At 59.0% G+C, this 53,269-nt stretch carries 63 protein-coding genes (1 of these 63 only partly in view); 37 read left to right on the top strand and 26 right to left on the bottom strand.

All coding sequences use genetic code 11. The features are described 5' to 3' along the window. Positions 1-272 precede the first annotated feature (272 nt). Positions 273-1,643: a YjiH family protein gene (locus tag I6L32_RS02665; RefSeq protein WP_216944655.1), complete on the top strand. Its 1,371-nt coding sequence runs from the start codon at positions 273-275 to the stop codon at positions 1,641-1,643. 70 nt (positions 1,644-1,713) lie between these two features. Here I6L32_RS02665 and I6L32_RS02660 read toward each other — a convergent pair whose 3' ends face one another. Then, on the bottom strand, positions 1,714-4,599 hold the full coding sequence (locus I6L32_RS02660) for an HD domain-containing phosphohydrolase (RefSeq protein ID WP_216944654.1): 2,886 nt from the start codon (positions 4,597-4,599) through the stop codon (positions 1,714-1,716). Between the two features lie 216 nt (positions 4,600-4,815). Between I6L32_RS02660 and I6L32_RS02655 the strand changes: the two genes are divergently transcribed. Further along, complete coding sequence (locus I6L32_RS02655; protein WP_216944653.1) at positions 4,816-5,805, top strand: luciferase-like monooxygenase; 990 nt, start codon at positions 4,816-4,818, stop codon at positions 5,803-5,805. A 184-nt stretch (positions 5,806-5,989) separates the two neighbouring features. Next, a complete protein-coding gene (locus tag I6L32_RS02650) occupies positions 5,990-6,475 on the top strand; it encodes a 2TM domain-containing protein (RefSeq protein ID WP_113724989.1) in 486 nt (161 codons plus the stop codon). A 126-nt stretch (positions 6,476-6,601) separates the two neighbouring features. On the opposite strand, the gene I6L32_RS02645 is transcribed toward I6L32_RS02650, so the two are convergent. From I6L32_RS02645 to lptD, 6 genes are read right to left on the bottom strand one after another with little or no spacing between them, the layout of a single operon-like run. Continuing rightward, a complete protein-coding gene (locus tag I6L32_RS02645; protein WP_039040022.1) occupies positions 6,602-7,423 on the bottom strand; it encodes a symmetrical bis(5'-nucleosyl)-tetraphosphatase in 822 nt (273 codons plus the stop codon). Positions 7,424-7,429: 6 nt separating this feature from the next. Then, the gene (gene apaG, locus I6L32_RS02640) at positions 7,430-7,792 is read right to left on the bottom strand and encodes a Co2+/Mg2+ efflux protein ApaG (RefSeq protein ID WP_113724985.1); all 363 of its coding nucleotides are present in this window, start codon (positions 7,790-7,792) and stop codon (positions 7,430-7,432) included. Positions 7,793-7,796: 4 nt separating this feature from the next. Beyond that, positions 7,797-8,609: a 16S rRNA (adenine(1518)-N(6)/adenine(1519)-N(6))-dimethyltransferase RsmA gene (gene rsmA / locus I6L32_RS02635; protein ID WP_010673207.1), complete on the bottom strand. Its 813-nt coding sequence runs from the start codon at positions 8,607-8,609 to the stop codon at positions 7,797-7,799. Then, entirely contained in the window at positions 8,599-9,594 is a 996-nt protein-coding gene (pdxA, locus tag I6L32_RS02630) for a 4-hydroxythreonine-4-phosphate dehydrogenase PdxA (protein ID WP_080944220.1), read from the bottom strand. Before pdxA ends, rsmA begins: the two co-directional genes overlap by 11 nt. A gap of 50 nt (positions 9,595-9,644) precedes the next feature. Next, positions 9,645-10,937 carry a peptidylprolyl isomerase SurA gene (gene surA, locus I6L32_RS02625; protein WP_010673209.1) on the bottom strand — a complete coding sequence of 431 codons (1,293 nt, stop codon included), beginning with the start codon at positions 10,935-10,937 and terminating at the stop codon, positions 9,645-9,647. 30 nt (positions 10,938-10,967) lie between these two features. Then, complete coding sequence (gene lptD, locus I6L32_RS02620) at positions 10,968-13,400, bottom strand: LPS assembly protein LptD (protein ID WP_039040025.1); 2,433 nt, start codon at positions 13,398-13,400, stop codon at positions 10,968-10,970. Between the two features lie 174 nt (positions 13,401-13,574). On the opposite strand from lptD, the gene I6L32_RS02615 reads away from it, so the two are divergent. The 3 genes from I6L32_RS02615 to djlA are packed head-to-tail and all read left to right on the top strand — an operon-like array spanning position 13,575 to position 16,100. Further along, complete coding sequence (locus tag I6L32_RS02615; protein ID WP_216944652.1) at positions 13,575-14,591, top strand: aminoglycoside phosphotransferase family protein; 1,017 nt, start codon at positions 13,575-13,577, stop codon at positions 14,589-14,591. Beyond that, on the top strand, positions 14,588-15,256 hold the full coding sequence (gene murU / locus I6L32_RS02610) for an N-acetylmuramate alpha-1-phosphate uridylyltransferase MurU (protein ID WP_216944651.1): 669 nt from the start codon (positions 14,588-14,590) through the stop codon (positions 15,254-15,256). The genes I6L32_RS02615 and murU overlap by 4 nt, the downstream gene beginning before the upstream one ends. 19 nt (positions 15,257-15,275) lie before the next feature. Beyond that, on the top strand, positions 15,276-16,100 hold the full coding sequence (gene djlA / locus I6L32_RS02605) for a co-chaperone DjlA (RefSeq protein WP_039040028.1): 825 nt from the start codon (positions 15,276-15,278) through the stop codon (positions 16,098-16,100). A gap of 85 nt (positions 16,101-16,185) precedes the next feature. Here the strand turns inward: djlA and I6L32_RS02600 are convergent, their stop codons facing one another. From I6L32_RS02600 to I6L32_RS02540, 13 genes are all read right to left on the bottom strand, one after another. Continuing rightward, positions 16,186-17,541 (bottom strand): NCS2 family permease, encoded by a 1,356-nt coding sequence (locus tag I6L32_RS02600; RefSeq protein ID WP_045523766.1) that lies wholly within the window; start codon positions 17,539-17,541, stop codon positions 16,186-16,188. A 255-nt stretch (positions 17,542-17,796) separates the two neighbouring features. Continuing rightward, the gene (locus tag I6L32_RS02595) at positions 17,797-18,126 is read right to left on the bottom strand and encodes a hypothetical protein (RefSeq protein WP_216944650.1); all 330 of its coding nucleotides are present in this window, start codon (positions 18,124-18,126) and stop codon (positions 17,797-17,799) included. A gap of 111 nt (positions 18,127-18,237) precedes the next feature. Beyond that, entirely contained in the window at positions 18,238-19,905 is a 1,668-nt protein-coding gene (gene ettA, locus I6L32_RS02590; protein ID WP_010673216.1) for an energy-dependent translational throttle protein EttA, read from the bottom strand. A 28-nt stretch (positions 19,906-19,933) separates the two neighbouring features. Then, positions 19,934-21,241 (bottom strand): site-specific integrase, encoded by a 1,308-nt coding sequence (locus tag I6L32_RS02585; RefSeq protein WP_216944649.1) that lies wholly within the window; start codon positions 21,239-21,241, stop codon positions 19,934-19,936. Continuing rightward, positions 21,217-21,426 carry an excisionase family protein gene (gene xisR / locus I6L32_RS02580; protein WP_033130544.1) on the bottom strand — a complete coding sequence of 70 codons (210 nt, stop codon included), beginning with the start codon at positions 21,424-21,426 and terminating at the stop codon, positions 21,217-21,219. Before xisR ends, I6L32_RS02585 begins: the two co-directional genes overlap by 25 nt. A gap of 66 nt (positions 21,427-21,492) precedes the next feature. Beyond that, positions 21,493-21,966, bottom strand: a complete 474-nt coding sequence (ssb, locus tag I6L32_RS02575; protein WP_103244313.1) for a single-stranded DNA-binding protein — start codon at positions 21,964-21,966, stop codon at positions 21,493-21,495. After that, positions 21,966-22,223: a hypothetical protein gene (locus tag I6L32_RS02570; RefSeq protein ID WP_216944648.1), complete on the bottom strand. Its 258-nt coding sequence runs from the start codon at positions 22,221-22,223 to the stop codon at positions 21,966-21,968. The genes ssb and I6L32_RS02570 overlap by 1 nt, the downstream gene beginning before the upstream one ends. 54 nt (positions 22,224-22,277) lie before the next feature. Further along, on the bottom strand, positions 22,278-22,472 hold the full coding sequence (locus I6L32_RS02565) for a hypothetical protein (protein WP_102948876.1): 195 nt from the start codon (positions 22,470-22,472) through the stop codon (positions 22,278-22,280). Next, entirely contained in the window at positions 22,448-22,885 is a 438-nt protein-coding gene (locus I6L32_RS02560; protein ID WP_216944647.1) for a hypothetical protein, read from the bottom strand. The genes I6L32_RS02565 and I6L32_RS02560 overlap by 25 nt, the downstream gene beginning before the upstream one ends. Further along, a complete protein-coding gene (locus tag I6L32_RS02555; RefSeq protein ID WP_216944646.1) occupies positions 22,882-24,693 on the bottom strand; it encodes a DNA cytosine methyltransferase in 1,812 nt (603 codons plus the stop codon). The genes I6L32_RS02560 and I6L32_RS02555 overlap by 4 nt, the downstream gene beginning before the upstream one ends. Then, positions 24,690-26,435, bottom strand: a complete 1,746-nt coding sequence (locus I6L32_RS23020; RefSeq protein WP_254203875.1) for a phage N-6-adenine-methyltransferase — start codon at positions 26,433-26,435, stop codon at positions 24,690-24,692. Before I6L32_RS23020 ends, I6L32_RS02555 begins: the two co-directional genes overlap by 4 nt. 37 nt (positions 26,436-26,472) lie before the next feature. Then, positions 26,473-26,676, bottom strand: coding sequence for a hypothetical protein (locus I6L32_RS02545; RefSeq protein WP_042016732.1), 204 nt, complete (start codon positions 26,674-26,676; stop codon positions 26,473-26,475). A 690-nt stretch (positions 26,677-27,366) separates the two neighbouring features. Next, positions 27,367-28,029, bottom strand: a complete 663-nt coding sequence (locus tag I6L32_RS02540) for a LexA family transcriptional regulator (protein ID WP_139390322.1) — start codon at positions 28,027-28,029, stop codon at positions 27,367-27,369. A gap of 69 nt (positions 28,030-28,098) precedes the next feature. Between I6L32_RS02540 and I6L32_RS23630 the strand changes: the two genes are divergently transcribed. After that, on the top strand, positions 28,099-28,338 hold the full coding sequence (locus tag I6L32_RS23630) for a helix-turn-helix transcriptional regulator (RefSeq protein WP_367950691.1): 240 nt from the start codon (positions 28,099-28,101) through the stop codon (positions 28,336-28,338). 18 nt (positions 28,339-28,356) lie between these two features. Continuing rightward, positions 28,357-28,863, top strand: a complete 507-nt coding sequence (locus tag I6L32_RS02530) for a phage regulatory CII family protein (RefSeq protein WP_216944645.1) — start codon at positions 28,357-28,359, stop codon at positions 28,861-28,863. A gap of 112 nt (positions 28,864-28,975) precedes the next feature. On the opposite strand, the gene I6L32_RS02525 is transcribed toward I6L32_RS02530, so the two are convergent. After that, positions 28,976-29,434, bottom strand: a complete 459-nt coding sequence (locus I6L32_RS02525) for a hypothetical protein (RefSeq protein WP_216944644.1) — start codon at positions 29,432-29,434, stop codon at positions 28,976-28,978. Between the two features lie 159 nt (positions 29,435-29,593). On the opposite strand from I6L32_RS02525, the gene I6L32_RS02520 reads away from it, so the two are divergent. From I6L32_RS02520 to I6L32_RS02450, 15 genes are all read left to right on the top strand, one after another. After that, complete coding sequence (locus I6L32_RS02520; RefSeq protein ID WP_216944643.1) at positions 29,594-30,202, top strand: hypothetical protein; 609 nt, start codon at positions 29,594-29,596, stop codon at positions 30,200-30,202. After that, the gene (locus I6L32_RS02515) at positions 30,195-30,338 is read left to right on the top strand and encodes a hypothetical protein (RefSeq protein WP_216944642.1); all 144 of its coding nucleotides are present in this window, start codon (positions 30,195-30,197) and stop codon (positions 30,336-30,338) included. The genes I6L32_RS02520 and I6L32_RS02515 overlap by 8 nt, the downstream gene beginning before the upstream one ends. Further along, positions 30,331-31,413, top strand: a complete 1,083-nt coding sequence (locus tag I6L32_RS02510; RefSeq protein ID WP_216944641.1) for a hypothetical protein — start codon at positions 30,331-30,333, stop codon at positions 31,411-31,413. The genes I6L32_RS02515 and I6L32_RS02510 overlap by 8 nt, the downstream gene beginning before the upstream one ends. Next, a complete protein-coding gene (locus tag I6L32_RS02505; protein ID WP_216944640.1) occupies positions 31,413-32,075 on the top strand; it encodes a replication protein P in 663 nt (220 codons plus the stop codon). Before I6L32_RS02510 ends, I6L32_RS02505 begins: the two co-directional genes overlap by 1 nt. Further along, positions 32,075-32,335: a hypothetical protein gene (locus I6L32_RS02500; RefSeq protein WP_216944639.1), complete on the top strand. Its 261-nt coding sequence runs from the start codon at positions 32,075-32,077 to the stop codon at positions 32,333-32,335. The genes I6L32_RS02505 and I6L32_RS02500 overlap by 1 nt, the downstream gene beginning before the upstream one ends. Then, positions 32,332-32,562 carry a hypothetical protein gene (locus I6L32_RS02495; RefSeq protein WP_254203874.1) on the top strand — a complete coding sequence of 77 codons (231 nt, stop codon included), beginning with the start codon at positions 32,332-32,334 and terminating at the stop codon, positions 32,560-32,562. The genes I6L32_RS02500 and I6L32_RS02495 overlap by 4 nt, the downstream gene beginning before the upstream one ends. After that, complete coding sequence (locus I6L32_RS02490) at positions 32,559-32,759, top strand: hypothetical protein (protein ID WP_216944638.1); 201 nt, start codon at positions 32,559-32,561, stop codon at positions 32,757-32,759. The genes I6L32_RS02495 and I6L32_RS02490 overlap by 4 nt, the downstream gene beginning before the upstream one ends. Then, on the top strand, positions 32,752-33,057 hold the full coding sequence (locus tag I6L32_RS02485) for a hypothetical protein (RefSeq protein WP_216944637.1): 306 nt from the start codon (positions 32,752-32,754) through the stop codon (positions 33,055-33,057). The genes I6L32_RS02490 and I6L32_RS02485 overlap by 8 nt, the downstream gene beginning before the upstream one ends. Next, positions 33,047-33,436, top strand: a complete 390-nt coding sequence (locus I6L32_RS02480) for a DUF4406 domain-containing protein (protein ID WP_216944636.1) — start codon at positions 33,047-33,049, stop codon at positions 33,434-33,436. The genes I6L32_RS02485 and I6L32_RS02480 overlap by 11 nt, the downstream gene beginning before the upstream one ends. Further along, positions 33,378-33,653: a DUF3283 family protein gene (locus tag I6L32_RS23625; RefSeq protein ID WP_367950690.1), complete on the top strand. Its 276-nt coding sequence runs from the start codon at positions 33,378-33,380 to the stop codon at positions 33,651-33,653. The genes I6L32_RS02480 and I6L32_RS23625 overlap by 59 nt, the downstream gene beginning before the upstream one ends. Continuing rightward, positions 33,643-33,909, top strand: coding sequence for a hypothetical protein (locus I6L32_RS02470; RefSeq protein ID WP_216944634.1), 267 nt, complete (start codon positions 33,643-33,645; stop codon positions 33,907-33,909). Before I6L32_RS23625 ends, I6L32_RS02470 begins: the two co-directional genes overlap by 11 nt. Next, positions 33,906-34,895: a DUF968 domain-containing protein gene (locus tag I6L32_RS02465; RefSeq protein ID WP_216944633.1), complete on the top strand. Its 990-nt coding sequence runs from the start codon at positions 33,906-33,908 to the stop codon at positions 34,893-34,895. Before I6L32_RS02470 ends, I6L32_RS02465 begins: the two co-directional genes overlap by 4 nt. Next, positions 34,892-35,245, top strand: a complete 354-nt coding sequence (locus tag I6L32_RS02460; RefSeq protein ID WP_254203873.1) for a DUF1064 domain-containing protein — start codon at positions 34,892-34,894, stop codon at positions 35,243-35,245. The genes I6L32_RS02465 and I6L32_RS02460 overlap by 4 nt, the downstream gene beginning before the upstream one ends. A 44-nt stretch (positions 35,246-35,289) precedes the next feature. After that, on the top strand, positions 35,290-35,865 hold the full coding sequence (locus I6L32_RS02455) for an antitermination protein (RefSeq protein WP_254203872.1): 576 nt from the start codon (positions 35,290-35,292) through the stop codon (positions 35,863-35,865). 169 nt (positions 35,866-36,034) lie between these two features. Further along, entirely contained in the window at positions 36,035-36,316 is a 282-nt protein-coding gene (locus tag I6L32_RS02450) for a hypothetical protein (protein WP_216944631.1), read from the top strand. A 231-nt stretch (positions 36,317-36,547) separates the two neighbouring features. Here I6L32_RS02450 and I6L32_RS02445 read toward each other — a convergent pair whose 3' ends face one another. From I6L32_RS02445 to I6L32_RS02435, 3 genes are all read right to left on the bottom strand, one after another. Continuing rightward, positions 36,548-37,597 carry an amidohydrolase family protein gene (locus I6L32_RS02445; protein WP_216944630.1) on the bottom strand — a complete coding sequence of 350 codons (1,050 nt, stop codon included), beginning with the start codon at positions 37,595-37,597 and terminating at the stop codon, positions 36,548-36,550. Between the two features lie 177 nt (positions 37,598-37,774). Continuing rightward, positions 37,775-38,467, bottom strand: coding sequence for a transmembrane anchor protein (locus I6L32_RS02440; RefSeq protein WP_216944629.1), 693 nt, complete (start codon positions 38,465-38,467; stop codon positions 37,775-37,777). Positions 38,468-38,478: 11 nt separating this feature from the next. Beyond that, complete coding sequence (locus I6L32_RS02435; protein WP_302056395.1) at positions 38,479-39,135, bottom strand: HupE/UreJ family protein; 657 nt, start codon at positions 39,133-39,135, stop codon at positions 38,479-38,481. A gap of 592 nt (positions 39,136-39,727) precedes the next feature. On the opposite strand from I6L32_RS02435, the gene I6L32_RS02430 reads away from it, so the two are divergent. The 3 genes from I6L32_RS02430 to I6L32_RS02420 are packed head-to-tail and all read left to right on the top strand — an operon-like array spanning position 39,728 to position 41,560. After that, a complete protein-coding gene (locus I6L32_RS02430) occupies positions 39,728-40,015 on the top strand; it encodes a metal-sensing transcriptional repressor (protein WP_216944627.1) in 288 nt (95 codons plus the stop codon). A gap of 8 nt (positions 40,016-40,023) precedes the next feature. Continuing rightward, positions 40,024-41,175 (top strand): nickel/cobalt efflux protein RcnA, encoded by a 1,152-nt coding sequence (locus tag I6L32_RS02425; RefSeq protein ID WP_216944626.1) that lies wholly within the window; start codon positions 40,024-40,026, stop codon positions 41,173-41,175. Between the two features lie 10 nt (positions 41,176-41,185). Further along, a complete protein-coding gene (locus I6L32_RS02420; protein WP_216944625.1) occupies positions 41,186-41,560 on the top strand; it encodes a hypothetical protein in 375 nt (124 codons plus the stop codon). 5 nt (positions 41,561-41,565) lie between these two features. Here the strand turns inward: I6L32_RS02420 and chrA are convergent, their stop codons facing one another. Together chrA and I6L32_RS02410 are read right to left on the bottom strand one after the other, a co-directional pair. After that, positions 41,566-42,936 (bottom strand): chromate efflux transporter, encoded by a 1,371-nt coding sequence (gene chrA, locus I6L32_RS02415; RefSeq protein ID WP_216944624.1) that lies wholly within the window; start codon positions 42,934-42,936, stop codon positions 41,566-41,568. Next, positions 42,929-43,870, bottom strand: a complete 942-nt coding sequence (locus I6L32_RS02410) for a chromate resistance protein ChrB domain-containing protein (protein WP_216944623.1) — start codon at positions 43,868-43,870, stop codon at positions 42,929-42,931. The genes chrA and I6L32_RS02410 overlap by 8 nt, the downstream gene beginning before the upstream one ends. 435 nt (positions 43,871-44,305) lie before the next feature. On the opposite strand from I6L32_RS02410, the gene I6L32_RS23620 reads away from it, so the two are divergent. From I6L32_RS23620 to I6L32_RS02355, 11 genes are all read left to right on the top strand, one after another. Next, complete coding sequence (locus I6L32_RS23620; RefSeq protein WP_216944622.1) at positions 44,306-44,524, top strand: Com family DNA-binding transcriptional regulator; 219 nt, start codon at positions 44,306-44,308, stop codon at positions 44,522-44,524. Beyond that, positions 44,436-45,497 carry a site-specific DNA-methyltransferase gene (locus I6L32_RS02400; RefSeq protein WP_216944621.1) on the top strand — a complete coding sequence of 354 codons (1,062 nt, stop codon included), beginning with the start codon at positions 44,436-44,438 and terminating at the stop codon, positions 45,495-45,497. Before I6L32_RS23620 ends, I6L32_RS02400 begins: the two co-directional genes overlap by 89 nt. A gap of 202 nt (positions 45,498-45,699) precedes the next feature. Next, a complete protein-coding gene (locus I6L32_RS02395) occupies positions 45,700-46,695 on the top strand; it encodes an AAA family ATPase (RefSeq protein WP_216944620.1) in 996 nt (331 codons plus the stop codon). A 15-nt stretch (positions 46,696-46,710) separates the two neighbouring features. Next, complete coding sequence (locus I6L32_RS02390) at positions 46,711-49,212, top strand: S8 family peptidase (RefSeq protein ID WP_254203871.1); 2,502 nt, start codon at positions 46,711-46,713, stop codon at positions 49,210-49,212. A gap of 386 nt (positions 49,213-49,598) precedes the next feature. Next, positions 49,599-50,579 (top strand): IS5-like element IS5 family transposase, encoded by a 981-nt coding sequence (locus tag I6L32_RS02385; RefSeq protein ID WP_000019402.1) that lies wholly within the window; start codon positions 49,599-49,601, stop codon positions 50,577-50,579. A gap of 268 nt (positions 50,580-50,847) precedes the next feature. Then, positions 50,848-51,177 (top strand): phage holin, lambda family, encoded by a 330-nt coding sequence (locus I6L32_RS02380; RefSeq protein ID WP_232038119.1) that lies wholly within the window; start codon positions 50,848-50,850, stop codon positions 51,175-51,177. Continuing rightward, the gene (locus I6L32_RS02375) at positions 51,164-51,682 is read left to right on the top strand and encodes a lysozyme (RefSeq protein WP_216944619.1); all 519 of its coding nucleotides are present in this window, start codon (positions 51,164-51,166) and stop codon (positions 51,680-51,682) included. The genes I6L32_RS02380 and I6L32_RS02375 overlap by 14 nt, the downstream gene beginning before the upstream one ends. Then, a complete protein-coding gene (locus I6L32_RS02370) occupies positions 51,679-52,197 on the top strand; it encodes a DUF2514 family protein (protein ID WP_216944618.1) in 519 nt (172 codons plus the stop codon). Before I6L32_RS02375 ends, I6L32_RS02370 begins: the two co-directional genes overlap by 4 nt. Before the next feature lie 86 nt (positions 52,198-52,283). Beyond that, positions 52,284-52,664 (top strand): HNH endonuclease, encoded by a 381-nt coding sequence (locus tag I6L32_RS02365; protein WP_216944617.1) that lies wholly within the window; start codon positions 52,284-52,286, stop codon positions 52,662-52,664. Between the two features lie 95 nt (positions 52,665-52,759). Then, on the top strand, positions 52,760-53,245 hold the full coding sequence (locus I6L32_RS02360) for a phage terminase small subunit P27 family (RefSeq protein ID WP_042016758.1): 486 nt from the start codon (positions 52,760-52,762) through the stop codon (positions 53,243-53,245). A gap of 9 nt (positions 53,246-53,254) precedes the next feature. Next, a protein-coding gene (locus tag I6L32_RS02355) for a terminase large subunit (RefSeq protein ID WP_042016759.1) crosses the window boundary here: on the top strand, positions 53,255-53,269 show its beginning. Its footprint extends 1,707 nt past the window's final position; only the first 15 of its 1,722 coding nucleotides appear in the window; its start codon is at positions 53,255-53,257; the stop codon falls past the right edge of the window.

Below are 53,269 nucleotides of genomic sequence, written 5' to 3'. Positions count from 1 at the left end.
CTTATTGCCTGACAGTGGCTGCGGATTATACTGCGCACCTGAATGTAACCTGTATGAAACATTATGCTAACCATTCAAATTGAATCGATATGCATGACTGTTTTGGTTTGTTCTTATGGATGGTTCGCCTGATAAAATATTTATGCTTGAAATGATCAATTAACGGCTTGTTTGTGCAGTTTTTTGGGTTATTCTTGCGCCCGTTTTCCGGGCGAGGGCATGAGTATGCAGGCGGCCCGGCTGAAGGAAAAGTCACATTTAAGGCTGTTTATATGTTGGAAAAGACCCTGGAAGCACCGGCAATCCGTACTCGCCGCAACGTGCTGATGTTTTTGATCCCGTCACTGATCGGGATCCTGCTGTTCATGACCCCGGTCATCTATGACGGCAATGTCACCATTCCCGTCGCCGTGTTGGCGAAGCTGGTTCAAACGGTGTTTGCCGATCATCTGGTGGCCATGGTCAGCGCCATCATCACAACCACCATGCTGATGACCCTGATCGCCTGGCTGTTCAAACCGGCGATCCTGGTAAAACGCCCCTTCCTCAACAGCCTGTTCAACGTCTCCCCCTTCTGGGCGTGCGTGCGGGTGCTGGGCGGGGTCTTCGTGCTGTTGACCTTCTTTGAAGCCGGTCCCGAGGTGCTGCGCTCAGGGGCGACCGGTGGCCTGGTGCTGCATGATCTGCTGCCGGTACTGTTCTCCGTCTTCATCTTTGCGGGCCTGCTGCTGCCCTTGCTGCTGGATTTTGGTCTGCTGGAGTTTGTCGGTACCATGATGACCCGGATCATGCGTCCGGTGTTCCGTCTGCCGGGTCGTTCTGCGGTGGACTGCTTCGCCTCCTGGCTCGGTGATGGCAGCGTCGGGATCCTGCTGACCAGCAAGCAGTATGAAGGCAAGTTCTACACCCAGCGGGAAGCGGCCGTCATCGGTACCACCTTCTCCGCCGTCTCCATCACCTTCTGTCTGGTGGTGATCTCCCAGGTGAAGCTGGAGCATATGTTCGTCCCCTGCTACCTGACCGTCTGCCTGGCCGGTGTGGTGGCCGCCATCGTGGTACCGCGCCTGCCGCCGCTCTCCTGGAAGAAGGATGTCTACAGCGACGGTACTCCCCTGTGCCGCAAGCAGGAGGCCATCCCCCATCAGCACAGCGTGCTGAGCTACGGCTACCATCGTGCCCTGACCAAGGCCGACAGCATGACGGATCTCGGCGCCGTGGCGCGTGAAGGGGTGAAAAACGCCCTGGACATGGTATTTGGCGTGCTGCCGGTGGTGATGGCCGTCGGGACCTGTGCCCTGATGCTGGCGGAGCACACCCCGGTGTTCAACTGGCTGGGGGCGCCCTTCGTGCCTTTGCTCGAGCTGCTGCAACTACCGGAGGCGGAAGCCGCTTCCAAGACCATCATGGTGGGCTTCGCTGACATGTTCATCCCGGCGGTGCTGGCCTCCACTATCGAGAGCGACATCACCCGCTTCGTGATCGCCGCCATGTCGGTCACCCAGCTCATCTACATGTCGGAAGTGGGCGCTCTGTTGCTGGGCAGCAAGATCCCGGTCAAGTTGTGGGAGCTGTTCGTCATCTTCCTGCTGCGCACCCTGGTCACCCTGCCGGTGATTGCCGGTGTGGCGCACCTGCTGTTCTAAGGGACGAAGTGGAACGAAAAACGGTCAACCCGGGTTGACCGTTTTTTTATGGGCGAGTGTCGGCGGAAGGTCAGTGTGATCCTGCCAGCAGGGCCTGGCATTCGACCTCGTCCAGCTGCTCGGGGGCGAGGAAGCGTCTGGCGTAGTCCCGCCAGATGCCGCTCTCGATGAAGAGGGCAAACAGGGCCGGGTCTATGTGCTGTTCCTGCACCATCTTCACCATGATGGCCAGGGACTGGGAGACCGTTTTGCCAGACTTGTAGGGGCGATCGCTCGCCGTCAGCGCCTCGAAGATGTCTGCAATGGCCATGATGCGGGCGGGAATGCTCATCTGCCCCCCTTGCAACTGGCGCGGATAGCCCGTGCCGTCCATCCGCTCGTGATGGCCCCCCGCAATCTCCGGCACCTTGCGCAAATGGCGGGGGAAGGGGAGCTTCTCCAGCATGCGTATGGTCTGGATGATGTGATCGTTGATCTTGTAGCGCTCCTCTTCGGTGAGGGTGCCACGGCCGATGGCGAGGTTGTAGCGTTCCCCCCGGTTGTAGAGGTGGGTGGGCACCCGCACCTTGAAGCCCCATGGGTTGTGTCGGGCGAGATTGTTGTGCTCGGGGCGAGGGATGAGATGGACCGCCTTGTCGGCGAGCAGCGACTCTCGGCAGGGGAGGGGAGAGGGGGCCTCCTGGTGGCGCTTGCGTTCCTCCTGACTGATACCGAGCCGATCGTCCAGAGTGCGCAACCAGGTGCGGCTGGCAATGGCATCCAGCCTGGCTAGCTTCTCCGGCGCCATCCACTCGCCCCCCAGATTGCACTCGGCCACGAAGGCAAACTCCTGATCCAGGGTGTGCCAGAGGGGGAGCAGGGCCTCGAGGGCGGCCTGCTGCCCGGATGGGGGCAGCAGGGCGCAGAGTGCCTCGATGTGGGCATCCCGCTTGAGCACCTCGAAGCGGGTGCGGATCTCGTGGATCCTGTCGTAGATGGTCTCGAGCTTGGTCGCCTTGTCCACCACGAACTCCGGGGTGGTGACCTTGCCGCAGTCGTGCAGCCAGCTCGCAATATGGATGGCCTCCCACTCCTCTTCGTTGAGTCGGAAATCGGCAAAGGGCCCCGTCTGCTGTGCGCAGGCAGCCTGGGTCAGCATCCTGGCCAGTTCCGGCACCCGCTGGCAGTGGCCGCCGGTGTAGGGGCTCTTGGCATCGATGGCACCGGCGATGAGCTCAATGAAGGCTTCCAGCAGTTGCTTCTGCTCCTCCAGCAGGCGCTGGTTTTCGATGGCGGAGGAGGAGGTGCCCGCCAGCGCCTCGATGAGGCTGATGCGCGAGGCCAGTTCGCGGGCCGAGCAGTCTGGCAGGATCAGCAGCAGGCAGCCGATCAGCTCCTGACGGTGGTTGTGAAGGGGTTCGACCAGCAGTTGGCAGGCGCCGGGGAAGGGGCCCCAGTCGCCGAGGTAGCGGGCCCACTGTGCCTCGTCGAGGGGCAGGCAGAGGCGCTCCGTGTGGTAGAGACCGCCGAGCAGCGCCGCCTGCCACTGTACCTGTTCGCACGCCAGCGGCTGCCCCTGCCAGATGGCGTGAACGGCCTGCATCTCGCTATCCTGGGCCAGGAATAGGCAGCCGCCCTCGGCCTGGGCTGCCGCCACCGTCTCATGCAGGATGCGGCTGAGCAACGAATCGAAGCGATGCTCTGCCGCCAGCGCCCGGCCCATGTTCATGAAATTGCCGAGGGTCAGGCGCATGCTGGACATGGCGCGGGCGAGGTCGTCAATTTCGCGGATCGCCGAATCCGGCCCCGGGCTTTCGCCAAAGTCGAAGTGCTGGATGCGCTCAGCCTCCCCGGTCAATACCAGCAAGGGGGCGGCAGTGCGCCGGGCAGCCAGCCAGATGACGGGCAGCAGGAGCAGCAGACCGGCAAGGGCCCAGGCGAGATTGTGCAGCGCATCCTGGCGCGCCGGGGCGGTGAGCACCTCGGTGGGCACCAGGAGGGCGAGATAAAACGGAGACTCTTCCCCGAGGGAGGAGAGGTTGACCAGCCACTCCTGACCCTGAACCGTTGCCAGGGTCAGCTCGGCGGGGTGATGCAGCAGGGCAGGCCGCGCGGCCATCTCCTGTTGCAGCCTGGTGAGAATGGGGTGATTGAGGGCCGACAGCATGGGCAGGCGGCTCAGTTGCTCGAAGCTTGGGAGGCGCTCGGGATCCGTGGCCAGCAGGGTCCCGACCTCGTCAAACAGCACCAGCTGGCTGTGACCGGGCAGGGGCAACTCGCCGATGAGGGAAGAGAGTCCCTCCACGCCCGCATCGAGCCCGATCACCGCCCGGCGATCGTCGCTCTCCACCGCCAGTGTCATGCCTGGCTCCCGGGTAGTGAAGAAGAGGTAGGGGTGGGTCACTATGATGCCCGTGCTCCAGCGCGCCTCCTTGTACCAGCCCCGATCTCGCGGATCGAAACGGTAGTCCGGCATGGGGCGCCGCTCCAGCAGCCGCAGCCGCTGGTCGAAATAGAGGAACTCTCCCTGTCCCTGATGCAGGCTCTGGACCAGCAGGCGGCTCTCGGGCGGAGGCGCCTCCAGCGCCCCTCTCGCCCGTTCGGTCAGCTTGCGTACCAGAAAGAAATCGCCGTCCTCGTAACCGGCATAGATGGCGCCGTAACTGGTGCTGTTGGCCAGTACTTCCGCCAGCTGGGGCAGGAAGGCGAGCCGCGTCTCGAGGTCTGTCATGGCGGACAGCTGGCCGCTGCGCAGCAGATTCAGGGACATGCGGGCTGGTCGCTGGTTCAGCTTGATGGCGAGGGCAAGCTGCTCCCGGTATTGCTGGAAGCTCTGACGTTCGTGCTCCAGCCCCTGCTGCATGCCCTGCTGGAACTGCAGCACGATGAGGGCGCCCCCCAGCAAGGAGAAGAGCAGGATGAAAAGGGTGGCAATGTGTACGTAAAAGGGTCTGCGACTGAGACTTGCGTTTGTCATGGACGGATCCTTGTCCCCTGGCGATCGCCGTATTGGTCACCTAACAGTGTGCTTGCTGGATGACAAAAAGCCTAGGACTCGATCTTGCGCTCTTCGGCCCCAAATCAACAGTCGGCCTCCGGGCTGCCCCCTTGCTCTGTGGTGAGATGATTCGTTCAGATATCTCGTGCTACATTGCTCCCCTGATAAACGCCCTGTGAACCAATGGAGTGTCCCATGTCTGTCGTCCCCTATTCCGTGCTGGATCTGGTGCCCGTTCCCGAAGGTGGTCTGCCGGCCGAGTCGTTTCGCCACTCGCTGGATCTGGCTCGCCATGCGGAGCGCTGGGGTTACCACCGCTACTGGCTGGCGGAGCACCACAACATGCCGGGCATTGCCAGCGCCGCCACAGCGGTGCTGATTGGCCACCTGGCCGGGGGCACCACGACGTTGCGGCTCGGGGCTGGCGGCATCATGTTGCCGAACCACTCCCCCCTGGTCATTGCGGAGCAGTTCGGCACGCTGAGTTCCCTCTATCCGGATCGCATCGATCTCGGCCTGGGCCGCGCCCCTGGCAGCGATCAGCGCACCATGCGGGCGCTTTGCCGCCAGCGCAGCGGCGAGGTGGATGACTTCCCGTCGGATGTGCGCGAACTGATGAGTTATTTTGGCGACGAGGTCGGTGCCGTGCAGGCGGTGCCGGGTCAGGGACTCCATGTGCCCATCTGGCTGCTGGGATCCAGCCTCTACAGTGCCCAACTGGCAGCGGCCATGGGGTTGCCGTTCGGCTTTGCTTCCCACTTCGCTCCCGCCATGTTGCTGCAGGCGCTGGAGATCTACCGTACCCAATACCGTCCCTCTGCCCGCTGGCCCAAACCCCATGCGGTGGTGTGCGTCAATCTGATCGCCGCCGACACCGATCGTGAGGCCCGCTTCCTGTTCACCACCCTGCAGCAGCAGTTCCTGCGTCTCTACCGGGGGGATGCCGGCAAGCTGCCGCTGCCGGTGCAGACGCTGGGGGATGAGTGGTCTCCCCGCGAATTGATGGCGATGGAGCAGACCCTGGCTCGCTCCCTGGTGGGGGAGCCGGATCGGGTACGCCACGGCCTCAAGGCTCTGCTGGCAGAGACCGGAGCGGACGAGCTGATGTTCAACGGCCCCATCGTCGATCATCAGGCGCGCCTGCGCTCCTTCGAGATTGGTGCCGAGCTGATGCAGGGGTTGTAAGCCCCCGCGACGCCTGGCCGCCAGCGGCACGCCAAGCCTGGTTGCTCGGAGCGCAAGAGCCACGATTGCGTGGTAGTAAGGTTTTGATTTTTAAAGGAAGTCAGGTGAGTGTCGGCCATCTGTCGTGTCGCCTCTCATGCCCTTTCCCTATGCTGGCCCTGTCAATCACCACAAGGAGCGCAAGATGATCGTCAGGAAGTTGAGATTGCAACGGGGATGGTCCCAGGAACAGCTGGCGACCCTCACTGGCCTGAGCGTTCGCACCATTCAGCGAATAGAGCAGGGACAACAACCCGGACTGGAATCCCTCAAGGCCCTGGCCGCCATCTTCGAGCTCGATGTGACCCAACTGCAGGAGAGCGAGATGAAAGGGAATGAGGGCGAAGATCGGGGACGCGTGCAGGTGGCGCGGGATGAGCGGGAGGCGATGAAGTTCGTGGAGGGGCTCAGGGGCTTCTACGGCCACCTCATGAGCTATGTGCTGGTGATAGGGGGGCTGTTTGTCATCAACTACCTGAGCAACCCGGACTATATCTGGGCCTGGTGGCCCATGCTGGGATGGGGGCTGGGGCTGGCTTCCCACGCCATCAACCTGTTCCAGCCCTTCAAGCTGTTTGGCCCGGAATGGGAGCGGCGCCAGGTCGAGAAACGGCTGGGGCGCAGGCTCTGATCCGCTCATCATGAAAAAACGGGCCCGGCATTGCCGGGCCCGTTCTGTTTTCAGCTCCATTTCGCAGGAGAGGGCATTGCTCTCCTCTCAACGGCGGATCATTCCCTTGTTCCGCAAAGAGCCGCTCTACTTGGCATAGGCCGGGCAGGGGGTGGCGATCAGGGCGTCGTCCTCGTAGCGCCACAGGGTGAGGCTGTTGCCCCAGACACACCCGGTGTCGAGTCCCTTGATATCGGATTTGCCGGTGTTACCCATCAGGGCCGCCCAGTGGCCGAAGACCAGTATGGGGTCATCCACATGGTGCTCGCGCTGCTCGAACCAGGGGCGCAGGCCCGGGGTCGATTCGGTGGGGCCCTTCTTGCATTTGAAGTCGAGGCGCCCGTCGAAGTAGCAAAAGCGCATCCGGGTGAAGCTGTTGATGATGTAGCGGTAACGCTCTATGCCCAGCAGGTTGTCGTTCCAGCTGTCGGGCTGATCGCCATACATGTTGTGCAGCAGCCAGCTGTACTGATCCCCGCGCAGCAGACTCTCCACCTCCCGGGCACAACTGCGGGCGGTGTGGGCGTCCCAGGCGGGGGAGAGGCCCGCATGCACCATCATGATGGGCAGGTCGGGGTGTTCTGCCAGCAGGGGACGGTGACGCAGCCACTCCAGCAGCTCGTCCCGATCCGGCGCCTCCATCAGCGCCTGCAGCTTGTCTTTCTTCTTGAGCGGGGCGACCCCGTGGGCCACCGCCAGCAGGTGCAGGTCGTGGTTGCCGAGCACGGTGACGGCCTGCTGCCCCAGTGATTTGACGAAACGCAGGGTGTTGAGGGAGTCCGGCCCCCGGGCGACGAGATCGCCACACAGCCAGAGCGTGTCGTTATCGAAGTCGAACTCGGCAAGATCCAGCAGACGGCGCAAATCGTCGTAGCAGCCCTGGATATCACCGACGAAACAGTTCGCCATGAAACCTCAGTTGATTATGTTGGGGACGGCCAGCGTGAAGGGGGCGATGGGGGCTTCGAATTGTTGCCCCGATTCATCCTGCAGGATGTAGCTGCCTTCCATCACGCCAAGCGGTGTGGCGAGGGGAACGCCACTCTGGTAGGAAAAGGTCTCGCCGGGGGCGATCAGGGGTTGTTCACCGACCACGCCGGGACCTTCCACTTCCAGCATCTTGCCATTGGCATCCGTAATGAGCCAGCGTCGATGCAGCAGTTGCACCGTGCCCGGACCCAGGTTCTCAATCTCGATGCGATAGAGAAAATGGTAGGGATCTGCGGTTCCCGCCACATATCTGGGGTGGGGGCGGACCACTATCCGGGCTTGGGTCATGGGATCAGGCCTGTTGCTGGTCGGCCAGCCAGTTGGCGATCGTGACGAACTGCTCGAGGGAGAGATTCTCCGGGCGCAGGTTGCCATCGATGCCAAGCTCGGTCAGCTGGGCGTCGGTGATGAAGTTGGAGAAGCTGTTGCGAATGGTCTTGCGACGCTGGCCGAAGCCTTCGGTGCAGACCCGGTTCAGGCAACGAATGTCTTTCGCGACGATAGTCGGGTTCTTGTGCGGGATCAGACGTACCACGGCGGAATCCACCTTCGGCGCCGGCTTGAAGGCGCCCGGGCCAACTTCCAGCACCGGCACTACCTGACAGTAGTACTGGGTCATCACGCTCAGACGGCCATAGGCCTTGCTGCCCGGGCCGGCGGCCAGACGCAGCACCACTTCCTTTTGCAGCATGAAGTGCATGTCCTCCACCCGGTCGGCAAATTCGCACAGGTGGAAGATGAGGGGGGTGGAGATGTTGTAGGGCAGGTTGCCGAAGATGCGCAGCGGCCCCTTGCCTTCCCCCATCAGGGTACTGAAGTCAAAGCGCATGGCATCGGCTTCGATGACGGTCAGCTTCTCCTTGAGGGTCGGGTGTTCGCGCAGACGTGCGGCAAGATCCCGGTCCAGCTCGACCACGGTCATCTTGTCCATCTGGGCGGCGACCGGCTCGGTGAGCGCAGCCAGACCCGGGCCGATCTCCACCAGATTCTGACCCGGTTGCGGGTTGATGGCGGCCACTATCTGGTCGATCACATACCGGTCGTGCAAGAAGTTCTGACCGAAACGCTTACGGGCCGTGTGGCCCATGTGCACCTTACTGCTCATATCTTTTTTTCTCTACCATCTGGATGGCGTGGTTGATCGCGGTGGTGAGGCTGCCGGGGTCTGCCAGGTTCTTGCCTGCCAGATCCAGCGCTGTGCCGTGGTCCACCGAGGTACGGATGAAGGGAAGTCCGAGGGTGATGTTGACCGAGTTGCCAAAGCCCTTGTACTTGAGCACGGGCAGCCCCTGATCGTGGTACATGGCGAGTACCGCATCCGCATCCTTGAGGTATTTGTCCTGGAACAGGGTATCGGCTGGCAGCGGGCCGACCAGATCGATCCCTTCCTGGCGCAGGGCGGCCAGGGCGGGTTCGATGACATCGATCTCTTCACGGCCCAGATGACCCCCTTCCCCGGCATGGGGATTGAGGCCGCAGACATAGATCCGGGGGTGTTCGATGCCGAACTTGCGCTTGAGATCCGCATCCAGGATGCGGATCACCTTGCCAAGGCGATCCTCGGTGATGGCCTTGGCAACATAGGCAAGGGGAATATGGGTGGTCGCGAGGGCCACTCTCAGCCCTTCGGTGGCCAGCAGCATCACCACATCGGCGGTGTCGGACTGCTGGGCGAAGAACTCGGTGTGACCGCTGAACGAGACGCCCGCCTGGTTGATGATCCCCTTGTGCACAGGCCCGGTTACCACGGCGGCGAATTCGCCGCTCAGGTTGCCGTCGCAGGCGCGCTGCAAGGTAGCCAGCACATAGGCGCCGTTGCCCTCATCCAGCTTGCCTGGCACCACGGGGGCGCCGAGCGGCACGGGGCAGACGGTCAGAGTTCCCGCCCGCTGCGGACGGGTGGGGGCGCTTTCGTCATAGGGTTCAAGCTCGACGGACAGCCCCAGCAGGGCGGCCCGTTCGCGCAACAGGGCGGGATCGGCGATCACCACCAGCTGATGGGGCCAGGCCCGCTGGGCAATCTGCAGCACCAGATCCGGACCGATCCCGGCTGGTTCACCCGGGGTGATGGCAAGCCGGTGGCAGCTCAGTTGTGCCTCGGCGTGCCCTGGATGCGCCTTGTTCATCTGCTTGTCGCCCATCAATTGGGTTCGATCTGGATGTAGGCTTCGTCGCGCAGCTCATCCAGCCAAGCCTGGGACTCTTCGGCGAAGCGGCGGTTGAAGATGAGCTGGTAGGCGCGTTGCTCCTGGGCCTTGCCGGTGGCGTCCTGGCTGCGGCGATCCTCGAGCTGCACGATGTGCCAGCCGTGGCTGGTGCGGAAGGGTTCGCTGATCTGGCCCGGTTGCAGGCGACCCAGCATGTCGCGGAATTCCGGCACATAGACGTTGGGATCAGACCAGCCCAGCTCGCCACCCTGCACCGCAGAGCCCGGATCCTCGGAGTATTTCTCTGCCATGCTGGCAAAGCTGGCCTTGCCGCTCTTGATGTCGTGCAGGATGCCGTCCAGGGTGCCCTTGGCCTTCTCCTCGCTCAGGATGATGGAGGGCTTGATCAGGATGTGGCGCGCCTTGACCTCGGTCTGCATGACCTGTTGCTGACCCTTGGTGTCGAAGATCTTGATGATGTGCAGACCGGCGCCGGAGCGCAGCGGGCCGACGATGTCACCCTTGCCGGCCCCTTGCACGGCTTCCGCCATCAGGGTGGGCATCTCCTGCGGGCTCAACCAGCCCCAGTCACCCCCTTCCAGCGCCTTGGGACCGTTACTCTCGGCAATAGCCAGCTTGCGGAAGTCGGCACCCTCTTTCAGGGACGCCAGAATGCGCTCGATCTTGGCCTTGGCAGCGTTGAGCTGCTCGGCATTTGGGTTGTCCGGCAGCGCGACCTGGATATGGCCGATATGATATGACGTCTGCTGCTGGCCCTGTTTGCTGAGGGCCTCGACCACCTGCTTGACCTCCTGATCGGAGATGTTGATGCGACGGCGGACCTGGCTGCGGCGCACCTCGTTCATCAGGATCTCGCGGCGCACCTCCTCACGGTACTGGGCGTAGGTCAGGCCTTCCCGCTCCAGCTGGGCGCGCAGTTGCTCCAGGTTCATCTTGTTGTCGGCGGCGATGCTCTGAATGGCCTGTTCCAGCTGGGTGTCACTGATCTTGAGCCCCTGGCGCTCCGCCAGTTGCAGTTGCAGGCTCTCCTGGATCAGGCGATCTAGCGCCTGCTTGCGCAGGGTGACGTCATCGGGCAGGGACTGGCCGCTCTCCTGGGCGGAGGCCTTGACCTTTTGCACCAGGGCCTCCTGCTGACTGGCCAGCACCACATCCTTGTTGACCACGGCCAGCACCTTGTCCATCAGCTCGGGGGCGGCGAGGGCACCCTGGCTCATGACTCCGAACAGGCCTGCGGTCAGCAGGGAAATCAACGTCTTCTTCATATCCATCTCTCAAGGCGTTTGCCAGACCGATTACTGGTCTCGCAGGTTAAACGGACGAATGTAAGGCAGTGCTTCGGTGTCCAGGGAAGTGCCCTTGGAGCCGGTACCCACGCTACCCAATCCTTTCATTTCAAATTGAATGCCGAGGCTGCGCTCGGACGTCGGGGTCAGGTTCACGTTGTCTGGCGTGTTGACCCATTCCAGGTTGAAGTTGATGCTCCAGCAGCAGGAGTCGTATTTCAGACCCACCTTGCGGTCCACTTTGACGTTCTGATTGAGCTCCTGATAGTAGCCGCCATAAAGGTGCCAGCGATCGTCCAGCGGGGTGGTCAGCAGCAGGCCGATCTGGTTGAGATCCGTCACCTGCCCCTTGTGGTCGAGGTCGTAGTTGGCATCCCGCACGAAGCGGTGGTTCAACTGGCTGATCAACTTCTCGTGACGGTACTCCAGGGCGCTGTTGGCAGAGCTTATCTGGCGCTGTTCCATATCATATTGTGCCCCCGCATGGGCATACCACTGCTCGTTGATCTTGGCGTCACCCTCGAACGACAGCGGGGAGCGGGTATTGGTACTCAGCTCATCGCTGCTGTAAAGCTTGACCCTGGGCGCCACGAAGTCGAAGGCTTGGGCAACGGCCAACCGGATTCGTTCATCCCCGGCCGGATCATAAATGCGGGTGGTGACCCCCAAGGAGAGCCGGTTGGAGTCGCTGATGCGGTCCAGACCGGCGAAGCGGCGATCGCTGAACAGGCTGTAGTAGTCCTGGCGCATGGTGGTGGAGTCATAGACACCGATGTTGTCCTGATCCTTGTAGGGCACATAGAGGTACTGGAACTCAGGCTCCAAGGTCTGGTTGGCGCCCTCGCCAAACCACTGCTGATCCCGCTCGAAGGTCATGCCGCCCTTGAGACGGAACGAGGGCAGTACCCGGGTGATGGTCCCCTCTTCCAGGGTGACGTCGCCGCCCTCTCTCGGGGTGAAACGATTGGTGAAGGTGCTGCTCATCTGGTCAGGCACCGTCTGGTCGTAACGGGTGTACATCAGCTTGTACTGGCTGTCGAGGAAGTAACCCGCCTCGTCAACGAGGGGGATGGTCAGGGTGGGGGCCGTGTAGACCCGGGTGCCGGTGTAGGCTTCCCCCTTGTTCTGCTCGATGGCCTGATCGTTGTTGTAGCCGAAGTTGGTCAGTTCGGTATTCCAGGCCAGATCGTACCAGCTACCCTGCTGGTAGTAGTTGTGGTTGATGCGCGGCATCAGCTCGTGGGGCTGCTGGGCGCTGGCCAGCAGGATCTGGTAGGTCCGTACCTCGGCATCGAGGTTCCAGTTCTGCTGGTAGTAACCTGCCTTCAGGGATTGCTGCAACTGGTTGTCGACCTGGGTCCCCACCTTGGGGGTGAAGTCGTTGAAGTAGTTGTAGTCCTGGTCCCGTACCTTGGTGTAGTCCACCGACACCCGCATGGCGTTGTCCATGAACATGGAGGTGTGGCGGGCACTGAGCAGGTAACGGTGACCGTCAGAGAGATGCTGATTGAGGCTGGCCGTCTCGTCGTACTGCTTGTCGTCTGCCAGGTTCTCGAAGTAGAGGCTCCCCACGTGGGCCGGGTCCGGCATGTAGCGGAACTCGACCTGTTCCATCAGGCCCCGTCTGTCCATGAAGCGGGAGGTGATGGTGGCATCGTAGTTGGGGGCGATGTTCCAGTAGAACGGCTGGGTGATGTCCATGCCGTTCTTGGAGCTTTGGGTATAGCCCGGGTAGAGCAGACCGGTCTTGCGCTCATCCTTGATGGGGAAGTTGATATAGGGGAAGTAGAAGACCGGATAGTCATAGAGCCAGAGGCTGGCGTTCCAGGCCTCCCCAAATACCTCGGACTGATCGATGTCGATGCTGCCGGCCTTCAGGGTCCAGGCCTCCTGGCCCGGTGGGCAGGTGGTGTACTGGGCCCCTTCCAGAGTGATGTTCTGGTTGTTGTTGGTCATGGTCACCTTTTCGGCGAAGCCGCGCACCGGTGAGCCATGGACCTGATACTTGCCCTCTTCCAGCTCGGAGTTCTTGGTGTCCAGGTTGGATTTCAGGGTCTTGTCGCTGGTGACCGTGATCTGGCCATCGTTGTAATAGATGTTGCCGATGGCGATGACATCCCGGCTCTTCTGGTCGAGCTGGGCATAGTCGGAGTCGAACTTGCGCACGCCCTGGCGCACCTTGACGTCACCCTCGTAGACGGCGGTACCGCCCTGCTTGGCCTCCAGGCGATCGGCATCCACCTCGACGGGCTGGGCATTGGCGTCCTGGTCCGCACTGGGCTTCTCTATCTTGGGAACATAGTCATAGCAGAGGCTGTCGAGGATCCCGGTAGCGGGTGGCGCATTGAGTGGCGCTGCCTGGGCCATGAGCGGGCTCAGGGCAGGAACAAGGCTGATGGTCAGGGCGATGGGACAGGAGTATCCCAGTGTCCATTTTGTCATGTGAAAGGCTCGCGCAATCCGTAGTAAAAACGGTGGATTCAGGGCATGCATTTTATGTCAGGATCCATCGAGTTGACATTGCATGTCATTGCTTTATGTTAGCCGGCAATGATAAAGCATTATTGCGGCCAGGGCTAACAGCCAAGTGCTGCTTTCCAATTTGGTTCCCGACTCATGCACGATCGCGCTTCCCTGCTTTTGCAATGGGCTCGCCGGATTTCCGGTGACGCCAACCTCTCGTTGACGCTTATTTCCGGTGACGCCAGTTTCCGCCGCTACTTCCGGGGTGGCGGTCTGGTGTGGGTGGATGCTAATCCGAAAACCGAAAAAAATCATGAATTCGTTCGCAATGCGGCCGCCCTGCACGATGCGGGGCTGCTGGCCCCCGAGGTAAAGGGGGTCGACTACGAGCAGGGATTGCTGGCGGTGACGGATCTGGGGGATACCCAGCTTATCGGCTGCCTGAACGAAGAGAGCGTACTGGCCTGGTATGGCAAGGCCATCGCCCTGCTGCCAGGGCTCGGCGCCGTGGCGCTCGAGCTCGAGCTCGAGCCCTTCGATGAGGCCTTCATGGCCCGCGAAAATGCCATCTTCCCCGAGTGGTTGCTGGGACATCACTTGCAACTGGCTCTGAGTGATGAAGAGCAGCAGTTGCTGGCGGAGACCTTCGCCTGCCTCACGGCGAGCAACCTGGCCCAGCCACAAGGAGTGATGCACCGGGACTTCCACAGCCGCAACCTGATGGTGTGCGGCGGGACGAACCCGAAGGAGAGCGACCTCGCCCTTATCGACTTCCAGGACATGGTCATCGGGCCGCTCAGCTATGACCTGGTTTCCCTGCTCAAAGATTGCTACGTGCGCTGGCCGGACGCGGTGATCGAGCAGGGCATGCGACTTGGCTTCGACACCCTGCAAGGGGCCGGTCTGCTGGGCGAGCTCGATTACGCCGCGTTTCGTCGCGCAGCCGATCTCACCGGCATGCAGCGCCACCTCAAGGCGGCGGGGATCTTCACCCGCCTCTATCACCGCGATGGCAAGGCCGGCTACCTCAAGGACATTCCCCGTACCCTGGGCTACGTGGTCGATGTCTGTCGCAGCCATGGCGCCGCCTATCCGGTGCTGGCCCGCTTCGGCCAGTGGCTGGAGCAGGTGGTGCTGCCCGGATTGGCGCGCACCGGGGTGACACCATGAAGGCGATGATCCTGGCCGCCGGGCGCGGCGAGCGGATGCGTCCGCTCACCGATCTGCTGCCCAAGCCGCTGCTGGCGGCGGGGGGCAAGCCGCTCATCGTGCACCATATCGAAAAACTCAAGGCAGCCGGCGTGACCACACTTGTCATCAACCACGCCTGGCTCGGACACAAGCTGGTGGCGGCCCTCGGCGATGGCAGTACGCTCGGGGTATCCATCCACTGGTCGGCCGAAGAGAGCGCGCTCGAGACCGCCGGCGGCATCGTGCAGGCGCTGCCCCTGCTGGGCTGCGAACCCTTTCTGGTGATCAACGGCGATACCTGGCTCGACCTGGATTATCGCGCTCTGGTGAACCAGCCGCTTGGGGACGATCTCGCCCACCTCTGGCTGGTGCCCAACCCTCCCCAGCATCCGCAAGGGGACTTCTCCCTGCAAGCGGGTCGGGTGCTGGACACCCCGGCCCTCACCTTCAGCGGCGTCGGCCTCTATCACCCCGCCGCCTTTGCCGGCTTGCCCTGCGGGGCGCGCAAGCTGGCCCCCCTGCTGCGCGACTGGATGGCGCTGGGACGGGTGGGGGGCAGCCTGCTGGCAGGCGAGTGGCGCGACATCGGCACAGTGGATCGGCTGCGCGAGCTGGACGAGCAACTGCTCGCTGGCACCCATTAACATCACGAGGTCTTGAACCATGCGTATTTGGGGCAAGGTGCTTGGCACCTTCTTCGGTTTTTTGCTCGGCAACATCTTCGGTGCCCTGCTGGGCCTGTGGATCGGCCATCGCTTCGATCGGGGCATGGGGATCCGCGGGGCCTTCCAGCGGGCGCCCAGCCAGCAGCAACAGGCCGTCTTTTTCCATGCCACCTTCGCCGTCATGGGCCACATCGCCAAGGCGAGCGGCCAGGTCACCGAGCACGAAATACGGGTCGCGTCCAACCTGATGGACAGGATGCGGCTGGCCGGAGAGCAGCGGGTACGGGCCCAGGAGTCATTCCGCCAGGGCAAGGAGAGTGACTTCCCCCTGCGCGAGACCCTGGCGGAGTTTCGCCAGGCGAGCCTGGGGCAGCGTGACATCCTGCGCTTCTTCCTCGAGGTCCAGCTGCAGGCCGCCTTCGCCGACGGTCAGGTGGAGGCGAACGAGCGGGCCATCCTGCAAACCATCGCCGACGAGCTGGGGTTCAGTCGCATCGAGCTTGCCCGCATTCTGGCAATGGCCGAGGCCCAGATGAACTTCTTCCACCGCCAGCAACAGCAGGGCGGTGGCCAGGGGCAGCAATACCGTCAGGAGCCCCCCTCCCGGGATCGCCTCAAGGATGCCTATCAGTTGCTTGGGGTGAACGAGAGCGACAGCGATCAGGAGATCAAGCGCGCCTATCGCAAGGAGATGAGCAAGCATCACCCTGACAAGCTGGCCGCCAAGGGATTGCCCCCCGAGATGATGGAGATGGCCAAAGAGAAGACCCAGGAGATCCAGCAGGCCTGGGAGTGGATCCGTGAGGCCCGCGGCATTCGCTGAGCCCTGAGCCCGCCATAAAAAAATGCCCGTCGATGACGGGCATTTTTGTTTTCAGAGTCTGGTTTTTCTTTTCATGGAAGAAAAATCAGTGGGCATCTACCCAGACAAACTTGAGGACGAAGAGCAGGGCCACCACCAGCACGCAGGGGTTGATCTCGCGCCAGCGGCCGGTGCCCGCCTTCATCACGCAGTAGGAGATGAAGCCGACGGCGATCCCCTCGGTGATGGAGAAGCTGAACGGCATCATCACCGCGGTCATGAAGGCCGGCACCGCTTCGGTCAGGTCTTCCCACTTCACTCGGGTCAGCTCGGAGCACATCAGTACGCCCACGTAGATGAGGGCCCCCGCTGCGGCATATGCCGGCACCATGGCGGCGACCGGAGAGAAGAAGATGGCCAGCAGGAACAGGATGCCCACCACGATGGCGGTCAGACCGGTGCGACCGCCGACGGCGACGCCGGAGCTGCTCTCGATGTAGGCCGTCACGGACGAGGTCCCCATGAAGGCGCCGCCGACGGAGCTGACGCTGTCCACCACCAGGGCCTGCTTCATGCGCGGGAAGTGCCCCTTGTCATCGGCCAGCTTGGCGCGGTTGGTCACGCCGATCAGGGTGCCGGAAGAGTCGAACAGGTTGACCAGCATGAAGGAGAAGATGATCCCGGCGAGGCTGATGTCCAGCGATCCCATCAGATCCAGCTGGCCGAAGACCGGGGCAATGCTCGGCGGCACGGAGACGAAGCCCTTGAAGGTGACGTCGCCGAACAGCCAGCCCAGGGTGGTGGTCACCACGATGGCGATGAGCACGGCAGAGTGGACGCCACGGGCGGAGAAGATGCAGATGAGGAAGAAGCCGAGCAGCCCCAGCAGGCAGGGCAGGGAGGTAAGGTTGCCCACGGTCACCATGGTGGCGGGGCTCGCGACCACGATGCCGGCATTGTGCAGGCCGAGCAGGGCGATGAGCAGACCGATGCCGGCGGTGATGCCGACCCGAAGGGTCAGGGGAATGTTGGCGATGAGCCAGTAGCGTACCCGCAGCAGGGTCAGGATCAGCAGGCCCAGCGCACCCCAGAAGATGGTGCCCATGCCCACTTGCCAGGAGTAGCCCATGCCGGCCACCACCACGAAGGCGAAGAAGGCGTTGAGGCCCATGGCGGGAGCCAGGGCGATGGGCAGGTTCGCCAGCAGACCCATCAGGATGCTGCCGATGCCGGCGATGAGGCAGGTGGTAACGAACACGGCCTGGGTGTCCATGCCTGCCGCAGAGAGGATCTGCGGGTTGACGAAGACGATGTAGACCATGGTCAGGAAGGTGGTGATGCCGGCGATCACCTCGGTGCGGGCCGTGGTGCCATGACCGCGCAGGGCAAACAGGCGCTCGAGCAATCCCTGCCCGGCAGCCGGGCTGGCGGTCTGCCCGGTAGCGTGATGTGGTTGATTCATGTTGGATTCCAATGGGTGACGTGAAATAGGCAGCAGGGGGCCCGGCCCATCCATGCGGGGCGATGGACCCTGATTCTGGCGGTGAAGTGACCAGACTCGTCCTGATACCGTGACAGCGCGCACATTTTCACACAGGCGGCCAGGTTTACAAACCCCGGATGTGCGAGGCGGATCAATGAATAGAGTAAAAATTCAAACGTTTTCCCCCGGAGGCCGAAAAAAGGGGACCAATAGAGCCCCGTTTCCACATCGGGATCAACGGTTTTTCTGGTAGCGTTCGATAAGCTGGCTCAGCACGGCATCGCTCCGCTCCAGCAAGGGATCGAGGGCCAACCCCATGCGTTGCAGCAGCAGGGTGGCCTGGGTTTCGCTCAAGGGGCGGCCATCGAGGAAGTAGGCCTGCTCGGCCAGTTGCTTGTCATGGCGGGGCAGCAGCACCCAGTGCACCCGTCGGGGTTCGATGGCGGCGAGGATCCGGTTGGCGGCCGCGCAGAAGGTATCGATGTGCTGCTTGCCATCCGGCCCCAGGCAGCCGGGTTCGAGCCGGATCTGGATGGTGAGTCTGGTGGTGGAAGCTTGGGTCATGGGTCGCTATCGCTGGGGAAGAGGTGGAGATTGTAAGTCAGAAGAGGCAAAAAAGGGGAGCCCCGGCTCCCCTTGTGACGTCATGCCTGGCGGCGCGGCTGTTGCCTCGCCTTACTTGGCGATGCGCTTGTACTTGGCGCGGCGCGGCTGGATAGCCTCGGCACCGTAGGTCTTCTTCTTCCACTCTTCGTATTCGGTGAAGTTGCCTTCAAAGAACTCGATCTTGCCCTCGTCCTGGTAGTCCAGGATGTGGGTGGCGATGCGGTCGAGGAACCAGCGGTCGTGGGAGATGACCATGGCGCAACCCGGGAACTCCAGCAGGGCGTTCTCGAGGGCGCGCAGGGTTTCGATGTCCAGATCGTTGGTCGGTTCATCCAGCAGCAGCACGTTGCCGCCGGTCTGCAGCAGCTTGGCCAGGTGCAGACGGCCACGTTCACCACCGGAGAGCTCGCCGACCCGCTTCTGCTGGTCGGAACCCTTGAAGTTGAAGCGACCGATGTAGGCGCGGCTCGGGAACTCGTAGTTGCCGATGCGCAGGATGTCCTGGCCGTCGGCGACTTCCTCGAACACCGTCTTCTTGTCGTTCATGCTGTCGCGGAACTGATCCACGGAGGCCAGCACCACGGTGTCACCCAGGGTGATGGAACCGGAATCCGGCTGCTCCTGACCCGACATCATGCGGAACAGGGTCGATTTACCGGCACCGTTCGGACCGATGATGCCGACGATGGCACCCTTCGGAATGGAGAATGAGAGATCGTCGATCAGCTGGCGGTCGCCATAGGACTTGCAGAGGTTGGCCACCTCCACCACCTTGTCGCCGAGGCGCGGTCCGGGCGGAATGAACAGCTCGTTGGTCTCGTTGCGCTTCTGGTAGTCGTTGGTGTTGAGCTCTTCGAAGCGAGCCATACGAGCCTTGGATTTGGCCTGACGGCCTTTCGGGTTCTGACGAACCCACTCCAGTTCCTTCTCGATGGACTTGCGACGGGCGGCCTCGGAACTCGCTTCCTGGGCCAGACGGGCATCTTTTTGCTCCAGCCAGGAGGAGTAGTTGCCCTCCCAGGGGATGCCTTCGCCGCGGTCCAGCTCCAGGATCCAGCCCGCCACGTTGTCGAGGAAGTAGCGGTCGTGGGTGATGGCCACGACGGTACCTTCGTAGTCGTGCAGGAAGCGCTCCAGCCAGGCCACGGATTCCGCATCCAGGTGGTTGGTCGGTTCGTCCAGCAGCAGCATGTCCGGTTTTTCCAGCAGCAGGCGGCACAGGGCCACGCGGCGGCGCTCACCACCGGAGAGGTGCTTGATCTGGGCATCCCAGGCCGGCAGGCGCAGGGCATCGGCCGCGCGCTCCAGCTGGTTTTCCATGTTGTGGCCGCCCTGGGCGGCGATGATGGCTTCCAGCTCGCCCTGTTCGCGGGCCAGCTTGTCAAAATCCGCATCCGGGTCGGCGTAGGCTGCATAGACCTCGTCGAGGCGAGCCATGGCGCGTTTGACGTCGCCGACCGCCTCTTCGACCGCTTCGCGTACGGTCTGCTCCGGATCCAGCTTCGGCTCCTGGGGCAGGTAGCCGATCTTGATGCCGGGCTGCGGACGAGCTTCCCCTTCGATCTCGGTGTCGATGCCCGCCATGATGCGCAGCAGGGTCGATTTCCCGGCGCCGTTCAGACCCAGCACGCCTATTTTGGCCCCCGGGAAGAAGGAGAGGGAGATGTTCTTGAGAATATGACGCTTGGGCGGCACGACCTTGCCAACCCTGTTCATGGTGTAAATAAATTGAGCCATTGGCTAATTCTCTTTAATTTACAGGTTGTTATTGTGTTGCTTTGAAATCTTGGGGCTGTATTGGGGCCAAATCTGAAAAGCTGGCCCCAAGCCTGCCCCAAACCCTGTCCGCTTCGTCGCGGTCTTGTTCGGGAATCCATTTGCCATAGACTGTTCGCACCATGGTGCTGTCCTCGTGCCCAAGGTAAGACGCAACCCATTCAGGGTTGGCGCCAGCGGTCAGCATCCAGCAAGCAAATGTATGGCGCATATGGTATTGGGTTCGGCGGCGAATGCCAGCCCTCTTTATCAACCTGTCCCATTTGTCACCCAAGGTGAAGGCCGTGTAGCAGATGCTGAGCCCGGGTGTCTTGCTGGTTACATCGGGGCTGAACACGAACGTGACCTTTTCATCTATCTGCCGGCGGTCCCGGAGCGTCTTCTTGATGTTGTGGGATTGGCGCATGGCTGTCATTGGCCGCATGCGTCTGAGTGCCTCAATTGCCGGTGGGAGGAGCACAATCGTGCGCTCATGACCTGTCTTCGGCATCTTGAAGTTGCGGGCCTGGGTGATGTTTCGGCGGATCTGCAATTCCCCGCGCTCCAGGTCAACATCCTCCCATGCCAGGGAGCAGAGCTCCCCAGTGCGCATGCCTGTCCAGCAGGCGAGCTGGACCCACATTGCGTCCATGTCGTGCCTGGCAGACTCCTGCAGGCGACGAAACTCATCTTGATCAAATGGGTCTGGTTTATCCCGGATCACTTCCACCTTGGTCAGCACTGAAGAAAGGTCCTGATGGGTGTAGCCGTTCTGCTTGGCGAAGTTGAACAGCCCAGCGGCGACCATCATGTAGTAGTTGACCGATCTCGGAGCCAAGGGCTTGCTGGTTCTGTTACGCGGCTCGGTCATCAGGTACCGGCGCCATTGCTGCAGGTCTTCGGTCCGGAAGGTGCTGACGACCCGGGTGTGGTCCAGGTCAGATGCCAGCATCCCCAGGATTGAGCGATATCGGCCACGGGCGTTATCGCCTATGTCCACATCCTTGATCTTCAGGTAGTGCTCTACCAGGTCGCCCAGAGAGATGTCCCGGCTTGCGGTCGTGCCGGCGAACCGGTGGGCGTTCTTACTATCTGGGAAGTGTTTGGCGTAGTCGAAGACACCGATGGCGATTTCATGCAGGATAGCCTCCCGCTTGCGGGAGGCGTGCTTGATGTTGGCTTTGGTGGCCGGCATGTTGAGCGTTTCCCGGCATCGCTTGCCGTGGAATCGGAAGTCGATGCGAAGACTCTTGCCGTGCAGTTCGACACCTGGTGTTTCAGCAACGATGTCGATCAGTTCTTGGTTCCGGTCAGCCAATCCTCATATCTCCGCCAGTGATAGACATACTTCCCATCCGGGGCCAACTTGTAGTGGACCCCCTCTATAAGCTGGCCCTTCTTCCGCTTCTCGCTGATGGCCTTCTCAGTGTACCCGAACATCTCTCCCAAAACTCGAGGCAGAACCCAGCTGGGGCGTTCCATCACAACCACTTTCTGATGCATATTCATGTCTCCTTTACGCCTCACGGCGAGAAGAGCGGCCCCATGGGGCCACTGTCTTTCGTTACGCTAGAACGGCAGATCGTCGTCATAAGCGATCGGTGGTTCGGTGTAGGCCGGTGATTGCGCCGGCTGTGGCGTTGGCCTTTGCTGGCTGCCTGCCGCTTGCTGTTTCCCTCCTCCGTTTTGCCCGCTTCCTCCCAGCATCTGCATCACCCCTGTGAAGCTGTCCACGAGCACCTCGGTGGTGTAGCGCTCCTGGCCGCTCTGGTCCTGCCATTTACGAGTCCGCAGTTTGCCCTCCACATAGACCTGAGAGCCCTTCTTCAGGTGCTTCCCTGCCACCTCAGCCAACATTCCCATGAACACGACACGATGCCACTCGGTGCGCTCCTTGGCCTCGCCGGTCTGCTTATCGCGCCAGGTGTCGGAGGTCGCCAAGGTGATGCTGGTGACAGCGTTCCCGCCGGGCATGTAGCGCACTTCCGGATCCTGGCCGAGGTTGCCGATCAGGATGGCCTTGTTGATACCGCGGCTGGCCATCAGTGATGCCCCTGGGTTTGATAGAGCTGCTGGAACTTGGTGTTGACCTGCCTCCATTGGGGGTCCTTTGCCTGCTTGAGGCAGTGGATACGGCGAGCCATCGCGAACTTGGCCTTTTCCAACATGTTGGCGCTGGTGGCGTGGTGCTGGGCTTTCTTGTAGGAGAGGGCCGCATCCTGATGGTTGCCGGCATGCTCCTGCTGGATGGCCTGCTTGAGATCATCCCGGTAATTGCGCTGGTAAAGTTTGATATGCATCGTGTCCTCCCGGACAGTCGTGGTTCGTTACACCCAGGCAGCATGGCCGGGCATTCAATTCAGGGGGGATTCAATCTCCTGGTACTCCAGTTCGTTGAAATTCAGATACTGGGCCGGGGCCTTGTCGATGGCGGCCAGCCGGATCTGTTGGTGGGTCATCGGGTGGTGCGCCTCGATGGTCCCGGTCAGGCGATCCGGCGCAGCCCCCAACTCTGTGGCCGCATTCAGGGTGTAGCTGTAACGGTGCATTGGCCTGCTCCTTTGGTGGTATCGATTTGCCAGCGATAACCGCCGTGTTGTTTCTGCTGGCCGGCAAGACAGCGGGTGATGCCGACCCTGACAAAACCGCCCTTGGTCTCTGCATCCGTGACACTGTCGAACCGGACGACCTGATCCCCATTGATGCCGATCACCGGGGTCTTGCGCCACTGCGGCGGTTTGACTGCATCAACGAAGAGGCGGCGGGTATGGCGCCCGCGACCGTTGTCCCCAACCATGCAGAAGTGTTCAATCCGGGTGGTGAAGCGGGCCTCCCTGTGGATCTGGCCCATCACGATGCTGGCCTCACTGACAGTGAGGGAGAACTCGGCGGCCACATCGGCACTGATGGCGCCGCCGGTGCGGGCATGAATCCACTCGGCAACGTCCTGAACAACGCTCATGCTGCCCTCCTGGCTTGCAGCTGCTTGTACGGGTTGTTGGCTCTGGCAATGGCCGCCATCGGCGGCGGGCTGACGCTATTCCCTACCATCAACACCTGATCGGTGATGGAGAGCGGGGTGCCGTCGTGGCCGCGGTCATGGATGTAGTGGCGCGGCATGCCCTGGCAGCCATAGAGCTCCTTCGGTACCAGCATGCGCAGGCCGATATCCACGATCACCCAGGTGGTGCCGCACCAGGTCACGGTCACCAGTGCCAGCCGGTCCTTGGTGGTGATGGTGTGCATCGGCTCGGTGACGGCCCCCCACTGCCCGCCGCTCGAGTAGTAGCGCATCAGGAAGGCGCTGACCCGCAGGGCTCCGGCCTCTTGCTCCGGTGTCAGGCCAAGCTCACCCGGGCTCGCCATCACGGTCTGCACCAGGGCGTGGTGTTGGCCCGCCGAGACGATGGTGGGGAGCTGGCTTTCCGGAGTGCTCGGTGGCAGGTTCTTGCGCAAGTGCACCATGAAGGCTGAGGCCAGTTGCTGCTGGCTGCCGCTCGAGGTGATGGTGCTGCATGGGTCAGTCACGGATCTGGTGGGTACGGTGTTGAACCCGCCGTTGGCCTGCACCATCAAGGGGGCCGCCAGCATGGACTTTCCACCGCCGCCAGCCATGATGGCGGCAGCAGGTTCATCCACCCCGTGCTCGCCTCCTTTACCGAAGTGGCGCACCACCAGAGGGGCCAGACTCGGGTTGCACAAGGCGAACGCACCACCCTTGGGCCAGCCTGTAATAGTGCGCAATGGGGCATCAACCGAATCGACACCGCGCCCTGACCAGTTGGCCAGCTCGATGACGAAGGGCTTGGGATTGGTCAGCACCTCGCGGATCACCCCGATTGCCACGCGCTCCAGGGTGGCATCGGCCAGTGGGCGTTTGACGTTCAGCCCCTGTGCCCGGGCTTCTTCCTTGGTGAGGAAGATGCTGGGGCAGGGGATAGACCAGTCGATGTGATCCGCCGTTACCCGATAGGGCTTGAGGTGGCTGCCTGGTGCTGGGGCCTTGCAATGGGTTGGAGCGGGCCAGCAAACGGGTTCCCCGTCCCGGCGGGCAACGAGGTAGAGGCGCTGGCGGCTGGTGGCCGCACCGTAATCGGCTGCATTCTTCACGGTATGGTCAAGCTCATACCCCATGCGCTCGATGCTGGCCAGAAAGCGGCGCCAAGTTTGGCCTGCCCGCTTGGGATCCGGCACAAGGTATTGCTGCTGGCGTGGCACCCGCTCCCCGGGCTCGGCGATATGCTGCTCGATCTTGGTCTTCTTGCCGCGCTGAACCTCGACCAGCTTGATGACCCGGCCAGTGGCCTTGTCCCGCTTGGCGATGAGGGGCCCCCAGGTGCGCATCTGCTTGACGTTCTCCATGGAAAGCACGGCAGGTTTGCTCAGGGCAAGCCATTTGGTGATCACCCATGCCAGGCTGCGGATCTCCTGCTTGCGCGGCTGACCGCCGGCGGCCTGTGAGTGGTGGGTGCAATCCGGGCTGGCGTGCAGCCAACCGACCGAGCGCCCTGCCAGCACAGCAACCGGGTCCACGGCCCAGATATCCTCTTGCAGATGCAGAGCCTCCGGGTGGTTTGCCTGGTGCATGGAAAGCGCCTTGGGGTTGTGGTTGATGGCGATGTGCACCGGGCACCCAAGCCCACGCTCAATCCCCGTGCTGGCGCCACCGCCGCCGGCGAACAGATCCACGTTGATGGCTGATCCCAGGTTGAGCGGGGCCCCGGTCACCTTGGCCCTGACGGCGCGGGAGCGGCGAAGTGATTTGCTCATACCATCACCTCATTCACTCGGGTAATTGCGTTGATCATCACGCTCTTTTGTGTGACTGGGCTGAGGGTCGGCTCGTGATGCAGGGCGTTCAGCAAGGCGATCACGGCCTCCTGGCGGTGCAGGTCGAGCATGGGGAAGGACTCGGTGAAGTTGTATCCCTCAACCTGCTTCAGAGTGGAGATAGTCTTGCGCAGCAGCGTCTTGGTTTCCTCGTCCAGGGTGGTGTATTCGTCCATGAGCTGCTCGTCGCTGACCGAGATGGCGATCGCTACCTCCCGGGCGGTGTAGTGCTCCTTGGCGCCGTAGAGCACGGTCAGCACGGCGACGAAACACGACCACTCGGCGCCACCCAGATTGAGATCGTCGTTCTGGTAGTCGAAGGCCCAGTTTTCCAGCGGCTTGATGTTGGGGGCCTCGTCTTGTTGGTGGCTATCCGGTTCTGGATCAGACAACAGCTCGAGCTGCAGTTCGCTCTGAACAGGTTTGGCACTCTGCGCCAACAGCTCGGCTGCTTTGGCGGTGGCCTGTGCCAGCAGATCGCCGGGGGCCGTCAGGTTGTCGATGATCCAGGCAGCCAGCTCGGCGGTCCTGGCCGGGGTCAGGATGTCCGCATCGTCGATCTGGTAGATAACCCCCTTCACTGCGGGGTGGCGCTGCCAGTGGGGCAGGGCGGGGGAACGACTATCTTCTGCGACAAAGCCCTGATGGATAGGCTTGTTGGCCAGCAGGTTGGCGACGGCCAGATCAAGCCGATAGAAGATCTCGGAGAGTGGATAGGGCTCGTCCAGCCAACCCTGCACATAGCCCCTGACCGTGGCCAGCTGCTCTTCGCTCAGGTCGCTGCACTCGAGCTGTTTGCCCATGATGCTGCCAGCATCGGAATAGCCCTGCTCGGCCAGCATGGTGCTATCCGTGATGGGCAATACCAGCTCCAGCATTGCCAGCTCGTCAGCCGCAGCGGCGTTGGTCGTGTCATCGCAGGCCACTGGCGGTTCCCACGCTGTCGGCTTGGCGACGGCACGCTCGTCCAGCAGCATGGCTGGCTCGGTAGAAGTGGCCTTGGCGATGGCCTGGCTGGCTTCTTCGTTGAGGACAACCGCCTGGCGGTGGATCATGTCGAGGATGATCTGGCCGGTGGTGATGAGGTCGTCACGGCGCAGTCGCGCCTCGGGGCGGCGTTCCCCCTGCCAGCTGGCATCGAAGATCGCCACGGCAGAGGCAAAGCCGCTGGCGCTGGGCTTGTCTTTCTTCGGGTCGCGGGGCACGTACCAGCTCGGCACCTCAAAGCCGATACGGCCGCTGATGAACTGGATAAAGTCGGCATCCTCCGGCCACCAGGTTTCACTGGTGGCGGCCTTGATGAGCAGCATGATCTTGGCGCCCTGTGCCCGCTGCTCGCGGCAGTAGTTGAGGATGGCCTCCATCCCGGTGATGGGGTTGCCCTCGCTATCCGCGCACGGGCGGGAGTAGGGCGGGTTGCCGAAGGCGGCACCACCAAGACGGCGCAGGTCGGCGGCCAGCTCCTGGGTGAGGGCATTGTCTTCGGCGTCGTAGTAGTGCGGCACCAGAGCGTTGCAGTCATCGGCGAACATGTCGAGCACTACCGGCCCCAGGGTGGGGGCGAACTGGTGGAACAGGCCCCAGGCCAATGCCTTGGGGGTCTGCCATTGGTCGCCAATCTGCTTGAGCTCATGGTCAGGCTGGGCCTGGAGTTCTGCCAGCGCTTGGGCGTAGTGGTTCATCGTTGCCTCTTTGTTGAGATATGACCCGCTCCCCGGATCAGGGCTTGGCCTTCTTTGCGACCCTGGCTACTGCGCGGGCTGCCTTGAGGCACTCATCGAACACCTTCCCCTTGGCGAAGCTGGGCGTCCGGTCGAAATAGAAGGTGGCTTCTTTCACCCCCAGCGAGACCGCGTGGGGGGGGAATTCCTCCTTCTCCAGCGTTGCCTTGATGTGCTTGGCAATGAACTCGCGTGGGTGCATGGCTGCCTCCGCTATGTCTGAAATTGGTCTCATCACACAAGCGACAGGCAATAGGAGGCCGTGACCCGCTGTTGGGCCGCTATCGCTTGTGGGATAAGGGCCCCGTTGCCGGGGCCAGGAGAGAGCTGTAACCACATGCATTGCACCTGTGGTGGTGGCTTGAGCACTTCACAGTGAGTCAGCCGTTCTTGCTGTCGGTACCGGTGCGTCCTCACGGGCAGACCTACCATTCGAAACGGTCGCCTCTCGGCGAGGGCCTGGGTGGCGCTTCACAGCGGGACCAGGCATCCGCTTAACCCTGCGGTGGGAGATGTGATCACCTCCTTGGGGTGGTCATATCGAGTAGCTGTGGTGGCCTACGATTTCACTTCCTATCGGCACCTCCCGGCGGCTTGCAGCTGATGGGATGGTTGTCACCACAACTCAGTTGGTTCTGGTCACCGGTTCGCACGTCCGTGGGCTTGTCGCCTCGTAAGTCCCCTGCAAAACCAACTGGGTTGTGTCTCGGCCTATGCCCCCGGTTTGTTGCAACCACTGCCAGTGTTGTGCTGGCCCTCCAGCTGGGGTATTTCAACAGTTCGCCTATCAATAATCACGCAGCGTGTTTTAACTGTCAACACGAAGCGTGATTATTTTGCATATAAATAAACCCGCATAATGCGGGTTTGTGTTTAATGTCGTTGTTAGATGCTACTCAGGTGTGTACGAGCCAATCACAACTCCACACACTTTAACAGGATGGACATGGTCATTGATGGTGTACCGCGGATTGAGTGCCTTTAGGTAGTGTCGACCCATCTCGTTCTCGGACAACTCCTTGAAGGTACAGCTCCCATCTTCCAGGCATGCGACGACGCGATGGCCTGATTTCGGAGGGTGATCAGGGTCCACGAAAATTACCGTCCCTTCTGGGTAACTGCGACCCCCGTGGGGGTTGGTCATAGAATCCCCACGCACCCTCAAAGCAAAAGTTCGGGGACCAGCTTTTGGATTTGGGCAAGCGTAAAAATCAAAGTCTTCAGATAGCAGTTCAAAAGAGTCAGTTAGACAGAATTCACCTGCTTGAACCCATGAAATCAAGGGCACCATTTTGATTTCATTGCTTTTTACTGGTGCCAGATCCACAGCTTTAACTGTGTTGGTGCCAAAAAGTATGTACTCAGGGCCAACACCAAGAGCTTGGGCGAGGACTACAGCATCATCGGCGCTGATTTTACGAGCTCCCACTTCATAGTTGCCAACTCGAGACTGAGATGCCCAACCACATTTCTCGGCTAGTGCCGCTTGGCTGAGACCTTCCTTTTCTCGAAGAGCTTTTAGCCGCTCTCCACGGGCTATGTGTTCATTTGTCATATCTAATATTTTTATCACGGAATGTGATACTCGCTTCTCACGAGTTGTGTTTACTTTTAATCACAAAGCGTGTTTACTGTGTCCGTGGATGGGAGATCACCATTGAACCGAATAGCTGAAATTAGAAAAACATTGGGAAAAACACAGTCCGATCTGGCTAAGGCTGCTGGGTGGCGAGTGTCAAGAATCGGCAACTATGAGCTGGGGCTAAGAACGCCAGGGCTTATTGAGAGCCGTTGTATTGTCGATGCTCTCAATGCCATCGGTGCCAAGTGTTCCCTCGAAGAGGTCTTTCCGCCCAGTAACTAACCAGAGCATGAGGTCATCATGACAAACACCACTGAAAAAACCACGTTAAACCCTGGCTCTGTTTTGCGCACCGACGTGATGGCCGCGGCGTATTTGCTGGGGCAGGCCACCAATATCAGCGACTTGGCTCGCAAGCTGGGCAAGAGCCCAGTGGTGCTGGCCAATAAGATGAACCCCGATTGTGACAGTCACCATCTCAACCTGGGGGAGGCTGTCGCCGTCACCGAGTTGGCTGATGACAACCGCATCCTGGAGGCATGGGCTGCCGGTCGCGGCTTGATGCTAGTGGCGAGGCCTCATGGTTCTGTCAGTGACGATGAGTTGGTGGAGCAAGTGCTGCTGGCTCAGTCGGTGTTCGGCAAGTTGATGCAGGCGATCCACGATGCCCGGATAGATGGGGTGATTGACCGGATGGAGCAGGGGCAAATTGAACGGGTTGGTACTTTGGTTGCCGAGCAGGTGATGGGGCTGATCCGCAGCACTGGCGCCAATGTGCGACAGCTGCAGACGACTTTCAGCAAGTAGAAAAGAGCGGCCCCGCGCTGCGTCAACAGCCGGGGCCATGGTTCAGTCATCAAGTGGAGATGAGAACATGAAAAAGCATACGAAATCAGCGGGGGGAGGGCAAGCCAAAGGCTTAAGTCCGCGGCACATCCCCTGCAATAAAAGCGGCCACCGTCTCCATAAAGGTCAGGGTGGTAGTCGGTGGGCAGCCGAGCTCGATGCAGGCCCGCATATGGGCCGGGTTGGTCAGCACCCCCAGCTCGGAGGGCATGTCTTCGGCGGCCTTGCTCAGGGCGGCTCGCAGCTCGTCATCCGACATGGTGGGAGCGTTGATGATCAAGCGGGCATAGTTCTCGCCACGTTTGGCAAAGCGCAGGGCCGTCATGGCCGGCTGCCAGACAAAACTCAGGGTCGACAGCACGACCAGCAGGCCGCCAAACAGCATGTTATTCCCGACATCGGCAAAGACTGCCGAGCCCAGGACGATCTGGAAGAAGGTCAACAGCCGATCGCTGCGTGCCCAAAATCGAGCATGCATCTCTTCGATGGCGTGGCTGTAGTACAGGGCGAAATTCAGATCATGTCGGGACATGGATACTTCCTTAGCCGTTTGGCTTCTGCGCCGGGGGAGGAGGCGGGGGCGGCGCTGGCGAACGTGGCACTCGGCCCGTCCTGGCTCCATCCTCGTTCCAGACCGGGTCTTTGGGTTGGAATGGTTCGGTCATACAGCCTCCTGCTGCTTGGTGATGGTTTGAGCGCTTTCACTGTAGCATGGGGCGAGAGCCTGCCTCAAACAGGTCGCGGCCCGGCGTTATGGGCACCCTTATTTGGGGCTGACTACCTCACTATTTTTTGGGAGGAGGTGGGGGAGGCGGTGTTCTTGGAACTCTGCCTTTATCAACAGGGCTTGGTGAAGGCCGAGGCGTTGGCCGTGCCGGTGCTTGTGGTGGTTTGCTCATCAGTTTTGAACCCTCTAGTGAATAGCCAATCAGTTACTTTTTGGTTGGCGGCGGTGGCGGCGGATCTCTTGAAATTCGTCCCTTTGCATTATCTCCACCGGGCAGCTTCCGATTTATTGCGAGATTATCTTTGCCCTGTGGCCGCGGTGATGGATTCGGCTTTTTATCTGACATTGTCTTCAGCAATTCCGTTTGGGGTGTCACGTTCCAACAAGCTAACACGGCCCAAAGGGGTCTACCAATTCTTGCCGCATGTCGCCATGCAGTATCCGGCGATGATCCGGCTGGCGTGGGGCGAGCCGTTCTATAACGGACTTAAGGCGCTTGCCAATAGTCACTCCCCGGTATTCCTTCGCCCCCAGCAGCATGGCTTCAGCAGTTATAGGGGGCGCCATGAATAGACCTAAGGTGTTGCCCTACCTGAAGTGGGTGAACGGCTATCAACTGGTGGTGATGGGGGTGGCCCTGCCCATTAGTCCGACGCAGGCCAAGGTGGTCTTTTCCCAACTGCAGCGATTGGAGGTGGGTCATGGGTGAGGTGATCAAACTGGTGGCCCCTGTGGCCGCCCCAACGCGTCGAGGTTGCAACGTGATGGACAATCGCCGCTCCGGCTTTCGGCTGATGTATTGCAGCATGAAGGAGGCTCCCTGGTACCGTGATGTCGCCAAGAAGGCAGTGATGTTCCACCTGATCCTTGAGGTGGCCCATGAACATCGCACGGTGGTGTTTGGCGGCAAGCGGGTGCAGCTCTCCCGAGGGCAGATGGTGTGTTCGGCCAAGAGCCTGGGGCTGGAGTGCGGTATCTCAGAAGATCAGGCCCGCCGGGCGCTGGAGTTCTTCAGGGTGGATGGGGCGATCAGCTGCGTTGGTGCTCGAGGGAAGGGGGGGTACACCGTGGTGACCCTTCTCAATTTCGATGCCTATCAGCGCGGATTATCGCAAATATTTAGCGCGGAATATGACGCTGATTCTGAGGCCGCGCCAGCACTAGGGTTTGAGGGGGGTGAGCAAAGTGGCGGCGCGGATTTACCCGCCGAACAACACGCCGAAGACTATATCAGTAAGAACATACAGAACATAAAGACAGACCTTAAAGACTCTTCGTCGAAACTCGCTGACGCGACTTCCGACCTGCAGAGAGAGCAGGGCTCAGCTGATGAGCTGATTACTGCTGACCCCCTCCCTGACGAGCCAGCTGCAGCCGAACCCAAGACCCGGGTTATCCCAGAGGCTGCCATTCAGACCCCCAATGGCAAATCATGGGGCACCGCTGAAGACCTGAAGACCGCGCAGTGGATGTTCAAGCGGGTGCAGGTGATCGCGCCTACCGCACTCGAACCGAACTGGGCGCAGTGGGCCAACGTGATCCGCCTGATGCGCGAGCTCGACCAGCACAGCCACCGGGATATCTGCGAGCTGTACGACTGGGTGAGCCGGGATGCGTTCTGGTGCACCAACGTCCTGTCGCCACAGAAACTCCGCCAGCAGTGGACCCCGTTGACGGTGAGACGCAATGCCCCCACCCATCGGCCCACCGGCGGCCAGCATACCGATCTGACCAAATCCATGACTGCTGACGAGCTGAATCGTCGGATGCAGGAGGGCTTCTGATGAGCATGAAACCACTGAGCGCAGTGCTCGAGGACATGACGCATCGTGGCCTTCCTGCACAGGCCAGCGAGCCAAAATATCGGGCTTTGACCGACCACGATTCGCAGATGGTGTCGATGTTGTTCGAGCAGTTGAAGATCGTGTTTCCTGCCTGGAAACATGCCTTCCCGACCGATGACGCCCAGCGTCGTGCCCTGACTGAATGGACCCGCGCCCTGGTCGATGCTGGCTGCACCAGCCGCGAACAGTTGCAGTTGGGCATGCGGGTGGCCCGCGAGCAGGAGATCCCGTTTTTCCCCAGCACAGGGATGTTCATCAAGTGGTGCCAGATCACACCAGAGTCGCTTGGCCTGCCGACGGTCGATCAGGCGTTGGCCGATGTAGTTCGCCACCGCAAGAGCCACCCGGCCGTGGTGATTGCCGCTCGCGCTACCCGCTTTGAACGCCAGACCCTGACCACTGATGAGTACCGCAAGGTGTTCGCTCAAGCCTATGACCAGGTCGTGCGCCGGGTGATGGCCGGAGAGGATGTCGAGGCGGAGGTGCTGAAGGGGCTGCCCACTCGTGAGCAGATTTGCCATAGCCCTGAGTTCTACCAGCAAGCTGGACAGCGGGGTGTTGCCAGTCTGAAGGCGTTGTTCAAGCGCGGGGGAGGTGTGTGATGGCTGGTCAATTCAACACGAACGTCGAGCGCGATGTGCGCGAGGCACAGTTCTGCCGGGTGGTCATCTATCCGCCGGTGCGGGGCTGGGTGGGGGAGCGGGTGCACCTGGAGGTGTCGAACTCGCTGGAAACCCTGGGCAAAACCGATGCCGCCAGCAGTGCCGGGTATTACCTGGTGTGGGATGGAGCCGAGGAGGCACGGGCGGAAGCGGCGCGGATCCGGGGTAAGGCGGTCGAGCTGGTGAGGGTGGGGGCATGATGCACTACTACGCCCAGCATACCCCGACTCGGGATTGGCAGGCTCCGCTGCTCGGCATCGAGGAGTTGGAGAAGGCTCGGGAGACGGGCATTTGTGTGTCGATCGGGATGTGGGTGCTCCATGACATCGGGTTCGTTGCCTGGAGTGTTGAGATTGGAGTGATCGTCGGAACTGCCATGAGCAAGGCAGCTCATCAAACCACCGCCGGGAGGGGGAGGAAGGGATGAATATCGACATGATGTATGGGGTGCTGATCATCAGCTGGTGGGTGTTGTTGGTGCTGGTGGTGATTGAAATCCGGCATTGGCTGGCGGAGGTGCCCGAGGAAGAAGACGGTTTGGCCATTGATGAGCCGCGGCTGGTGTCGGCCTGCCGTGAGCTCTCCGAACTGGCGGCCAAGGCAAAGGAGGTCAGCCATGGTTAAGGCCTTCTTCCTGCTGATGTATGTGTTCGTGGTGCTGTTTGTGCTGGCCCATGTGCCTTATGAAGGCGGTGTGGGTTGGCAGTTACTGGGGGCTCCGGTGGTGTGGGTCGTGCTGGGTGGCTGGGTGCTGATCATGTTCCCATATCCTGTTGCACGGTTACTGCTGGCGCCCCTGCGTGCCCTGCTGCTGGTACTTGTCTGGCTCGGCACCCTGCTGGTGGCTGTCGCCAAGCTGGTGCTGGTGAAACTGAACCGAATCAATTGCGATCTGGCCGGGGAGGCCCATCATGACCATTAAGCCGAGCGAACTGACAGAACAGGGACTGATCAACCTGGCCGGGGTGAAGGTGTACGTTGCGGGCCCCATGACCGGACTGCCGCAGTTTAACCGGCCGGCGTTCTACGCTGCCGAGGCTTACCTGCAGGGTCAGGGCGCCAGAGTGATGAACCCGGCGGTGTTGCCGGATGGGTGGACCCATGATGCCTACATGCGGATCGCCATCCCCATGCTGATGGAGTGCGAGGCGGTGGCATTCTTGCCCGGTTGGCAGCAGAGCAGGGGGGCGCGGCAGGAGTTCACCCGCGCCCACGCTTTCGGCTTGGTGCTGTTGCAACTGGATGTGGAGGAAATCCCCCTGGGGTTGCTGGTCAAGCAGCATCTGCCGTTGGTGGTGTAACCACATGCCCACAAATCTGGCGAGCCTCACTGCTGAGGCTCGTGTACGGATTGATTTAGACAAACAGGTAGCCTTTCTGATTTGGCAGTGCCGCCAGGGCCGATCAACCCGTGAGGATGTTGCCAAGGCCATCACTCAACAGCCAGCAGAGTACCAGGAGTATTTTTGCGAGCGGCTTAACCACTACCGTGAGGTAAAGGGGACACATGAGCAGTAAATTCACGAGCCGCAGTGCGGCCAGAGCACACCATTTACAGCAGCAGGCCAACAACCCGGTCGGGGCCGCACTCAACGAGAGTGCTGCGCTGTTCCGTTCCATCGATACCTCTTGCCCTGGGCTGACAGCTGCTGAAGCTGCCCGTCGGGTCATCGCCGTTGAATCCCTCGCCGTGCGCCGCAGCGCCAGCTATCAGCTGCTGGTTCGCCTGGGACCGCTGCTCGACAAACTCGCGTTGATGGAGAAGCTGGGATGACGCCGTCCCACCCGGTATTTGTGCCGGCCATGGGACTGGTGCTGCTGCAGGTGGGTGAGGGGTTGGCGCCGCTTCGCACTGCTCTGGCGAACCGGCCGGCCGTGCTGGTGGCTGCCACGGAAGGGGGCGATCTGCTGACCCAGTTCCCGGAGCTGGCCAGTGCCTTGCTTAACCCAGCCATCGTCAAGGCCGCCGGCGGCGAGTTGGCCTTGCGCAGCGTGGGCCAGTGCCTGGTCGACCATGGTTGTATAGGGGAGTCGGTCACAACGGTGATGGGGGGCCTGCCGCTGCCACTGTGTTGGCACCATGATAACGAATACCGAAACGGCCAGCTGCCGTTCAACCCCGCGGAGCATGCCCCGGCGATCACCCGGGCGTTGCTGATCCGGATCGCCGGTTGGTGCGGGGTTGAGTTCGCGCAATTGCAGGCGCGGGATCTCTGTTGGTGGGCCTGCGTCTATAAGGTGCAGAGCCTGCTGCCCATTGATGTGGTGCGCCATGCCTGCCGGCTGTCGCCGGTGGGGCCGGAGAGGGTGTTGATCCCGGGGCGCGGTTATCGCGAGACGGCTGCCCGCTATCAGGTGCAGGAACCCGAGTTGATGGCGGAGGATCCGCTGGCCGGACTGCGTGGCCGGATCAGGCCCAAGCAGGCGGTGAAGACCATCGACCCAGAACCGCCGATGCTGCATATCCCCCGCCCCAAGATGAAGCGATGGGAGTCGGCCAACTATCTGGAGTTCGTGCGCCAGCTGCCGTGCGTGGTGACCGGTCAGACCGATGGCATCGAGGCGCACCATGTGGTGGGGCACGGGCTCAGCGTGATGGGCAGCAAGACCCATGACCTGATGACCTTTCCGCTCTGCCACCAGGCACACATGGAGTTGCATAACAACGGTTGGCAGCAGTGGGAGCAGACCCACGGAAGCCAGCTTGATCACGTCGCGATGACGTTAAACAAGGCCGCCGGCCTGGGAGTGTTTGGATGACGCCATACAGTGGGAAAGCCGTGAAAGCGCGGGCCCGCCCGCAGCCGGTACCGGGCACCATGAACAAGACCGAGGCCGCCTATGCCAGCCACCTGCGCCAGCTGATGCTGGCGGGCGAGGTGCTGCACTACGAGTTTGAACCGCTCAAGCTGCGGCTGGCCGACAAGACCTTCTACACCCCGGATTTTATGGTGGTGCGCCGGGATGGGCTGATCGAGCTGCACGAGGTGAAGGGATTCTGGGAGGACGATGCCCGGGTGAAGATCAAGGTGGCGGCCAAGCAGCACTGGATGTTCACCTTCGTCGGGGTACAGCGCAAAGGCGCCCACTGGTCACTGGAGGCATTCTGATGCGACTCGAATATGCGCTTTCTATTGGGGAACCCCGTTCGGCAATGCTCCAGGCTATTCAGTCCCGCTCCACTGGTCCTTCTCACCTGACTCAGGCCGATGTACTGGGGGCGCTGGGGTTGGTGCAGAAGTATGAAGGGGTGGGGTTGGCGCTGATGATGGCCCGTTACACCAAAGACAAGGCCAGCCATCACAAGGCGGTGATCGGGGTGATGGCCGAGTGCAGCAAGCTGGCGCCAAAGTACGTGGGTGCCATCAAGGGGCGCGGCCAAGGAATGGCACTGAAGGCGATCGCTGCGGTGTCAGTGCAGCACTACTGCCGCACCGCAGATACGCCAGGGGCGGCTTGCCAATGCAAGGGGAGGGGGAACGTTCGGGATATGGAGGCATCCCGGTTACACGGCAAGCCCGTCGACAAGGTTTGCCCCCGCTGTGGCGGTACCGGGTTGCGCCCCATCCCAGGCACGCAGATCCGGCGCGCTATTGAACCGTTGCTGGGCACGCTGAGCCGCGGCCAGTGGGAGCGGCAGTGGTACCCGCTTTATCAAGCGGTGCTGGCCTGGTGCCATGTGCAGGAGAGTGAGGTGGCGGCGTTTTACAAGCGGGTGACGGTTGTGTGAGGAGACATTCCATTTTGTTCGTAACGAGGGCCTCTTTTTTATGTTTTACTATAAATAAGTTCGTTGCCAGTACCGTGATCATAGTCCCAGAGTCGTATGGCTGGTTGCTATATCATACGAAGAATTGGTTCTCGCATGAGAACTTTTTCATGGTGAGTATTAGGGTATTATGGCCAACAATTTGTTTATTTCTTATGACTTGTATGCTCCAGGTCAAAAGTATGATGCGGTAATCGAAGAAATCAAATCACTTGGTGCTTGGGCCAAGGTACATAAATCACTTTGGTATGTGAATTCATCACTAGATCATGAGGCTGTAGCCAAGAAGGTATGGGCAAAAATGGATGCGAACGATTCACTTCTTGTGCTCAATGCCTCCACTAATAGCTTTTACGCCTTCAACATTGATTCTGAAGTTCTGAAACAAATGCAGGGACAGTGGTATAAATAAGTAATTGTGTTCTGCCAAAAATACGTAATTATAGTTGCCACCTGACGCAGAATTAATTATTTAGCCAAGTTGTAGGTACAAATTTATACGGATTTTCACCAAGGCTCTTGGTATTTACCAAGAGCTCAGGCCGATTAAAACGCTACCTGTTCCCAAGCCGGAATCGATCTAAAAACAGATGACAAAGCTGGTCAAATTTCGGCCTCCTAAATGAGGCCCATAAAGTGGGCCTTACTCATTTTCAATTGTTAAAAAGCCTGCTGCAGAAATCTTCTTCTGTCGTGCCGCGGGAAGTATCGATATCAAGTTTGATAGCGCCACCCGGTGAGCAGTATCGTGGGGAAGGGCATCGAGAAATGGCTCAAATCCGAACATGTATTTGCTCAAACTGCCAAAGGTGCCCACGACATCGGAACCCAGCATGAAGCGGGTTGGATATCGAGACACCATGTTGACCCAGGCGGGATCGGGATTGCCCAACTCATCGACCAGATAGGGATGAAGCACGCTCCAAGAGAGGTCGACGTAGAGGTTTGGATACTTGCCAAGTAACTGTTCAATCGTCGGCAGCAGGAATGTCATCTTCCCCTGGGTTCGATAGATTTCCATGCTCGTGCCTGCGTGTGCCCAGATGAACCGGGTATCCGGGTTGGCACGTAGGGCTTCTTCAAACTCGCCGAGGTAAAGGGGGTAACGTTCGCGTTTGGACGTGATGTTGGAGTGAAGCAATACAGGGAGATCGTAGTCGGCTGCGACCTGGTACACCTTCGCCAGAGCCTTACTGTTGGCACGTGGAGCTTTGCCGTAGATCAGGGCGGTCAGATAGTCATGGCGGGTGAATACCTCCCCAATGCCCTGCCATAGGCCAGGGTCACGGTCCAGCATGTCCTTGATCTGGGCTGCGGCGTTCATGTCATTGGGATTGAAACCGGAAATGAACGGATGAAAACGGGGTTTAACCTCTGCCGGTAGCTGCTTGTAGGCATGGGCGATCAGCGTGTCGGTCGCGCTGTACCAGTAGGCTTTAGCATCGTCGCCGGCGTAGTAGCGGGGTTGTACGGGTTCGTTCTCATCCCATTCTTTCGCAACCGAGATACCGGTGAAAACGGCATGGTCAATCCTGGCGGAATCGACCCCTTCGAGCAGCTTCGTGATGCCCGCACTCTCTTGGAAAAAGTCCACGTAGTGCAGATGAACATCGCTGTATCGGTAGTTATGGGCTCGTGCACTGGTTGTCGGCAGGACAACGAGTAGAGTCCAAAGGAGTATTTTGAAATACATCTGATGGCCTTTAAGCGTAACAGCCCACGCCCCCAGGGTTTGACGGACCTTGAAGGTTCTAGCCGGGAGCGGGGTACGTGATTCTGACGAGGCCACCATGTTGTTTGCTACGTAACATGGTGGCCCTTTTAGTCATTGATTGTCAGCACGCCCATTTCGCTATGGGCGTGATTGGGGTCAGATCACGCGCTTGATGCTGGCGTAGTCACCTTGGGTACGCAGGGTAACCGTGACTGGTTTATCGGTGCGGTTACGCCAGAACCAGCCATGCTTGCCATCAAATGCGGCCTCCAGCACACCCGACTCTTCCGGTGTGGCGCGGCCCTTGCCGTAGCCGTGGTAGAACCCCTTCGGTGCGTTGATGGGGTCACCATGGGTGTCGTAGTTCACCACGCCGCCGTTGGCCGTCCAGAGGAAGTTCACCTTCGCCCCTTGCTTCATTTCCAGCTTCACTTCAGCACCCTGGTTGGGCTTGAGGGTGATGCTCATCTCATGTTGCTGGCCAGAGGCCTGAGGTGCTGCCGCTGTTTGTGGGGCCGGGGCCGGCACAGCTTTCGCGGGGGCCGGTTGGACCGATACCACTGTTGGAGCAGGGGCTGTCGTAGGGGAGGAGATCACCGCTGCAGTCATAGCGGCGCTTTGAGCCGCGGCTTCATCAGCACGGGCTTCTTCCGCCAGCTGTAACTTGACTTCTCCCATCTGGGTCAAGCCGAGTGCGCGGCCGACACCGGTTGGGTCGACGGCGTATTCCGACGGCATGACGACGGTGACCAACAACACGGCTGCAGTGATCATGGCGAGCACTGTTGAGCGCAGCAGTTGAGCGGATGTCGGGAGGTCATTGAAGGTCGGGACATTGGTATTGAACATGATTGAAATCCTTACTGAGAAATGATGAGACCGGTGATCTGATAGCCCATGAGCAGAAAGCCTGCGCTCATCATGGCTACGTTGGCGGTATAGGCGTGGCGCCAGAAGCTGTTCGTGCGCCGCCAGTAACCCATCACTATGAGAATGGTGCCGAGGGCCAAGAGTTGGCCGAGTTCAACGCCGACATTGAAGGCGATCAGGTTGGGGATAAGACCGTCAGGAGAGATCTCGAAATCCTGGATCTTGGTGGCCAGGCCGAAGCCGTGCAGCAGGCCGAATATCAAGGTGGCTGCGCGAGTATCCGGTTGGTGGCCAAACCAGCGTTGGAAAGCACCGAGGTTATCGAGCGCCTTGTAGACCACCGAGAAACCGATGATCGCGTCGATGACGTAGGAGCTGATGCTGATGTTGCTCAATACCCCGAGCAGCAGGGTAACCGAGTGACCGACGGCGAAGAGGGTGACATAGAGCCCAACATCCTTCATCCGGTAGAGGAAGAAGATGACGCCGAAGAGAAACAGCAGGTGGTCGTAGCCGGTGATCATGTGCTTGGCGCCCATGTAAATAAACGGCATTAACAGTACGCCAGTACTTTCCTGGATATAGCCCTTGTCACCTTCTGGCACGCCATGGGCGAGTGCATCCGGTGCGATGGCCCACAGCACCATGACTGCGAGTAGAAGGAAAAACGATTGGCGCAGACGCGCAAGCAGCGTGTCTGCTCCGCTCAACGTGAGCGAGTGCATAGAAATACTCCTGGTTCAAAAGGTCTGGAGCCGCAATGCGGCAGGTGTCAGAACTAGATCCAGAAACGGGGTGGGCGTTCGATCCGAGACACCGGGCCATTGGGCAGCACCGAGTCGGGATACAGAACGGGAGCAATGCGCTCAGGCTGGAAAGTCAGTACGAGCTGGGCACTCGGGTGCGGGGGCTCATGTACGTGGTCAGCAATGAAAGAGGTATGGAAGTGACCCGCGAATAACTGGGCAGCACCGGGATCCGGCGTCGCTTCGTCGTCATGGGAGTGAGAGTGCTCTGCACTGCTAGAGGTGTGCTGGTTGGTGGGGGTGAACAACGCGGACGTGTGCCCGACCCAGGCCATCAACATGGTCAGGAGCAGTGCGAATACAACGTTGTTGATGACAGATCTGCTGAACATTCTGAACTACCAGCACACACCAATTAGGGATTTATTGATTTGACTGTATCCCCCAGGGGGGGATACGATTCTGGCTCGGATATTAACCTGAGCACTGAGTAATGAGCAAGCACGAACATGGCCACCACCATCAAAGTCATGCCGCAGTCAGTAAGAGATTGAAGCGAGCAGAAGGGCACCTGCGCAGCATTCTCACCATGATTGAAGAGGGTCGTACCTGTGTGGATATCGCCCAGCAACTTCACGCCGTGGAAAAAGCCGTGTGCCAGGCCAAACGCACCCTGATCCAGGATCACATCGATCATTGCTTGGAGCATGCCGTCGAGGGGCTCACCGGCGGCGATCACGATGCGCTGGAAGAATTCAAACAAATCACCAAATACCTCTGAGGCTTGTCATGACTAACTTCGCCGAGTTGTTGCAGCAGGGGCCAGCACATGCCTGGCTCTATTTCCCGAGCGCCATCCTCTTGGGGGCGCTCCATGGTCTGGAACCAGGCCATTCAAAAACGATGATGGCGGCTTTCATCGTCGCGGTGCGTGGCACCGTGAAACAGGCGATCTTATTGGGCCTGGCGGCCACGCTCTCTCACACCGCCGTGGTCTGGTTGATCGCGCTGGGCGGTATGTATTTGGGCCAGGGTCTGGATGCGGAGACGACCGAGCCTTATTTCCAGCTCGCCTCGGCAGTCATCATCGTCTCCATTGCTCTGTGGATGCTGTGGCGGACCTGGCGTGGTGAACAGATGTGGCGCTTCGAGCAAGGCGATGATCATCACCATGATCACGGCCACCATCACGATCACGATGAGCATTACCATGATGAGACCCGGCGCATCGATACCGGCCATGGTCGGGTTGAGCTGTCGATCTTTGAGGAAGGGGTCCCGCCACGCTGGCGTTTGCAGGCCTTGGCGGGTCATGCATGGGCTGCGGAAGATGTTGTACTGAGAACCTCCCGCTCTGATGGAAAGACTCAAGATTTCACCTTCGTACAACGCGAAGGCTATTTGGAATCAGCCAATGAGATCCCAGAGCCTCATGAATTCGATGTGAGGTTGAGCCTGGGCCATGGCAATCACTCCCATGACTATGATCTGGAGTTTCACGAGCATGGTCATGACCACGCCCATGCGGAGCTGGAAGGCTTGGAGCTCTCAGTCGAAGGGTATCAGGATGCCCATGAGCGTGCCCATGCCAATGACATTCGCCGGCGCTTCGCTAACCAGAACGTAACGACAGGACAGATCATCCTGTTTGGTCTGACCGGAGGTTTGATACCTTGCCCAGCAGCGATCACCGTGTTGCTGCTCTGCTTGCAGGTGAAAGAGGTGTCCCTCGGTGCCGTGCTGGTGTTGTGCTTCAGCATCGGGTTGGCATTGACCCTGGTGACTGTTGGCGCCGCGGCGGCCATCGGTGCCCGGCAGGCTTCCAACCGTTGGCCCTGGCTGGGAACGGTGGCGCGCCGAGCCCCTTACTTGTCCAGTCTGCTGATCATCGGTGTGGGGATCTACGTCGGTATGCATGGCTGGATGGGCTTAAGCGCGTAAGCTGTTTGGCATGAAGAAATGTCTTCGAACTGTGAGTCGGCTGCGTGGAAACATCGCACTTTTTGGCGCGGTTGCATTGCTTGCCGTACTCACCGTTCGCCATGCCGAGACCGTTGGGCCCAAAAAAGATGTGCAGGTCAGCGTTCAGCGAGGGGATACACGGCTCTTTGTTGCGGTGGCAGGAATTGAGCAGGTTGCCCTTGGTATTCCTCTGGAACAGCAGGATGTTGCAAAGGCTCGCTGTGGCATTCGAAGCCTGAAGCTCACCAAGAATGCCGCCAGTCGAGAGCCTTCAACGGAAACTAGCCAATTGCAGCGCTATGCCAGTGAGTACAACCAGTTGATGCTGTCACACTGCCCCAAAAGCGCTATTGGAAAAGGCTGAGTATTTCAATAGACCCCTCCCAGCAAATGAACAATCAATCCCACCACAGCACAGCTAAACAGCACCTGGATCACACTGCGTTTGAAGTGGAACAGCGCAATCGCTGCCGCCAGGGCAATCAGTGCTGAAGGCCAATCAAAATGGCCGGCAAAGCCTTGTGGCCACAACACGTGATAGCTAAAGAACAGAGCCAGATTGAGGATCACACCGACCACTGCCGCGGTAATGGCCGTCAAAGGCGCGGTGAATTTGAGTTCGTTATGGGTCGATTCGACCAAAGGCCCCCCGGCGAGAATAAACAAGAAGGAGGGCAAGAAAGTGAACCAAGTAACCAGACTGGCAGCGACCGCCCCGGCCAAGAATAGTTGCTCTGCACCAAACACCTGTTGCACATAAGCGCCAACAAAGCCTACGAACGCGACCACCATGATGAGTGGCCCTGGAGTCGTTTCGCCCAATGCCAGACCGTCGATCATCTGGGTAGGGGTTAACCACCCATAGTGGCTGACTGCCCCCTGATACACATAGGGTAAAACAGCATAGGCGCCACCGAAGGTCAGCAATGCGGCTTTGGTGAAAAACCACCCCATCTGAGTAAAGGTCCCATTCCAGCCGAACAGTAAGACCAAGATGCTCATGGGAAGCACCCAGAGCATGGTGCCGGCCATCACCAATAACGCCAGGCGTGACCAGCGAAAAGATGCGTGCTCCGGTGTCGGGGTGTCATCGTCAATCAGGGCACGGCCATAAGATTGCTGTTTTGCATTATGGCCACCTCCCGTGACGAATCTGTCGGGGGCGAAACGCCCTCCCAGATAACCGAGGACAGCGGCACTCAGAACGATCAGTGGGAATGGAATGTTGAGCGCGAAGATAGCGACGAACGCCGCGGCTGCAATTGCCCACAACCAGCTGTTTTTCAAGGCTCGAGAACCGATACGGTGTGCTGCTTGCATGACGATTGCTGTGACGGCTGGTTTGATGCCATAGAAGAGCCCTGCAACCACGGGCATCTCGCCAAATGCAATGTAGAGCCATGACAGCATGATCAAGATGAATAGGGAAGGCAGTACAAACAGTGCCCCAGCAATGATCCCTCCCCAGGTGCGATGCATTAACCAACCAATGTAGGTGGCAAGCTGTTGGGCTTCAGGGCCGGGCAACAACATGCAGTAATTGAGCGCATGCAGGAATCGTTTCTCGGAGATCCAACGACGACGTTCAACCAACTCTTGGTGCATGATCGATATTTGCCCCGCGGGGCCGCCGAAACTGATAAACCCGAGTTTTAACCAGAACCAAAATGCTTCGCGCAGACCAACGGGTGGGACATCTTGGCCATCAGTATCTATCAGGTGTGGGGGCAATTTATCCATGAGGATTCTCTTCTATGAATGCAGCCAAAAGTCCATCGAAGATGGCGCTGGCAGCGGCCAGTAAGTGGTCATCGTTCGGGATCGTTTCACGCAGGCCTGCCAATACTCGCTCTATCCCTGCCGCCTCGATTGGCTGCGTTCCACCGACATCGAGGTAATGCACCTGTGCGGCTAGACGCCCCAACCCAGGTTTATTAATGGCAAAGCTGGCTTGCAGCGTTTCGAAGGTCACCAGATTGCCAATATGGCTGAATTGCGCTCCGTCGAAGTCAAACCCGATAGCATCGTCAGGGCAGTCGTCGGGGGCGTTCAACCACAGGATACGGGCCGAAGGATCGATAAAACGCAGAATGAGCCATGCACTTGCCAACCGATCAACCCAGGGGCGGCGGCGAGTGGCCCAGGTACGGCCCTGATAGTCACTGTGTTTGCACAACGTGATGGGCTGGTTGTCGCTAGTGGGCTCGTCAGCCGACAAGGCACGACTCGCCGCAGTCTCTAATCTCAGCAGGTCTGCCTCTGTTTGCTGTTTGGCGATATCGGGGAAGAAATCGATATCAGATAACTGCGCAAAACCCTTGCGCAGCTTTCGAATCTGCTTGGTGGTTGCTAAGGCATTTTCGGTAGTCAGTTGAGCGTGGCATTCCCCAATCTCACTCCGTAACTTGGTGTAATCCTCGTCACGGTTGAACAACGAGATGAAGCGTTGGCCGTCTGAATCATGAACTGGCAGCAAGTAAGCCGTACCGTTGAGAGCCAGGATGTCTCTCTCAACCTCTTGGAGTGCAGTCTTGCAATCAGGATTGTCCGGGAGTAAGTAAGCTCCATCGCGCAGCACAGCAGCGCCACTTGCCTTGAGAGCGCGCCAGGCGCGCATACGGGCAGTTGCGTTTGCAGTGGGTAAACCAATAATGAGTACTAGCCAGTTATTCATAGAGACAGCTACATATAAAGTAGAGTTATCTACACTATAGAGGTTCTCGAAATTAGGAAAGCAGAATGTTTCCGATCAGTTAACACATGGTGTGCTGCGGGGGGGGGAGTTGGTATCGGCATCAAAGCTGCGTTACAAATGAAACCACTGAGGATGGATTGAGGGGTGTTTACTCACCCTGCAATTTTGTGTAGGCTGGATTCACATGGTGGAAGACTGTACCCGAAAGGGTACGGTCTTTTTTCATTGGTTCAAATTAAAGCCCGCACAGCAATGTGGCGGGCTTTTTTGTTGCCTGAGAGATAGTGGCGACCTGGTGGTGCTTGCAACGCCACCAGGCCACCTAGCCACATGCACAAGGTCACGGGCTGAGCCAAGGCCACTATTGCTCTGCAGAGCAGGGTGAGCCTATCACGCTTAAGGACCCCAGATCATATGTACGAATTACGATGCGGCCAGTGCGGCCGAAAATTGGCGAATTTTGTGGGACAGATCGACATTAAGTGTCCCCGATGCAAGGTCATCAACAATGCGAGTGCCTCTGAGCTCCTGCTAGGAGGTAGTGATGGAAAGACAATTACAGGACGGGTGGGTGCGGCTGGTGAATGCGGACTCGCTGGAGTTTATCAAGACGCTGCCGGCGGCAAGTGTTGATCTAATTGCGACGGACCCGCCCTATTTCGGAGTGAAGCAGGAGGCATGGGACAACCAGTGGGAGAATGGTGCCGAGTTCCTAGCCTGGCTCGATGCCTTCTTGGTGGAGTTCCGGCGGGTACTCAAGCCAAATGGTTCTGTGTACTTGTTCTGCTCACCGCGGATGAATGCGGATGTGGAGATGCTGATCCGGGATCGCTTCCGGGTGTTGAACCATATTGTGTGGGCCAAGCCATCAGGGGTATGGAACCGGATGCGAAAGGCCGATATGCGAGCGTTTTGGCCGGCGAGCGAGCGGATCATCTTTGCCGAGCAGGTAGGGGCAGATGGGAGTGCCAAGGCAGGGTCAGGTTATGCGAAGGCATGCCATGATCTGCGCCGTCAGGTTTTTGCGCCGCTGATCGAGTATTTCCGTCACGCCCGGGAGATGGCTGGTGTCAGTACTGCCGATATCAACCTGGTAACCGGCACCAAGATGGCCGGCCACTGGTTCGGCGCCAGCCAGTGGCAGTTGCCGAGCCGAGAGCAGTATACCCAGTTGCAGGTGCTGTTTGCCGAGCGGGGCAGGGCACTTGGGAAGGATTATGGCGGGCTGCAAGAGACCTATCAGGGGTTGCATCAGACCTATAGCCACTTGGTGGCATCCTATGATGAGTTGCGAGCGGAATATGAGCTGTTACGCCGACCGTTCTCTGTCACCCAGGATGTGCCGTTCACCGATGTGTGGTTGTACCCTTCGGTGCAGGCTTACCCTGGGAAACATCCATGTGAGAAGCCGCAGGCCATGATGGAACACATCATTCGGACCAGTAGTCATCCTGGTGATGTGGTGGCGGACTTCTTCATGGGGTCTGGTACTACCGGCAAAGCGGCGATCACGTTGGGGCGGCGGTTTATCGGGGTGGAGCTGGAGAGGCCGAGGTACCTGCAGACGTGTGCAGAGGTGGAGGCGCTGATAGGAGAGGGTAAATAGCGCTAAGGCTGCCTGCTGACAAGGGCGTGTCGGCAGGCAGCGTAATTATTGAATTCAGGCGGGAAAAGCGGCAGCTATTCTCAAAGCATCCGGAAAGCCTGCTACTAAATTGGGCAGCAAATCCAAGTATGTAACCTGATATTTTGGTCGTGATTATCCGTCTGGCAAGGTACAATAACCGCTTACCAAAGAGGAAAAAATCATGGCCAGTGCTGATCAACTGAAAGCGCTGCTTCAGTCACATCTGGAGGGCGACGATACTCGTTTTTACTCTGTCGCTATGCAGGTGGCTGCTCATGAAGCCAAGCGCGGCCATGGCAAACTGGCTGAGGATCTGCGTACACTAGTCGATCAAGCTAAGACCCGACGGACCGTAAGGCCTGATAACAGCGCTGTGCCGATCAGCAAGCCAAGAGGAGAGCTGGCCAACCTTCTATCCGTCAGTTACCCCAAATCCCGCATGGGCGACATGGTGCTGAATAGTGAGCTTACCCTGCAACTGGAGCGGGTCATTCGCGAGCAGCGTCACTCTGCAGAGATCCTGTCCCACGGTCTATCTCCTCGGCGCAAACTCCTGTTGGTCGGACCTCCCGGTACCGGCAAGACAATGACTGCATCGGTGCTGGCCGGTGAGCTGGGGCTCCCATTGTTCCAGGTTCGCCTTGATGGATTGATCACCAAGTTTATGGGCGAGACGGCCGCCAAGCTCAGGCAGATCTTTGAATCTACCCATCAGGTCAGAGGGGTGTATTTCTTTGATGAATTTGATGCCATTGGCTCTCAGCGTGGGCTAGCCAACGACGTTGGCGAAATTCGGCGCATTCTCAACAGCTTCTTGCAAATGATCGAACAAGATGACTCTCATAGCCTGATCATCGGTGCAACAAACCATCCGGACATTCTGGATAATGCCCTGTTTCGTCGCTTTGATGACCTGCTACATTACGAACTGCCGGACGAGGCAAACATAGCCAGTGTCCTTAAGTCTCGCTTATCGCGTATAGCTGTGAAAAACACCTCCTGGAAACGTTTGGCGGCTAAAGCATTTGGCCTGAGCTATGCGGAGTTGACTCGTGCATCTGACGAAGTGCTGAAAACAGCTCTTATTGAGCGTACTGAAAGTGTTTCCGAAAAGGATATTTCTCATGCACTGGAAGAACGCCGAAAGCTATCGAATCGGTTGAATAAGATAAGTTAACGATAAGGACATCGCATGCCGGTTAGGGCGCCTAATAACCACCCGCATTTTATTTTTCAAAATAATGCTCAAAGAGAAAGCTTCACGTCCCCCCCCACTGGTGGCAGTAGAAATAGGATACCTGACAGGGACAGGAATGCGCACGGTGGCGCACTGCTTGCGAAGCTCCAGCTACTCACACCAGTCTTAGCCGAAGCTGTAGAGCAGCAACGACAAGCCGGTATTGATGAAGGTATCGGCTTACAAATTGAATTTGAAAGCTTTCCTGATGTTGAGTTGGCTTTTGAGTCTCTTGCCCGAGAACGTTCAGGCATAGAACTTCGCAACGTTCGGCAAGACGGCGACCGAACCTTTGCTACAGTCTTTGTGCCAGATGGCAAACTCGAATTTTTTGAAAACCTGATAACTGCCTATCTGGATCAATCGAAAGACTCCCCCAGCGGTCCTAAAAACAGAGCTCTGCTAAACGCCATTTCAGAGATTAGAGCTGCAACCTTACAAGCTCTATGGACCGACTCCCTTGATTCAATGCCTACGGGAGACAATGAACACCTTTGGTGGGAGGTTTGGCTTCCGATACGAGGCGATCGCCAAAGAGTCGTGCATCAATTCAGGGATATGGCGACCGGGCTGAACTTCCGCATTGCTCCTGGGGTGTTATGTTTTCCTGAGCGCTCTGTATTGCTGGTCTATGGTTCCGTTGACCAGATGAAGCGTTCGATAACGACCTTAAACAGTATCGCCGAGCTTCGCCGCGCTAAGGAAACTGCTGAGTTCTTTGATTCCCTGTTGCCTAACGAACAACCAGAGTGGATTGATGAACTGATCGGCCGTTTAACAATTCCCGCAGAAGGGGCTGATGCACCCTATGTCTGTTTGTTTGATACGGGCGTCAACAATGGACACCCCTTGCTGCAACCTGCAATGGCGAATGCAGATAGACATAGTGTTGAACCCGCCTGGGGTGTTGATGATGCGGAAGGGCATGGTACGGAAATGGCGGGTCTAGCTCTGCTGGGGAATATGACGGATGTACTTTCTACGGGGGCCCCTGTATCAATTTCGCATCGTCTGGAATCCGTTAAGTTACTACCAGAAGATGGGGCCAACGGTGGTAATGCTATTCTGCACGGCTATTTGACATCCGAGGCTGTGGCTCGTCCTACAGTTACTGCGCCTTACCGTAAACGGGTTTTCAGTATGGCGGTTACCGCCAGAGACAATCGTGACCGTGGGCGCCCTTCTGCTTGGTCTTCAACAATCGACCGGCTTGCCTATGATACTGACGAGCAAGGTGCAACTCCAAAATTGTTTGTCTTATCAGCCGGCAATATCAATGACAATAACGCCTGGATGGAATACCCGCATAGCAATACCACAGATGGTATTCATGATCCTGCACAAGCATGGAATGCCTTGACTGTCGGAGCTATGACCCATCTAACAAGAATCACTGAAGCAGATGTACAAAACTATTCCCCAATTGCGGAAGTTGGTGGCTTAAGCCCCTTCAGCACAACTTCCCAAACATGGCAATCCCACTGGCCATTAAAACCAGATGTTGTTTTTGAGGGGGGCAATGCCGCTAAAGATGAGCTTTTTGCTACCTCATTACCTAGCTTGCGTTTGCTAACCACGCATGCGAGACCCACTGAACGTCTGTTAACTACAAGCAATGCGACCAGTGCAGCCTCTGCACTCTGTGCCAGAATGGCCGCGCAGTTAATGGCCAGGTATCCCGACTTATGGCCAGAAAGTATACGTGGATTGATAGTGCATTCAGCGCAGTGGACTGACGCCATGAAGCGTATGATCCTGCCTGCAAGAGGGGAGCCAACCAAGGCACAAATAACTGAATTGGTAAGGCATTGTGGGTTTGGTGAGCCAAGCCTTGAAAAAGCCATGTGGAGTGCGGATAACTCATTGACCATGATTTGTGAGGAGTTTTTACATCCATTTAAACGCGACAGGGGTAAAGAACCTCAGCTACGGGATATGAATCTACATCGTCTGCCATGGCCACTGGACGAGCTTGAAACGCTTGGCGAAACTCTAGTAGAAATGCGGGTCACCTTATCTTATTTCATTGAGCCCAACCCATCTGCTCGTGGAGTTACCTCACGTTATCGATATGAATCTCATGGCCTTCGTTTCGATGTAAAACGCCCTCTGGAAAGTGAGGCTGACTTCCGGGCAAGAATCAATGCCGCAGCTAGAGACGATGAAGAGCGTGTTAACAGGATCGACAATGACCCAAACTGGGTGATAGGCAAAAAGAGTCGGCATAAAGGTTCGTTACATGCAGACATCTGGAAGGGCAGTGCAGCAGAATTGGCTAGTCGTGGTGCCATTGCGGTTTACCCTTCGCAGGGTTGGTGGAAAACAAGGCCCAAACTCGAACGGTACAATCAGCGTATCAGGTATTCGCTGGTGGTTTCTATCAATGTGCCTGACGTCGATGTGGATTTGTATACCCCAATTGCCAACCAGATTGGTGTTCCGGTTGTGATCGAATAATTGAATCGAGTGGTTTGATATCATAATTAGGGAAGGTATGAACAAGTGGGTCACAACTTCCCTAAATCCTCTGCCATCGTGCCATACGACTTTACTAGGACCACTGGTTTACCATTTGAGAAATTATTACACCGTGAGCGTTAAAATTTCGTATTTTTAAACTGCAGTTTAGCTGTCATCATGAATACGTTGCAGGCATCTCAATATCGGTCTGAAAAATATCCCCTGTCGGGGCATATTTATAATAAGCCCCCTTCAATGGAGGGTGCTTTAAAATTAAACAATCTTACCCTTCACATCACCTGCAACTTTTGCTAAGGAAGGTGCGAACAAGTCCCTGATATGAGATCATGTTTGTCATCTGGAGCCATGAAAAAGGGTTCATCATGAGTCATCAGCTCACCTTCGCCGACAGTGAATTCAGCAGTAAGCGCCGTCAGACCAGAAAAGAGATTTTCTTGTCCCGCATGGAGCAGATCCTGCCATGGCAAAACATGGTGGAAGTCATCGAGCCGTTTTATCCCAAGGCTGGTAATGGCCGGCGACCTTATCCGCTGGAAACCATGCTCCGCATTCACTGCATGCAGCATTGGTACAACCTGAGCGATGGCGCGATGGAAGATGCTCTGTACGAAATCGCCTCCATGCGTCTGTTTGCCCGGTTATCCCTGGATAGCGCCTTGCCGGACCGCACCACCATCATGAATTTCCGCCACCTGCTGGAGCAGCATCAACTGGCCCGCCAATTGTTCAAGACCATCAATCGCTGGCTGGCCGAAGCAGGCGTCATGATGACTCAAGGCACCTTGGTCGATGCCACCATCATTGAGGCTCCCAGCTCGACCAAGAACAAAGAGCAGCAACGCGATCCGGAGATGCATCAGACCAAGAAAGGCAATCAGTGGCACTTTGGCATGAAGGCCCACATTGGTGTCGATGCCAAGAGTGGCCTGACCCACAGCCTAGTCACCACCGCGGCCAACGAGCATGACCTCAATCAGCTGGGTAATCTGCTGCATGGAGAGGAGCAATTTGTCTCAGCCGATGCCGGCTACCAAGGGGCGCCACAGCGCGAGGAGCTGGCCGAGGTGGATGTGGACTGGCTGATCGCCGAGCGCCCCGGCAAGGTAAGAACCTTGAAACAGCATCCACGCAAGAACAAAACGGCCATCAACATCGAATACATGAAAGCCAGCATCCGGGCCAAGGTGGAGCACCCATTTCGCATCATCAAGCGACAGTTCGGCTTCGTGAAAGCCAGATACAAGGGGTTGCTGAAAAACGATAACCAACTGGCGATGTTATTCACGCTGGCCAACCTGTTTCGGGCGGACCAAATGATACGTCAGTGGGAGAGATCTCACTAAAAACTGGGGATAACGCCTTAAATGGCGAAGAAACGGTCTAAATAGGCTGATTCAAGGCATTTACGGGAGAAAAAATCGGCTCAAACATGAAGAAATGAAATGACTGAGTCAGCCGAGAAGAATTTCCCCGCTTATTCGCACCTTCCCTAACGTAGTTTCCAATGATGGAGGACTGCACCCGAAAGGGTTCGGTCCTTTTTTCTTTCCCCTTCCAAACCTCGGCCTTGCCGGGGTTTTTTCATTTCAGAGGCCCTGCGGGGTGGTGGGTATGAAGATGCCTGATAAAGACCTTGGTCTGTTGGCCTGGCTGCTGGCGTGGGCCGATACCCACTGGCCAGCGCTGTATGGCTTCACTCTGTCTGTGGTGATCTCCTGGTTGCGGGTGACTTACACCGGCGGAGCCGTTCGGCAGCGTCTGCTTGAGTCGGTACTGTGTGGTGCCATCTCGCTGTCCGTTATGTCAGGGATGGACATGATTGGCATCCCAGCCACCGCTTCAGGCTTTGTCGGCGGGTTCATCGGCTTCCTTGGCGTTGAAAAGATCCGCGATGTAGCCAGCCGCTGGCTGGATCGGAGGTTTGGCAATGGTCAGGATTGAGCGAGTGTCGCCGCATTGCATCAGCGTCACGCACTACTTCGAGACCTGCAAGCTCAAGGCCTACCCAGACCCCGGCAGTAAGAATGGGGAACCCTGGACGATTGGTTGGGGCCACACCGGGCCGGAGGTAAAGCCTGGTTTGGTCTGGACACAAGCACAGGCAGATGCGGCATTCATTGAGGATCTACGCCGCTTTGAACGTGATGTGCTGTCGCTGGTCAAAGTGCCACTGACTCAAGGCCAGTTCGATGCTCTGGTGTCATTCGCCTACAACGTTGGCTCAGATATCGATGCCGACACCCTTGCCGAAGGATTGGGTGACTCCACGCTGTTGCGCAAGCTGAATGCCGGTGACCATGAAGGCGCAGCACGGGAGTTTCGCAAGTGGAACAAGAACGATGGCAAAGTGATGCGAGGTCTGAGCCGTCGGCGTGCAGCCGAAGAGTGTTTGTTCAGGGGGATGGATGGCGCTACAGCCATCAAGAAGGGAGTGGCTGCAGCATGAACCCAGAACTATTCCGCCGCGCCATACCCTACCTGCTGACTATCGCTACCGTACAGGGCTGCCTGTGGGGAGCCTATCGCCACGGGGTCAGTGTCACCGACACCGCTTGGGAATTGAAGTGGAACGCGCAGGCTAAGGAGCTGGTCGATGCCAAGGCTACCGCACTGGAGCTGGCGCGTGAGGAAGAGCGCCGTCGCCAAACCAGCATTGATGAGGTAAGACAACATGCCGAACAACAGATTGCCCGGGCTGAGGCTGACGCTGCTGCTGCCAGCGCTGTTGCTGCTGGGGTGCACGAGCAAGCCCGCAGATTGGCAGAGCGAGCAAATCAGTGCGCCAGCTATCCCGCGACTGCCCAGTCAGGCTCGACAGTCGGACAGCCCGCCGTGGTGCTCGCCGAACTGCTCAGCCGGGCTGATGCGCGAGCGGGAGAGTTGGCAGCAGCTTATGACCGAGCTCGAGCATCGGGCCTGGCCTGCGAAAGAGCCTACCTATCCCTGAGTGTGAAGCAGTAACCGAATCGCCGCACCGGGTCACTCTCCAATCAGGCGGGTCGTCCCGCGTTTATGTGTGCCGGTGCGGCACCTATCAGGTAATCACCATGCCACTACGAGTCCCCAAGGTGTGCCGAGAGCGCACCTGTCATCAGCTGACGACCGAGCGCCACGGCTACTGCCCGGTCCACGTGCACTTGCTGGATGGATGGAAGAAGGTAGCCAAGGTCAGTGCCGATGATCGCGGCTATGACTGGGCGTGGCGCAAGCTGCGCAAGCGGATCCTGGTGAGGGACAGGTACCTGTGCCAGGTATGCCTTGCCTTGGGCATTGTGACACCAGCGACTCAAGTTGATCACATCGCCAACAAAGCCGCTGGCGGTACCGATGAGGTGTGCAACCTGCAGGCAATCTGCGACCCTTGCCATGCCAGCAAGACGCGAGCAGAGGCGCTGGCTGCCCGCCGAACGGGGCTGCCGAGGGGGTAGGGGGGATCAAATCCTCCCAGCTTTTCGACCTCACCACTGCTCCGCCCCGCGAAATTTTTATACCCGCGAAATTAAAAATTTAAATGGAGGGCGCGATGGCCGGTGCAGCTGCCGTGCCCGGGCGCGGCAGAAAGCCCAAGCCGACCGCACTGAAGCGCCTGGGAGGCAATGCCGGCAAGCGGGCACTGAATAAAGACGAACCCATCTTCACCCCTCTCATCGGGGTCGCCTGCCCTGAGTGGCTGGCAGAGGATCCATGGGCTCCCACGCTGTGGGATATGGTCATCAAAGAACTGTGCGCCGCCGAGGTGCTGTGCATCACCGATCTGCACAACCTGGAGGCGTTCTGCGCCGCTTACTCCCGCTGGCGCAGAGCCGAGATTGAGATCACCAAGCACGGCCTGGTGGTTGAAGGGGCCACTGGTGGTCCAGTCAAGAATCCGGCCTGTACCGTCGCCAACGAATCACTCAAGCAAATGACCACATACGGGGCCATGCTCGGGCTGGACCCTTCCAGCCGCTCGCGCTTGATCGGCGGCAACAAGAAGAAGGGAGGCGGCAACCCGTTCGCTGCTTTGTAGGGATAGACCATGGCCGCACGCAAA

The organism is Aeromonas sp. FDAARGOS 1402 (assembly GCF_019046925.1).
Classification (GTDB): Bacteria; Pseudomonadota; Gammaproteobacteria; order Enterobacterales; family Aeromonadaceae; genus Aeromonas; species Aeromonas caviae.
This window is presented reverse-complemented; position numbering and strand designations above follow the sequence as displayed.

Excerpts from the sequence above, each read along its gene's own strand:
- I6L32_RS02665 (WP_216944655.1), top strand. The coding sequence starts at position 273 with ATGTTGGAAAAGACCCTGGAAGCACCGGCAATCCGTACTCGCCGCAAC.
- I6L32_RS02660 (WP_216944654.1), bottom strand. The coding sequence starts at position 4,599 with ATGACAAACGCAAGTCTCAGTCGCAGACCCTTTTACGTACACATTGCC.
- I6L32_RS02655 (WP_216944653.1), top strand. The coding sequence starts at position 4,816 with ATGTCTGTCGTCCCCTATTCCGTGCTGGATCTGGTGCCCGTTCCCGAA.
- I6L32_RS02650 (WP_113724989.1), top strand. The coding sequence starts at position 5,990 with ATGATCGTCAGGAAGTTGAGATTGCAACGGGGATGGTCCCAGGAACAG.
- I6L32_RS02645 (WP_039040022.1), bottom strand. The coding sequence starts at position 7,423 with ATGGCGAACTGTTTCGTCGGTGATATCCAGGGCTGCTACGACGATTTG.
- apaG (WP_113724985.1), bottom strand. The coding sequence starts at position 7,792 with ATGACCCAAGCCCGGATAGTGGTCCGCCCCCACCCCAGATATGTGGCG.
- rsmA (WP_010673207.1), bottom strand. The coding sequence starts at position 8,609 with ATGAGCAGTAAGGTGCACATGGGCCACACGGCCCGTAAGCGTTTCGGT.
- surA (WP_010673209.1), bottom strand. The coding sequence starts at position 10,937 with ATGAAGAAGACGTTGATTTCCCTGCTGACCGCAGGCCTGTTCGGAGTC.
- lptD (WP_039040025.1), bottom strand. The coding sequence starts at position 13,400 with ATGACAAAATGGACACTGGGATACTCCTGTCCCATCGCCCTGACCATC.
- I6L32_RS02615 (WP_216944652.1), top strand. The coding sequence starts at position 13,575 with ATGCACGATCGCGCTTCCCTGCTTTTGCAATGGGCTCGCCGGATTTCC.
- murU (WP_216944651.1), top strand. The coding sequence starts at position 14,588 with ATGAAGGCGATGATCCTGGCCGCCGGGCGCGGCGAGCGGATGCGTCCG.
- djlA (WP_039040028.1), top strand. The coding sequence starts at position 15,276 with ATGCGTATTTGGGGCAAGGTGCTTGGCACCTTCTTCGGTTTTTTGCTC.
- I6L32_RS02600 (WP_045523766.1), bottom strand. The coding sequence starts at position 17,541 with ATGAATCAACCACATCACGCTACCGGGCAGACCGCCAGCCCGGCTGCC.
- I6L32_RS02595 (WP_216944650.1), bottom strand. The coding sequence starts at position 18,126 with ATGACCCAAGCTTCCACCACCAGACTCACCATCCAGATCCGGCTCGAA.
- ettA (WP_010673216.1), bottom strand. The coding sequence starts at position 19,905 with ATGGCTCAATTTATTTACACCATGAACAGGGTTGGCAAGGTCGTGCCG.
- xisR (WP_033130544.1), bottom strand. The coding sequence starts at position 21,426 with ATGCATCAGAAAGTGGTTGTGATGGAACGCCCCAGCTGGGTTCTGCCT.
- ssb (WP_103244313.1), bottom strand. The coding sequence starts at position 21,966 with ATGGCCAGCCGCGGTATCAACAAGGCCATCCTGATCGGCAACCTCGGC.
- I6L32_RS02570 (WP_216944648.1), bottom strand. The coding sequence starts at position 22,223 with ATGCATATCAAACTTTACCAGCGCAATTACCGGGATGATCTCAAGCAG.
- I6L32_RS02565 (WP_102948876.1), bottom strand. The coding sequence starts at position 22,472 with ATGCACCGTTACAGCTACACCCTGAATGCGGCCACAGAGTTGGGGGCT.
- I6L32_RS02560 (WP_216944647.1), bottom strand. The coding sequence starts at position 22,885 with ATGAGCGTTGTTCAGGACGTTGCCGAGTGGATTCATGCCCGCACCGGC.
- I6L32_RS02555 (WP_216944646.1), bottom strand. The coding sequence starts at position 24,693 with ATGAGCAAATCACTTCGCCGCTCCCGCGCCGTCAGGGCCAAGGTGACC.
- I6L32_RS23020 (WP_254203875.1), bottom strand. The coding sequence starts at position 26,435 with ATGAACCACTACGCCCAAGCGCTGGCAGAACTCCAGGCCCAGCCTGAC.
- I6L32_RS02545 (WP_042016732.1), bottom strand. The coding sequence starts at position 26,676 with ATGCACCCACGCGAGTTCATTGCCAAGCACATCAAGGCAACGCTGGAG.
- I6L32_RS02540 (WP_139390322.1), bottom strand. The coding sequence starts at position 28,029 with ATGACAAATGAACACATAGCCCGTGGAGAGCGGCTAAAAGCTCTTCGA.
- I6L32_RS02530 (WP_216944645.1), top strand. The coding sequence starts at position 28,357 with ATGACAAACACCACTGAAAAAACCACGTTAAACCCTGGCTCTGTTTTG.
- I6L32_RS02525 (WP_216944644.1), bottom strand. The coding sequence starts at position 29,434 with ATGTCCCGACATGATCTGAATTTCGCCCTGTACTACAGCCACGCCATC.
- I6L32_RS02515 (WP_216944642.1), top strand. The coding sequence starts at position 30,195 with ATGAATAGACCTAAGGTGTTGCCCTACCTGAAGTGGGTGAACGGCTAT.
- I6L32_RS02510 (WP_216944641.1), top strand. The coding sequence starts at position 30,331 with ATGGGTGAGGTGATCAAACTGGTGGCCCCTGTGGCCGCCCCAACGCGT.
- I6L32_RS02505 (WP_216944640.1), top strand. The coding sequence starts at position 31,413 with ATGAGCATGAAACCACTGAGCGCAGTGCTCGAGGACATGACGCATCGT.
- I6L32_RS02500 (WP_216944639.1), top strand. The coding sequence starts at position 32,075 with ATGGCTGGTCAATTCAACACGAACGTCGAGCGCGATGTGCGCGAGGCA.
- I6L32_RS02495 (WP_254203874.1), top strand. The coding sequence starts at position 32,332 with ATGATGCACTACTACGCCCAGCATACCCCGACTCGGGATTGGCAGGCT.
- I6L32_RS02490 (WP_216944638.1), top strand. The coding sequence starts at position 32,559 with ATGAATATCGACATGATGTATGGGGTGCTGATCATCAGCTGGTGGGTG.
- I6L32_RS02485 (WP_216944637.1), top strand. The coding sequence starts at position 32,752 with ATGGTTAAGGCCTTCTTCCTGCTGATGTATGTGTTCGTGGTGCTGTTT.
- I6L32_RS02480 (WP_216944636.1), top strand. The coding sequence starts at position 33,047 with ATGACCATTAAGCCGAGCGAACTGACAGAACAGGGACTGATCAACCTG.
- I6L32_RS23625 (WP_367950690.1), top strand. The coding sequence starts at position 33,378 with ATGTGGAGGAAATCCCCCTGGGGTTGCTGGTCAAGCAGCATCTGCCGT.
- I6L32_RS02470 (WP_216944634.1), top strand. The coding sequence starts at position 33,643 with ATGAGCAGTAAATTCACGAGCCGCAGTGCGGCCAGAGCACACCATTTA.
- I6L32_RS02465 (WP_216944633.1), top strand. The coding sequence starts at position 33,906 with ATGACGCCGTCCCACCCGGTATTTGTGCCGGCCATGGGACTGGTGCTG.
- I6L32_RS02460 (WP_254203873.1), top strand. The coding sequence starts at position 34,892 with ATGACGCCATACAGTGGGAAAGCCGTGAAAGCGCGGGCCCGCCCGCAG.
- I6L32_RS02455 (WP_254203872.1), top strand. The coding sequence starts at position 35,290 with ATGCTCCAGGCTATTCAGTCCCGCTCCACTGGTCCTTCTCACCTGACT.
- I6L32_RS02450 (WP_216944631.1), top strand. The coding sequence starts at position 36,035 with ATGGCCAACAATTTGTTTATTTCTTATGACTTGTATGCTCCAGGTCAA.
- I6L32_RS02445 (WP_216944630.1), bottom strand. The coding sequence starts at position 37,597 with ATGTATTTCAAAATACTCCTTTGGACTCTACTCGTTGTCCTGCCGACA.
- I6L32_RS02440 (WP_216944629.1), bottom strand. The coding sequence starts at position 38,467 with ATGTTCAATACCAATGTCCCGACCTTCAATGACCTCCCGACATCCGCT.
- I6L32_RS02435 (WP_302056395.1), bottom strand. The coding sequence starts at position 39,135 with ATGGTGCTGTGGGCCATCGCACCGGATGCACTCGCCCATGGCGTGCCA.
- I6L32_RS02430 (WP_216944627.1), top strand. The coding sequence starts at position 39,728 with ATGAGCAAGCACGAACATGGCCACCACCATCAAAGTCATGCCGCAGTC.
- I6L32_RS02425 (WP_216944626.1), top strand. The coding sequence starts at position 40,024 with ATGACTAACTTCGCCGAGTTGTTGCAGCAGGGGCCAGCACATGCCTGG.
- I6L32_RS02420 (WP_216944625.1), top strand. The coding sequence starts at position 41,186 with ATGAAGAAATGTCTTCGAACTGTGAGTCGGCTGCGTGGAAACATCGCA.
- chrA (WP_216944624.1), bottom strand. The coding sequence starts at position 42,936 with ATGGATAAATTGCCCCCACACCTGATAGATACTGATGGCCAAGATGTC.
- I6L32_RS02410 (WP_216944623.1), bottom strand. The coding sequence starts at position 43,870 with ATGAATAACTGGCTAGTACTCATTATTGGTTTACCCACTGCAAACGCA.
- I6L32_RS23620 (WP_216944622.1), top strand. The coding sequence starts at position 44,306 with ATGTACGAATTACGATGCGGCCAGTGCGGCCGAAAATTGGCGAATTTT.
- I6L32_RS02400 (WP_216944621.1), top strand. The coding sequence starts at position 44,436 with ATGGAAAGACAATTACAGGACGGGTGGGTGCGGCTGGTGAATGCGGAC.
- I6L32_RS02395 (WP_216944620.1), top strand. The coding sequence starts at position 45,700 with ATGGCCAGTGCTGATCAACTGAAAGCGCTGCTTCAGTCACATCTGGAG.
- I6L32_RS02390 (WP_254203871.1), top strand. The coding sequence starts at position 46,711 with ATGCCGGTTAGGGCGCCTAATAACCACCCGCATTTTATTTTTCAAAAT.
- I6L32_RS02385 (WP_000019402.1), top strand. The coding sequence starts at position 49,599 with ATGAGTCATCAGCTCACCTTCGCCGACAGTGAATTCAGCAGTAAGCGC.
- I6L32_RS02380 (WP_232038119.1), top strand. The coding sequence starts at position 50,848 with ATGAAGATGCCTGATAAAGACCTTGGTCTGTTGGCCTGGCTGCTGGCG.
- I6L32_RS02375 (WP_216944619.1), top strand. The coding sequence starts at position 51,164 with ATGGTCAGGATTGAGCGAGTGTCGCCGCATTGCATCAGCGTCACGCAC.
- I6L32_RS02370 (WP_216944618.1), top strand. The coding sequence starts at position 51,679 with ATGAACCCAGAACTATTCCGCCGCGCCATACCCTACCTGCTGACTATC.
- I6L32_RS02365 (WP_216944617.1), top strand. The coding sequence starts at position 52,284 with ATGCCACTACGAGTCCCCAAGGTGTGCCGAGAGCGCACCTGTCATCAG.
- I6L32_RS02360 (WP_042016758.1), top strand. The coding sequence starts at position 52,760 with ATGGCCGGTGCAGCTGCCGTGCCCGGGCGCGGCAGAAAGCCCAAGCCG.